The sequence below is a fragment of the Streptomyces sp. NPDC039736 genome, from assembly GCF_055596485.1.
This window is the reverse complement of sequence record NZ_JBVIUQ010000005.1, coordinates 226,041-281,847: the sequence shown is the minus strand read 5'-3', so window position 1 is coordinate 281,847 and position 55,807 is coordinate 226,041. Positions and strand designations below refer to the sequence as shown.

General features: G+C 72.8%; 52 protein-coding genes (1 of these 52 running past the window's edge). 33 read left to right on the top strand and 19 right to left on the bottom strand.

Annotated features, from left to right (window positions below; all coding sequences use genetic code 11):
- Positions 1 to 320: 320 nt before the first annotated feature.
- Positions 321 to 4,886 carry a glutamate synthase large subunit gene (gene gltB / locus ACZ56L_RS17900; RefSeq protein ID WP_471064926.1) on the top strand — a complete coding sequence of 1,522 codons (4,566 nt, stop codon included), beginning with the start codon at positions 321 to 323 and terminating at the stop codon, positions 4,884 to 4,886.
- The gene (locus tag ACZ56L_RS17895; RefSeq protein WP_345223895.1) at positions 4,879 to 6,339 is read left to right on the top strand and encodes a glutamate synthase subunit beta; all 1,461 of its coding nucleotides are present in this window, start codon (positions 4,879 to 4,881) and stop codon (positions 6,337 to 6,339) included. The genes gltB and ACZ56L_RS17895 overlap by 8 nt, the downstream gene beginning before the upstream one ends.
- A 168-nt stretch (positions 6,340 to 6,507) precedes the next feature.
- On the opposite strand, the gene ACZ56L_RS17890 is transcribed toward ACZ56L_RS17895, so the two are convergent.
- From ACZ56L_RS17890 to ACZ56L_RS17880, 3 genes are all read right to left on the bottom strand, one after another.
- Positions 6,508 to 7,698, bottom strand: coding sequence for an SLC13 family permease (locus tag ACZ56L_RS17890; protein WP_471064924.1), 1,191 nt, complete (start codon positions 7,696 to 7,698; stop codon positions 6,508 to 6,510).
- Between the two features lie 240 nt (positions 7,699 to 7,938).
- A complete protein-coding gene (locus ACZ56L_RS17885; RefSeq protein WP_468683940.1) occupies positions 7,939 to 8,673 on the bottom strand; it encodes an SDR family NAD(P)-dependent oxidoreductase in 735 nt (244 codons plus the stop codon).
- Positions 8,670 to 9,794 (bottom strand): LLM class flavin-dependent oxidoreductase, encoded by a 1,125-nt coding sequence (locus tag ACZ56L_RS17880; RefSeq protein ID WP_401757630.1) that lies wholly within the window; start codon positions 9,792 to 9,794, stop codon positions 8,670 to 8,672. The genes ACZ56L_RS17885 and ACZ56L_RS17880 overlap by 4 nt, the downstream gene beginning before the upstream one ends.
- Before the next feature lie 180 nt (positions 9,795 to 9,974).
- On the opposite strand from ACZ56L_RS17880, the gene ACZ56L_RS17875 reads away from it, so the two are divergent.
- A complete protein-coding gene (locus ACZ56L_RS17875) occupies positions 9,975 to 10,529 on the top strand; it encodes a helix-turn-helix transcriptional regulator (protein ID WP_401757949.1) in 555 nt (184 codons plus the stop codon).
- Positions 10,530 to 10,677: 148 nt separating this feature from the next.
- On the opposite strand, the gene ACZ56L_RS17870 is transcribed toward ACZ56L_RS17875, so the two are convergent.
- Entirely contained in the window at positions 10,678 to 11,208 is a 531-nt protein-coding gene (locus ACZ56L_RS17870; protein ID WP_471064922.1) for a flavin reductase family protein, read from the bottom strand.
- Positions 11,209 to 11,492: 284 nt separating this feature from the next.
- Between ACZ56L_RS17870 and ACZ56L_RS17865 the strand changes: the two genes are divergently transcribed.
- Both ACZ56L_RS17865 and ACZ56L_RS17860 read left to right on the top strand, forming a co-directional pair.
- The gene (locus ACZ56L_RS17865; RefSeq protein WP_471064920.1) at positions 11,493 to 12,623 is read left to right on the top strand and encodes an acyl-CoA dehydrogenase family protein; all 1,131 of its coding nucleotides are present in this window, start codon (positions 11,493 to 11,495) and stop codon (positions 12,621 to 12,623) included.
- A 30-nt stretch (positions 12,624 to 12,653) separates the two neighbouring features.
- The gene (locus ACZ56L_RS17860) at positions 12,654 to 13,238 is read left to right on the top strand and encodes a HutD/Ves family protein (RefSeq protein WP_471064918.1); all 585 of its coding nucleotides are present in this window, start codon (positions 12,654 to 12,656) and stop codon (positions 13,236 to 13,238) included.
- Positions 13,239 to 13,366: 128 nt separating this feature from the next.
- Here ACZ56L_RS17860 and ACZ56L_RS17855 read toward each other — a convergent pair whose 3' ends face one another.
- The 4 genes from ACZ56L_RS17855 to ACZ56L_RS17840 all read right to left on the bottom strand — a co-directional run bounded on the left by ACZ56L_RS17855 (position 13,367) and on the right by ACZ56L_RS17840 (position 16,828).
- Positions 13,367 to 13,585, bottom strand: coding sequence for a hypothetical protein (locus tag ACZ56L_RS17855; RefSeq protein WP_345223909.1), 219 nt, complete (start codon positions 13,583 to 13,585; stop codon positions 13,367 to 13,369).
- A 210-nt stretch (positions 13,586 to 13,795) separates the two neighbouring features.
- Positions 13,796 to 14,743, bottom strand: a complete 948-nt coding sequence (locus tag ACZ56L_RS17850) for an acyl-CoA dehydrogenase family protein (RefSeq protein ID WP_471064916.1) — start codon at positions 14,741 to 14,743, stop codon at positions 13,796 to 13,798.
- Positions 14,743 to 15,888: an acyl-CoA dehydrogenase family protein gene (locus tag ACZ56L_RS17845; protein ID WP_345223913.1), complete on the bottom strand. Its 1,146-nt coding sequence runs from the start codon at positions 15,886 to 15,888 to the stop codon at positions 14,743 to 14,745. The genes ACZ56L_RS17850 and ACZ56L_RS17845 overlap by 1 nt, the downstream gene beginning before the upstream one ends.
- A gap of 1 nt (position 15,889) precedes the next feature.
- Complete coding sequence (locus ACZ56L_RS17840) at positions 15,890 to 16,828, bottom strand: enoyl-CoA hydratase (protein WP_471064914.1); 939 nt, start codon at positions 16,826 to 16,828, stop codon at positions 15,890 to 15,892.
- 49 nt (positions 16,829 to 16,877) lie between these two features.
- On the opposite strand from ACZ56L_RS17840, the gene ACZ56L_RS17835 reads away from it, so the two are divergent.
- The 6 genes from ACZ56L_RS17835 (at position 16,878) to ACZ56L_RS17810 (ending at position 23,062) form a co-directional block, all read left to right on the top strand.
- A complete protein-coding gene (locus tag ACZ56L_RS17835) occupies positions 16,878 to 18,032 on the top strand; it encodes an acyl-CoA dehydrogenase family protein (RefSeq protein WP_468683956.1) in 1,155 nt (384 codons plus the stop codon).
- Positions 18,029 to 18,814: an SDR family oxidoreductase gene (locus tag ACZ56L_RS17830; RefSeq protein WP_468683957.1), complete on the top strand. Its 786-nt coding sequence runs from the start codon at positions 18,029 to 18,031 to the stop codon at positions 18,812 to 18,814. Before ACZ56L_RS17835 ends, ACZ56L_RS17830 begins: the two co-directional genes overlap by 4 nt.
- A gap of 21 nt (positions 18,815 to 18,835) precedes the next feature.
- Complete coding sequence (locus tag ACZ56L_RS17825) at positions 18,836 to 19,450, top strand: TetR/AcrR family transcriptional regulator (protein WP_471064912.1); 615 nt, start codon at positions 18,836 to 18,838, stop codon at positions 19,448 to 19,450.
- Between the two features lie 31 nt (positions 19,451 to 19,481).
- Positions 19,482 to 20,639: an acetyl-CoA C-acetyltransferase gene (locus ACZ56L_RS17820; RefSeq protein WP_471064909.1), complete on the top strand. Its 1,158-nt coding sequence runs from the start codon at positions 19,482 to 19,484 to the stop codon at positions 20,637 to 20,639.
- Positions 20,640 to 21,053: 414 nt separating this feature from the next.
- Positions 21,054 to 21,257 (top strand): cold-shock protein, encoded by a 204-nt coding sequence (locus ACZ56L_RS17815; RefSeq protein WP_003969786.1) that lies wholly within the window; start codon positions 21,054 to 21,056, stop codon positions 21,255 to 21,257.
- Between the two features lie 155 nt (positions 21,258 to 21,412).
- On the top strand, positions 21,413 to 23,062 hold the full coding sequence (locus ACZ56L_RS17810; protein ID WP_345223928.1) for a DEAD/DEAH box helicase: 1,650 nt from the start codon (positions 21,413 to 21,415) through the stop codon (positions 23,060 to 23,062).
- Between the two features lie 459 nt (positions 23,063 to 23,521).
- Here ACZ56L_RS17810 and ACZ56L_RS17805 read toward each other — a convergent pair whose 3' ends face one another.
- Genes ACZ56L_RS17805 through ACZ56L_RS17785 form a run of 5 tightly spaced genes read right to left on the bottom strand, consistent with a single transcriptional unit; the run spans position 23,522 to position 28,027 of the window.
- The gene (locus ACZ56L_RS17805; protein WP_471064907.1) at positions 23,522 to 24,523 is read right to left on the bottom strand and encodes a tyrosine-protein phosphatase; all 1,002 of its coding nucleotides are present in this window, start codon (positions 24,521 to 24,523) and stop codon (positions 23,522 to 23,524) included.
- A gap of 30 nt (positions 24,524 to 24,553) precedes the next feature.
- Positions 24,554 to 25,621, bottom strand: coding sequence for an NAD(P)H-dependent flavin oxidoreductase (locus ACZ56L_RS17800; RefSeq protein ID WP_471065220.1), 1,068 nt, complete (start codon positions 25,619 to 25,621; stop codon positions 24,554 to 24,556).
- 20 nt (positions 25,622 to 25,641) lie between these two features.
- On the bottom strand, positions 25,642 to 26,397 hold the full coding sequence (locus tag ACZ56L_RS17795) for a CoA-transferase subunit beta (RefSeq protein WP_468683969.1): 756 nt from the start codon (positions 26,395 to 26,397) through the stop codon (positions 25,642 to 25,644).
- Complete coding sequence (locus ACZ56L_RS17790; RefSeq protein ID WP_345223934.1) at positions 26,394 to 27,248, bottom strand: CoA transferase subunit A; 855 nt, start codon at positions 27,246 to 27,248, stop codon at positions 26,394 to 26,396. Before ACZ56L_RS17790 ends, ACZ56L_RS17795 begins: the two co-directional genes overlap by 4 nt.
- Positions 27,245 to 28,027: an enoyl-CoA hydratase family protein gene (locus tag ACZ56L_RS17785; RefSeq protein WP_471064905.1), complete on the bottom strand. Its 783-nt coding sequence runs from the start codon at positions 28,025 to 28,027 to the stop codon at positions 27,245 to 27,247. The genes ACZ56L_RS17790 and ACZ56L_RS17785 overlap by 4 nt, the downstream gene beginning before the upstream one ends.
- Positions 28,028 to 28,095: 68 nt before the next feature.
- On the opposite strand from ACZ56L_RS17785, the gene ACZ56L_RS17780 reads away from it, so the two are divergent.
- The 6 genes from ACZ56L_RS17780 to ACZ56L_RS17755 all read left to right on the top strand — a co-directional run bounded on the left by ACZ56L_RS17780 (position 28,096) and on the right by ACZ56L_RS17755 (position 32,215).
- Entirely contained in the window at positions 28,096 to 28,872 is a 777-nt protein-coding gene (locus ACZ56L_RS17780; RefSeq protein ID WP_471064903.1) for an SDR family oxidoreductase, read from the top strand.
- 1 nt (position 28,873) lies between these two features.
- Positions 28,874 to 29,782, top strand: coding sequence for an SDR family oxidoreductase (locus ACZ56L_RS17775; RefSeq protein WP_345223940.1), 909 nt, complete (start codon positions 28,874 to 28,876; stop codon positions 29,780 to 29,782).
- Between the two features lie 594 nt (positions 29,783 to 30,376).
- The gene (locus tag ACZ56L_RS17770; RefSeq protein ID WP_468683980.1) at positions 30,377 to 31,204 is read left to right on the top strand and encodes a helix-turn-helix domain-containing protein; all 828 of its coding nucleotides are present in this window, start codon (positions 30,377 to 30,379) and stop codon (positions 31,202 to 31,204) included.
- On the top strand, positions 31,201 to 31,410 hold the full coding sequence (locus tag ACZ56L_RS17765) for a DUF397 domain-containing protein (RefSeq protein ID WP_345223946.1): 210 nt from the start codon (positions 31,201 to 31,203) through the stop codon (positions 31,408 to 31,410). Before ACZ56L_RS17770 ends, ACZ56L_RS17765 begins: the two co-directional genes overlap by 4 nt.
- 149 nt (positions 31,411 to 31,559) lie before the next feature.
- Positions 31,560 to 31,910 (top strand): nuclear transport factor 2 family protein, encoded by a 351-nt coding sequence (locus ACZ56L_RS17760; protein ID WP_468683986.1) that lies wholly within the window; start codon positions 31,560 to 31,562, stop codon positions 31,908 to 31,910.
- Positions 31,911 to 31,993: 83 nt separating this feature from the next.
- Entirely contained in the window at positions 31,994 to 32,215 is a 222-nt protein-coding gene (locus ACZ56L_RS17755) for a DUF397 domain-containing protein (RefSeq protein WP_471064902.1), read from the top strand.
- Here the strand turns inward: ACZ56L_RS17755 and ACZ56L_RS17750 are convergent.
- Positions 32,202 to 32,861 (bottom strand): hypothetical protein, encoded by a 660-nt coding sequence (locus tag ACZ56L_RS17750; protein ID WP_471064901.1) that lies wholly within the window; start codon positions 32,859 to 32,861, stop codon positions 32,202 to 32,204. The two genes, ACZ56L_RS17755 and ACZ56L_RS17750, sit on opposite strands and share 14 nt — an antisense overlap.
- Before the next feature lie 60 nt (positions 32,862 to 32,921).
- The gene (locus tag ACZ56L_RS17745) at positions 32,922 to 33,623 is read right to left on the bottom strand and encodes a DUF6585 family protein (RefSeq protein WP_471064900.1); all 702 of its coding nucleotides are present in this window, start codon (positions 33,621 to 33,623) and stop codon (positions 32,922 to 32,924) included.
- A gap of 161 nt (positions 33,624 to 33,784) precedes the next feature.
- On the opposite strand from ACZ56L_RS17745, the gene ACZ56L_RS17740 reads away from it, so the two are divergent.
- From ACZ56L_RS17740 to ACZ56L_RS17710, 7 genes are all read left to right on the top strand, one after another.
- On the top strand, positions 33,785 to 34,795 hold the full coding sequence (locus tag ACZ56L_RS17740; protein WP_471064899.1) for an aminoglycoside phosphotransferase family protein: 1,011 nt from the start codon (positions 33,785 to 33,787) through the stop codon (positions 34,793 to 34,795).
- Positions 34,796 to 34,984: 189 nt separating this feature from the next.
- Positions 34,985 to 35,773: a 2-keto-4-pentenoate hydratase gene (locus ACZ56L_RS17735; RefSeq protein WP_471064898.1), complete on the top strand. Its 789-nt coding sequence runs from the start codon at positions 34,985 to 34,987 to the stop codon at positions 35,771 to 35,773.
- A 12-nt stretch (positions 35,774 to 35,785) separates the two neighbouring features.
- Complete coding sequence (locus tag ACZ56L_RS17730) at positions 35,786 to 36,727, top strand: acetaldehyde dehydrogenase (acetylating) (RefSeq protein ID WP_468683994.1); 942 nt, start codon at positions 35,786 to 35,788, stop codon at positions 36,725 to 36,727.
- Positions 36,724 to 37,806 carry a 4-hydroxy-2-oxovalerate aldolase gene (gene dmpG / locus ACZ56L_RS17725; RefSeq protein ID WP_468683997.1) on the top strand — a complete coding sequence of 361 codons (1,083 nt, stop codon included), beginning with the start codon at positions 36,724 to 36,726 and terminating at the stop codon, positions 37,804 to 37,806. The genes ACZ56L_RS17730 and dmpG overlap by 4 nt, the downstream gene beginning before the upstream one ends.
- 10 nt (positions 37,807 to 37,816) lie before the next feature.
- On the top strand, positions 37,817 to 39,064 hold the full coding sequence (locus ACZ56L_RS17720) for a Rieske 2Fe-2S domain-containing protein (protein WP_471064897.1): 1,248 nt from the start codon (positions 37,817 to 37,819) through the stop codon (positions 39,062 to 39,064).
- The gene (locus ACZ56L_RS17715; protein ID WP_345223969.1) at positions 39,064 to 39,291 is read left to right on the top strand and encodes a hypothetical protein; all 228 of its coding nucleotides are present in this window, start codon (positions 39,064 to 39,066) and stop codon (positions 39,289 to 39,291) included. The genes ACZ56L_RS17720 and ACZ56L_RS17715 overlap by 1 nt, the downstream gene beginning before the upstream one ends.
- On the top strand, positions 39,288 to 40,274 hold the full coding sequence (locus ACZ56L_RS17710) for a 2Fe-2S iron-sulfur cluster-binding protein (protein WP_471064895.1): 987 nt from the start codon (positions 39,288 to 39,290) through the stop codon (positions 40,272 to 40,274). Before ACZ56L_RS17715 ends, ACZ56L_RS17710 begins: the two co-directional genes overlap by 4 nt.
- A gap of 199 nt (positions 40,275 to 40,473) precedes the next feature.
- Here ACZ56L_RS17710 and ACZ56L_RS17705 read toward each other — a convergent pair whose 3' ends face one another.
- Complete coding sequence (locus tag ACZ56L_RS17705) at positions 40,474 to 41,373, bottom strand: IclR family transcriptional regulator (protein ID WP_401757682.1); 900 nt, start codon at positions 41,371 to 41,373, stop codon at positions 40,474 to 40,476.
- Between the two features lie 290 nt (positions 41,374 to 41,663).
- Here ACZ56L_RS17705 and hsaA point away from each other — a divergent pair, with 290 nt between their 5' ends.
- The 5 genes from hsaA (at position 41,664) to ACZ56L_RS17680 (ending at position 47,253) form a co-directional block, all read left to right on the top strand.
- Positions 41,664 to 42,845 carry a 3-hydroxy-9,10-secoandrosta-1,3,5(10)-triene-9,17-dione monooxygenase oxygenase subunit gene (gene hsaA / locus ACZ56L_RS17700; protein WP_468684008.1) on the top strand — a complete coding sequence of 394 codons (1,182 nt, stop codon included), beginning with the start codon at positions 41,664 to 41,666 and terminating at the stop codon, positions 42,843 to 42,845.
- A complete protein-coding gene (gene hsaD / locus ACZ56L_RS17695; protein ID WP_471064892.1) occupies positions 42,842 to 43,714 on the top strand; it encodes a 4,5:9,10-diseco-3-hydroxy-5,9,17-trioxoandrosta-1(10),2-diene-4-oate hydrolase in 873 nt (290 codons plus the stop codon). Before hsaA ends, hsaD begins: the two co-directional genes overlap by 4 nt.
- A gap of 217 nt (positions 43,715 to 43,931) precedes the next feature.
- Positions 43,932 to 44,840: a VOC family protein gene (locus tag ACZ56L_RS17690; RefSeq protein WP_471064890.1), complete on the top strand. Its 909-nt coding sequence runs from the start codon at positions 43,932 to 43,934 to the stop codon at positions 44,838 to 44,840.
- 200 nt (positions 44,841 to 45,040) lie between these two features.
- Entirely contained in the window at positions 45,041 to 45,493 is a 453-nt protein-coding gene (locus tag ACZ56L_RS17685) for a flavin reductase family protein (protein ID WP_471064888.1), read from the top strand.
- Entirely contained in the window at positions 45,490 to 47,253 is a 1,764-nt protein-coding gene (locus tag ACZ56L_RS17680) for an FAD-dependent oxidoreductase (protein WP_471064886.1), read from the top strand. The genes ACZ56L_RS17685 and ACZ56L_RS17680 overlap by 4 nt, the downstream gene beginning before the upstream one ends.
- On the opposite strand, the gene ACZ56L_RS17675 is transcribed toward ACZ56L_RS17680, so the two are convergent.
- Both ACZ56L_RS17675 and ACZ56L_RS17670 read right to left on the bottom strand, forming a co-directional pair.
- Positions 47,213 to 48,850, bottom strand: a complete 1,638-nt coding sequence (locus tag ACZ56L_RS17675; RefSeq protein ID WP_471064884.1) for an ankyrin repeat domain-containing protein — start codon at positions 48,848 to 48,850, stop codon at positions 47,213 to 47,215. The genes ACZ56L_RS17680 and ACZ56L_RS17675 overlap by 41 nt on opposite strands.
- 71 nt (positions 48,851 to 48,921) lie before the next feature.
- Positions 48,922 to 49,818, bottom strand: a complete 897-nt coding sequence (locus ACZ56L_RS17670) for a hypothetical protein (protein WP_471064882.1) — start codon at positions 49,816 to 49,818, stop codon at positions 48,922 to 48,924.
- Positions 49,819 to 50,077: 259 nt separating this feature from the next.
- On the opposite strand from ACZ56L_RS17670, the gene ACZ56L_RS17665 reads away from it, so the two are divergent.
- Entirely contained in the window at positions 50,078 to 50,866 is a 789-nt protein-coding gene (locus ACZ56L_RS17665; RefSeq protein WP_468684022.1) for a S1 family peptidase, read from the top strand.
- Between the two features lie 200 nt (positions 50,867 to 51,066).
- Here ACZ56L_RS17665 and ACZ56L_RS17660 read toward each other — a convergent pair whose 3' ends face one another.
- Positions 51,067 to 52,824, bottom strand: a complete 1,758-nt coding sequence (locus ACZ56L_RS17660) for a glycoside hydrolase family 35 protein (RefSeq protein WP_471064880.1) — start codon at positions 52,822 to 52,824, stop codon at positions 51,067 to 51,069.
- Between the two features lie 180 nt (positions 52,825 to 53,004).
- On the opposite strand from ACZ56L_RS17660, the gene ACZ56L_RS17655 reads away from it, so the two are divergent.
- From ACZ56L_RS17655 to pepN, 3 genes are all read left to right on the top strand, one after another.
- A complete protein-coding gene (locus ACZ56L_RS17655; RefSeq protein ID WP_345223996.1) occupies positions 53,005 to 53,883 on the top strand; it encodes a helix-turn-helix domain-containing protein in 879 nt (292 codons plus the stop codon).
- 20 nt (positions 53,884 to 53,903) lie between these two features.
- Complete coding sequence (locus ACZ56L_RS17650; RefSeq protein ID WP_345226559.1) at positions 53,904 to 54,281, top strand: chorismate mutase; 378 nt, start codon at positions 53,904 to 53,906, stop codon at positions 54,279 to 54,281.
- Positions 54,282 to 54,737: 456 nt separating this feature from the next.
- Positions 54,738 to 55,807 carry the start of an aminopeptidase N gene (gene pepN, locus ACZ56L_RS17645; protein WP_471064878.1) on the top strand. Its footprint extends 1,594 nt past the window's final position, so the window shows 1,070 of its 2,664 coding nt (coding positions 1–1,070); the start codon lies at positions 54,738 to 54,740; its stop codon lies off the right edge, out of view.

Here is a 55,807-nt window from a genome sequence, read left to right as displayed (position 1 = left end):
GCGGATCGGCGACAGTCCCGTAAGCTATTGGCTATATGCACGGTGTCGCATAAGTAGCCGTTACTCATCGGTTTCGTCCAGTTGACCGACGGGCATGAGCCGTAAGCGCCGAAGGCAATGATGCCTCCCGCGCCACGGTCCGGAGTGCGGCACCTTGTCCCCAGTCGCACCGCATCCACCGCTCTGCGCGGTGTCCGCATGGTGGAATGTGCCTTCCGCTTCCCGAGAAGCCAGCCATCATGTAACCTGCACGAAATTTCGCGGAGGGCCAGTGTCGTCCCTCGGTATCTGTATATGCCACGACGACGACGGGAGTGCCGATGCGTACCCACGCCTGGTCGCCCATGGACGGTCGCCCCGCCCAGCAGGGGCTGTACGACCCCCGCAACGAGCACGACGCATGCGGCGTCGGCTTTGTCGCCACCCTCACCGGTGTGGCCTCCCATGAGCTGGTCGAGCAGGCGCTGACGGTACTGCGCAACCTCGAACACCGCGGTGCCACCGGCTCCGAGCCCGACTCCGGCGACGGCGCCGGAATTCTGCTCCAGGTGCCGGACGCCTTCCTGCGCGAGGTCGTGGACTTCGCCCTTCCGGCGGCCGGGGCGTACGCGGTGGGCACCGCCTTCCTGCCCGCCGACGAGGCGCTCGCCGCCGACGCCGTCTCGCAGATCGAGACGATCGCGGGCGAGGAGGGCCTCACCGTCCTCGGCTGGCGCGCGGTCCCGGTCAGCCCGGACCTGCTCGGCAACGGCGCACGCGCCACGATGCCGACCTTCCGGCAGCTCTTCGTCGCGGACGGCGGGAGCGAGGGCATCGTCCTCGACCGCAAGGCGTTCCTCCTGCGCAAGCGCGCCGAGCGCGAGGCCGGTGTCTACTTCCCGTCGCTCTCCGCGCGCACCCTCGTCTACAAGGGCATGCTCACCACCGGGCAGCTCGAACCGTTCTTCCCGGACCTCTCCGACCGCCGCTGCGCCACGGCTGTGGCGCTCGTGCACTCCCGGTTCTCCACCAACACCTTCCCGTCCTGGCCGCTGGCCCACCCGTACCGCTTCGTCGCGCACAACGGCGAGATCAACACGGTCAAGGGCAACCGGAACTGGATGAAGGCCCGCGAGTCCCAGCTCGCCTCCGACCTCTTCGGCCCCGAGAAGCTGGACCGGATCTTCCCCGTCTGCACGCCGGACGCCTCCGACTCGGCGTCCTTCGACGAGGTGCTGGAGCTGCTGCACCTGGGCGGGCGCTCGCTGCCGCACTCGGTGCTGATGATGGTCCCCGAGGCGTGGGAGAACCACGACTCCATGGACCCGGCCCGCCGCGCGTTCTACCAGTACCACGCCACGATGATGGAGCCCTGGGACGGCCCGGCCTGCGTCACCTTCACCGACGGCACCCAGGTCGGCGCGGTCCTCGACCGCAACGGCCTGCGCCCGGGGCGTTACTGGGTCACCGACGACGGCCTCGTGGTCCTCTCCTCCGAGGTCGGCGTCCTGGACATCGACCCCGCGAAGGTCGTCCGCAAGGGCCGCCTCCAGCCGGGGAAGATGTTCCTGGTCGACACCGCCGAGCGCCGGATCGTCGAGGACGACGAGATCAAGGCCGGACTCGCCGCCGAGCACCCGTACGAGCAGTGGCTCGAAACCGGGGAGATCGAGCTCGAAGACCTCCCCGAGCGCGAGCACATCGTGCACACCCACGCCTCGGTGACACGCCGTCAGCAGACCTTCGGCTACACCGAGGAGGAGCTGCGGGTCATCCTCGCCCCCATGGCCCGCACGGGCGGCGAACCGCTCGGCTCCATGGGCACGGACTCCCCGATCGCGGCCCTGTCCGAGCGCCCCCGGCTGCTCTTCGACTACTTCACCCAGCTCTTCGCCCAGGTCACCAACCCGCCGCTGGACGCGATCAGGGAGGAGCTCGTCACCTCGCTGCGCTCCTCGCTGGGCCCGCAGGGCAACCTCCTGGAGCCGAGCGCCGCCTCGTGCCGTTCCGTCACCCTGCCCTTCCCGGTGATCGACAACGACGAGCTGGCCAAGCTCATCCACATCAACGCCGACGGCGACATGCCGGGCATGAAGGCCGCGACGCTCTCCGGCCTCTACCGGGTGAGCGGCGGCGGCGACGCCCTCGCGGCCCGCATCGAGGAGATCTGCACCGAGGTCGACGCCGCCATCGAGGCGGGCGCGCGCCTGATCGTGCTCTCCGACCGGCACTCCGACGCCGAGCACGCGCCGATGCCCTCGCTGCTGCTCACCTCCGCCGTCCACCACCACCTCATCGCGACCAAGCAGCGCACCCAGGTGGGCCTGCTGGTCGAGGCCGGCGACGTCCGCGAGGTGCACCACGTCGCGCTGCTCATCGGTTACGGAGCGGCCGCCGTCAACCCGTACCTCGCGATGGAGTCCGTCGAGGACCTGGTCCGCGCGGGCACCTTCATCGAGACGGACGACCCCGAGCAGGCCATCCGCAACCTCATCCACGCCCTCGGCAAGGGCGTCCTGAAGGTCATGTCCAAGATGGGCATCTCCACCGTCGCCTCCTACCGGGGCGCGCAGGTCTTCGAGGCCGTCGGCCTGGACGAGGGCTTCGTCGCCCGGTACTTCAACGGCACCCCCACCAAGATCGGCGGCGCGGACCTGGACGTGATCGCCCAGGAGGTCGCCGCCCGGCACGCCAAGGCGTACCCGGCCTCCGGCATCGCCGCCTCGCACCGCCGCCTGGAGATCGGCGGCGAGTACCAGTGGCGCCGCGAGGGCGAGCCGCACCTGTTCGACCCGGAGACGGTCTTCCGCCTCCAGCACGCCACCCGCAACCGGCGCTACGACATCTTCAAGCAGTACACGGACCGGGTGAACGAGCAGTCCGAGCGGCTGATGACGCTGCGCGGCCTCTTCGGCTTCGCCGGCGACCGCCCCTCGATCCCGCTGGACGAGGTCGAGCCCGCCTCCGAGATCGTCAAGCGCTTCTCCACGGGCGCCATGTCGTACGGCTCCATCTCGCAGGAGGCGCACGAGACCCTCGCCGTCGCCATGAACCAGCTCGGCGGCAAGTCCAACACCGGTGAGGGCGGCGAGGACCCGGAGCGCCTGTACGACCCGGCGCGCCGCTCCGCCATCAAGCAGGTCGCCTCCGGCCGCTTCGGCGTGACCAGCGAGTACCTGGTCAACGCGGACGACATCCAGATCAAGATGGCGCAGGGCGCCAAGCCCGGCGAGGGCGGCCAGCTCCCGGGCCACAAGGTCTACCCGTGGGTCGCGAAGACCCGGCACTCCACGCCGGGCGTGGGCCTGATCTCGCCGCCGCCGCACCACGACATCTACTCCATCGAGGACCTCGCCCAGCTCATCCACGACCTGAAGAACGCCAACCCGGCCGCCCGCATCCACGTGAAGCTGGTCTCCGAGGTCGGCGTCGGCACGGTCGCGGCGGGCGTCTCCAAGGCGCACGCGGACGTCGTCCTGATCTCCGGGCACGACGGCGGCACCGGCGCCTCCCCGCTGACCTCCCTGAAGCACGCGGGCGGCCCCTGGGAGCTGGGCCTCGCCGAGACCCAGCAGACGCTGCTGCTCAACGGTCTGCGCGACCGCATCGTCGTGCAGACCGACGGCCAGCTCAAGACCGGCCGCGACGTCGTCATCGCCGCGCTGCTGGGCGCCGAGGAGTTCGGTTTCGCGACCGCGCCGCTCGTCGTCTCCGGCTGCGTCATGATGCGCGTCTGCCACCTGGACACCTGTCCGGTCGGCATCGCCACCCAGAACCCGGTGCTGCGCGAGCGCTTCTCCGGCAAGGCCGAGTACATCGTCAACTTCTTCCAGTACATCGCGGAGGAGGTCCGCGAGCTGCTGGCCGAGCTGGGCTTCCGCACCCTCGAAGAGGCCGTCGGCCACGCCGAACTGCTGGACACCTCGCGGGCGGTACGGCACTGGAAGGCGCAGGGCCTGGACCTCGCGCCCCTGTTCCACGTGCCCGCGCTGCCCGAGGGCGCGGTCCGCCACCAGGTCACCGTCCAGGACCACGCCCTGGAGAAGGCCCTCGACAACCAGCTCATCAAGCTGGCCGCCGACGCCCTGGGCGCCGACACCGCCGAGGCCGCGCAGCCGGTCCGCGCGCAGATCGCCATCCGCAACATCAACCGCACCGTCGGCACGATGCTGGGCCACGAGGTGACGAAGAAGTTCGGCGGTGCGGGCCTGCCCGACGACACCATCGACATCACCTTCACCGGCTCCGCAGGCCAGTCCTTCGGCGCCTTCGTCCCCAGCGGCATCACCCTGCGCCTGGAGGGCGACGCCAACGACTACGTCGGCAAGGGCCTGTCCGGCGGCCGGATCGTCGTCCGCCCGGACCGGGGCGCCGACCACCTCGCCGAGTACTCCACGATCGCGGGCAACACGATCGGCTACGGCGCGACCGGCGGCGAGCTGTTCCTGCGCGGCCGCACCGGCGAACGCTTCTGCGTGCGCAACTCGGGCGCCACCGTCGTCTCGGAGGGCGTGGGCGACCACGGCTGCGAGTACATGACCGGCGGCCACGCCGTCGTCCTCGGCGAGACCGGACGCAACTTCGCGGCCGGCATGTCCGGCGGCGTCGCCTACGTCATCGACCTCGACCGGGACAACGTCAACGCGGGCAACCTGGGCGCGATCGAGCCCCTGTCCACCTCCGACCAGCAGTGGCTGCACGACGTGGTGCGCCGCCACCAGGAGGAGACCGGCTCGACCGTCGCCGCGAAGCTGCTGGCCGACTGGCCCGCCGCCGCGGCCCGCTTCAGCAAGATCATTCCTTCCACGTACAAGGCCGTGCTCGCCGCCAAGGACGCCGCTGAGCAGGCCGGTCTCTCCGAGCAGGAGACCACCGAGAAGATGATGGAGGCGGCGACCAATGGCTGACCCCAAGGGCTTTCTGACCACCGGGCGCGAAGTCGCCAGGACCCGCCCCGTCGAGGACCGGGTGAAGGACTGGAACGAGGTCTACGTTCCCAAGTCCCTCCTGCCGATCATCAGCAAGCAGGCCGGCCGCTGCATGGACTGCGGCATCCCGTTCTGCCACAACGGCTGTCCGCTCGGGAACCTCATCCCCGAGTGGAACGACTACGCCTACCGCGAGGACTGGAGCGCCGCCTCCGAGCGCCTGCACGCCACGAACAACTTCCCCGAGTTCACCGGCCGCCTGTGCCCGGCGCCCTGCGAGTCGGCGTGCGTGCTCGGCATCAACCAGCCCGCCGTCACCATCAAGAACGTCGAAGTCACCATCATCGACAAGGCCTGGGACAGCGGCGACGTCACCCCGCAGCCCCCGGAGCGACTGTCCGGCAAGACGGTCGCCGTCATCGGCTCGGGCCCCGCCGGACTGGCCGCCGCCCAGCAGCTCACCCGGGCCGGCCACACGGTCGCCGTGTACGAGCGCGCCGACCGCATCGGCGGCCTGCTGCGCTACGGCATCCCCGAGTTCAAGATGGAGAAGTCGCACATCAACCGCCGCATCGAGCAGATGCGGGCGGAGGGCACCAAGTTCCGCACCGAGGTCGAGATCGGCCGCGACATCGACGCGGCGAAGCTGCGCCGCCGCTACGACGCGGTCGTCGTCGCGGCCGGCGCGACGGTCTCCCGCGACCTGCCGGTCCCGGGCCGCGACCTCAAGGGCATCCACTTCGCCATGGAGTACCTCCCCCTCGCCAACAAGGTGCAGGAGGGCGACCTGACGGTGGCCCCGATCACCGCCGAGGGCAAGCACGTCGTGGTCATCGGCGGCGGCGACACGGGCGCGGACTGCGTGGGCACCGCCCACCGCCAGGGCGCGGCCTCCGTCACCCAGCTCGAAATCATGCCGAAGCCGGGCGAGGAGCGCGGCGCCCACCAGCCCTGGCCGACCTTCCCCATGCTCTACAAGGTCACCTCCGCGCACGAGGAGGGCGGCGAGCGGGTCTACTCCGTCTCCACCACCCACTTCGAGGGCGACGAGAACGGCAACGTCCAGTCCCTGCACCTGATCGAGGTCGAGTTCAAGGACGGCAAGCTGGAGCAGAAGGCGGGCACCGAGCGCGTCATCCCCGCCCAACTGGTCACCCTCGCCATGGGCTTCACCGGCACCGACCAGTCCAACGGCCTGGTCGAGCAGTTCGGCCTCGCCCTGGACGAGCGGGGCAACATCGCCCGCGACGCCGACTACGCCACCAACGTCGACGGCGTCTTCGTCGCCGGCGACGCGGGCCGCGGCCAGTCGCTCATCGTCTGGGCCATCGCCGAGGGCCGCTCGGCCGCCCGCGGCGTGGACCGCTACCTGACGGGCGTCAGCGCCCTCCCGGCCCCGGTGCGGCCGACCGACCGGGCGCTCACCGTCTGACCCCGGGCCACCGTGCGCCACCGGCTGGTCCTGGCGTACGGTGTCCTGAGCACCTACCCCACATTCGTCCCGCCCAGCGTCGTGCGGAACTGAACGCGGCGCCCTCCCCGACTCGTCCCCGACCGGACACCTGGGGCGGGCGCCGCGGCGCTTTTCGCGGCCCGTGGGTCAGGTCGTGGCCGCCAGTGCCAGGGTCGAGGCCAGTGTCGCCGTCACCGCCAGCACGCAGCCCGTGCCGAGGAAGCGCCCGAGCGCGATCCGTGTTCCGTGCCACCGGCAGCGTTCGAACCACAGGAGGGTGGCGAGGGACGCCCACGGGGTGATGACCGGGCCGACGTTGACGCCGACCAGCAGGGCGAGGAGCTGGTGGGGGTTGCCGGACGGGACGGCGGCTTCCCCGGCGACGTACGCGGGGAGGTTGTTGAGGACGTTCGAGACGCCCGCGCCGACGCCCGCCGAGCGCAGCATGCCGAGCAGGCCGTCGTCCGTGCCGAGTGCGGCGGACAGCAGGGTGTGCAGGCCGTGGGAGTTGACGGTCTCCACGACCAGGAACATGCCGGGGACCAGGATCAGGAGCCGGTAGGGGATGAGCGACCACTTCAGCTCGGCGCGCGCGCGGACCGCGAAGACCGCGACGACGACCAGGGCGGCCGCCCCCGACGCCATCCACAACTCCACGTCCGCCACCAGGATGGCCAGCAGGAAGCCCGCGCACGCCGCCGCGCACACCCGGAACAGGACGGGGTCGGCCGGTACCGGCGTCGTCGGCGGCTCGTAGCGGTCCGCGCCCCGCCTGCCGCGCCGCCAGTAGAAGCCCCACAGGCACGCCGTGGTCACCGCGATGGACGCCAGTTGCGCGGCCCACAGGGTCGCGGCCAGGCCCGAGGGGGAGAGCGCGATGCGCTCGGCGGCCAGCAGGTTGGTGAGGTTGGAGGCCGGGAGGAGGAGGCTCGCGGTGTTCGCCAGCCATACGGTCGTCATCGCCATGGGCAGCGCGGCGATGCCCACCCGGGTGGCGAGCGCCAGCATGACGGGCGTGAGGAGGACCGCCGTCGTGTCCAGGTTCAGGGCGATCGTGGTGACCGAGGCGAAGGCCACGCACAGGCCGAAGAGCGCCGGGTAGTTGCCGCGTGCCGTGCGCGCCACCCAGGAGGCGATCACGTCGAAGACGCCCGCCCTGCCGGTCAGCTCGCCCAGCACGATGACGGTGGCCAGGAAGGGGAGCAGGGGGCCGATGCGTTCCATGACGTCGCTCGCGGGGCCCGTCGGCAGCAGCCCCGTCGCCACGGCGAGCAGCCCGAGCGCGAGCAGCCCGAGGGCCACCCAGTCCAGAGGATGAAGACGTCGGATGAGGTGCACCGGGACAAGGTTACGGGCCGGCCGCGGGCCCGCGACGTCCACCGGATCGACGTGGCCGGACGCGCCGGGGCGCACCCGTTCCGCGTGCCGGCGGAGCCCGGCAGGCGCGCGGCCGTCGGGCCCAGCCGGTCGCCGGGCTCCGTCGTGCGGGCCGACGACCCCGACCGCGTCGGCCGGGCGAACGCGCGGCCGTCGGGCTCCGCCGCTCGTCGCACCGGTCCGCCGCCACCGCCGGCACGGTCAGCCGGCCGTGGCGCCGCCGTCCACCGTGAACTCCGTGCCCGTCACGTACGAGGAGGCGTCCGACACCAGGAACCGCACCAGCTCCCCGACCTCCTCCGGGCGGCCCGTCCGGCCCAGCGGCAGGTGCGACCAGTCCTTGCCGGAGGTGGCCGCGATCATCGGGGTGTCGATCGCGCCCGGGTGCACCGAGTTGACCCGGATGCCGTACGCCGCCAGGTCCAGCGCGGAGGAACGCGTCAGCCCGCGCAGGCCGAACTTCGTCGAGCCGTACGCCGCGTGGCCCCGGATGCCCACCAGCCCCGCCGTCGAGGAGATGTTGACGATCGACCCGCCCCCGGCCTCCTTGAGCGCGGGCGCCACCGCCTGGATGCCGAGGAAGGGGCCCAGGAGATTGACCCGCAGCAGCGCCTCGAAGTTCTCCCGGGTCTCCGTCTCCACGGACGCGGTGCGCCACAGCGCGGCGTTGTTCACCAGCGCGTCGATCCGGCCGAAGGCGTCCAGAGCGGCCCGGGTCACCTCCGCCCAGCTCGCCGCTTCCGACACGTCGTGCCGTACGAAGAGACCCCGCCCGGCGAGGGACCGCACGACCTCCCGGCCCTCGTCCGCACGGATGTCGGTGACCACCACGCGCGCCCCGGACCCGGCGAACAGCCGGGCCTCCGCCGCGCCCTGGCCGCGGCCCGCGCCGGTGACGACGACGACCTTGCCCTCCAGGCTGGTGCCGCCGCTCACGCGCTCTCCGCCTTCCTGAAGTGGGGAATGACCGTCTCGCCCCAGTGGCGGATGGTCTCCATGCAGGCCTCCTGCGGCACCGTGCCCATCTGGATCAGGCACATCACCTCGTCCACGCCGATCGCGCGGAGCCGCTCCACGTACGCGATCGCGGTCCGCGGGTCGCCGTACGCGTGCTCGGTGTTGAAGGTGCCGGTGTCGACCGGGCGGGCCGGGACGTCCGCCTCGTGCAGCCTGGCGACGAGCTCGTCGCGGCTCCTGGCCAGGGCGGCGACGTGGTCCTCGTCCTCGAACCGGCCGGTGGGGGCGGGACCGTTGCCGTACCAGTGCGCGATGGACTCGGCGAAGAAGCGCTGGCCGCGGGTGCCCAGGCGCAGAGCGCGCTCCGCGTCGTCCAGCACGATCGTGGGGCAGAGCGCGGAGAAGTGGTCGTTGACCTCGCTGGAGACGAAGCGCTCGCCGGTGCGGGCCGCGATGGCCTCGTCGTACGCCGTGCGCATCGCGCGCACGTCGTCGGCGCCCGCGAAGCCCATCACCAGGGCCCCGACGCCGAGTTCGGCGGCCAGCCGGAGGGAGTCGTGCCGGGAGCAGGCCAGGAACAGGGGCGGATGCGGGCCCTGGACGGGGCGCGGGAGGACCGCGCCGGGGCCGATGTCCAGGGTGCCGTGCCACTCCAGCTCGTCCTTGCGCCACGCCGCCGAGACGATCCGCAGGGCCTCCTCCACCTGCGGATGCGTGTCCTCGGGCCGCACCCCGAACATCCGCATCTCCTGCCGGGTGGCCCCGCGCCCCGCTCCGATGTCCACCCGCCCGCCGGAGAGCACGTCCAGCATCGCGGCCCGCTCCGCGACGCGCACCGGGTGCTGGTAGCCGAAGGGCATCGTGACGACGCCGTGGCCGATCCGGATCCGCTCGGTCCGGGCGGCGACCCAGGTCAGGAAGATCTCCGAGGCGCTCATGTGCGCGTACTGGGTGAGGGAGTGGTGCTCCACGGCCCAGACGCGGTCGAAACCCATCTCCTCGGCGAACACGGCCTGTTCGACGCAGTCGTGGATGACCTGGCGTTCGCGCTCGGGAGTCGGATCGGCGAGCTGCGCCTCGAAGATCATCGAGAACTTCATGCGGGGTCCTCTCCTTGTTATGCCTAAGAGAAATACTTCTAGCAGTCATACCGGAGCGGGGGAAGGGCTGTGCCCGGGTCCGCCCGTAGACTGCCGAACGTGGCGAAGAAGGAAGCAGCAGCGGGCGCGGCGGACACGGGCGGGCACGGCGGCGGTGCGGGCGACGGGGAGCTTCCCGCGCTGCCCGCGACCAGTTGGGCGGTGCTGGGACTGCTCTCCTTCGGTGAGGAGCTGTCCGGGTACGACCTGAAGAAGTGGTCGGACTGGTCGCTCCGCTTCTTCTACTGGAGCCCCTCCTTCAGCCAGATCTACAGCGAGCTGAAGCGGCTGGAGAAGGCCGGTTACGCGACCTCGCGGCTGGTCGCGCAGGAGACCGGCTCCCGCGACAAACGGGTCTACCGGATCACCGGCGAGGGGCTGGCCGCGGTCCGCCGGTGGGCCCGCGAGGCCCCCGTGGACCCGCCGGTCCTCAAGCACGGCCCCATGCTGCGCCTGTGGCTGGGCCACCTGCTGGAGCCCGACCAGATGCGCGACATCCTCGCCCGGCACCGGGAGTTCGCGGAGAAGATGCGCCGCCGCGCGCTCGCGGACGTGGAGGGCGCGAAGGGCGAGGCGGCCTGGGCCTACCCGACCCTGACCCTGAAGTGGGCCGAACGCCACTACGCCGCGGAACGCGACCTGGCGGACGCGATGCTCGCCGACATCGAGGAACTGGAGCGCGGCACCGGCGGCTGAGCCCGGCGCCGGGGGGGGCGCGGGAAACGGCGCGGCCGGCCACCACGGCGCCGCACGGCCGCGACGACCGGTCCCGCCCTCGCGGGCCCCGCCCCGCCCGGACCCGTCCGGCCCCTGCCCGGACCCGTCCGGCCCCCCCCGCCCCGCCTCACCGCCGCACCCGGCCGTACCCCCGCCGGAAGAAGACCAGCGGTTCGCCCTCCCGGCGCACGTCCAGTTCCGTGACCCGCCCCAGCGCGATCGCGTGGTCGCCCCCGTCCAGCACCGCCTCCAGCGCGCACTCGACCGTCGCCAGCGCCCCCGCGACCAGCGGCGCCCCCGACGCCCCCGGCGTCCAGTCGACCCCCGCGAACCTGTCCGCGCCCGGCATCGCGAAGCGCCGGCACACCTCCTGCTGGTCGTGGCCCAGGATGTTCACCGCGAAGCGCCCGGCCGCCCTGATCCTCGGCCAGGTCGTGGACGTGCGCGCCGGGCAGAAGCAGATCAGCGGCGGGTCGAGCGAGACCGAGGAGAACGACTGCACGGCCATGCCCACCGGGCTGCCGTCCGGCTCCAGCGCGGTGATCAGGGCGACCCCGGTGCAGAAGGAGCTCATCGCGGTGCGCATGTCGACGCCCCCCGCGGGCCGGTGCGGGGTCGCGGGGGAGCCGGGATCGGCGGGAGCGAGGGCCGTGGTCATGGGAGGAGTCCTCTCGTGGGGTGCGGGTCCGCGGAGTGTTCCGAGTTTGTTCCTACTAGATATATGCCTAACAGAAACACCTGTGATTGGATACCCGCCATGTCCTCCCGTCAAGCGGTCGCGCGGAACGGATCGCGGCGGCCCGGACGCCGGTCCGGCCGCGGAATCCGGGCGGATCCGTGGTGCCGGGAGGCTGGCCGCCCACGGCGGACGTGGGCATCCTTGGTGCCCCCGCAGACCTGCCCGTCACCGACCGGAACCCAGGAGTAGGGAGCCCCACCCGCATGAACGCGCGCACCCCCGCCACCCGCCCCGCAGGCACCCTGAACCCCACCGAGGAGCAGGAGGAGCTGAGGGCGGCCGTACGGTCCGTCCTCGCCCGGCATGAGGGCCCCGCGGCCTGGCGGCCCCTGGTCCGCGACATCGGCGTCGCCGCCCTCGCGACGCCCGAGGAGTACGGCGGCCTCGGCTGCCCGGGGCGCATGGAGGTGCACGTCGTCATGGAGGAGCTGGGCCGCGCCCTGAGCCCCGTCCCCTACCTCGGCTCCGCCGTCCTCGCGGCCGAGGCCCTGATCGCCTCCGGCAACGACGACGTGTGCGCCCGGCTGCTGCCGCCCCTCGCCGACGGCGCGTCCGTCGCCGCGCTCGCCTGGGCGGAGGCCGGGGCGGAACAGTCGCGCGGCACCTGGGAGGCCGCCGGCCTGACGACGTACGCCGAGGAGAGCACGACCAGCGGCGACTGGCTGCTCACGGGCACCAAGGAGTACGTCCCGGCCGCCGACGCCCCCGACGTGTTGCTGGCCCTCGCGCGCACCCCGGCGGGCCTCGCCCTCTTCGAAGTCCCGGACCCGGCGGGCTGCTTCGTCCCCCTGCCCGCCATGGACCGCACCCGCCCGCTCGCCCGGATCGTCCTGGACGCCGCCCCGGCCCGCCTGGTCAGCACGGACGGCGCCCGCGTCCTCGCCCGGGTCCGGGACCTGGCGATCACCGCGCTCGCCGCCGAGCAGGTCGGGGCTGCCGGCCGGGCGCTGGAGATCACCGTCCGGTACGCCAAGGAACGCGTCCAGTTCGGCCGCCCCATCGGCTCCTTCCAGGCCGTCAAGCACCGCATCGCCGACGCGCACGTCCTCCTGGAGGCCGCCCGCTCCCTGGCCCTCGCCGCCGCGGGCTCGGGGGCCGCCCCCGGCCCCGCCGCGGCCGCGAAGGCCGCGTGCTCGGAGGCGTACCAGCAGATCGCCGGCGAGATGATCCAGCTCCACGGCGGCATCGGCATCACCTGGGAACACCCCGCCCACGACTTCTTCAAGCGCGCCCACGGCACGGCCCACTTCCTCGGCTCCCCGGACACCCACCGCCGCCGCCTGGCGAAGCTGCTGGGCTTCACCCCCGGGCCGCGGGCGGAGGCGCTCGCCTGAGGCGCGGGCCGGGCACGTAACCTCGGGCGGATGAAGTTCTCGCGCGCGGCGGACCGCACCGCCGTCCCCTGGAAGAACGGCGGCGGCGTCACCCGCGAGATCGCCGCGTGGCCGCCGGGAGCCACCGGGGACTTCGGGTGGCGGGTCAGCCTCGCTGAGGTGGCGGCGGACGGCCCGTTCTCCGCCTTCCCCGGCGTGGAACGGGTCCTGACCATGGTCGAGGGCGAGGGCATGGACCTCGCGCTGGAGGGGATCGGACCGCGCCGGGTGGACGCCCGCTTCGTCCCGGTGCGCTTTCCGGGCGACGTGCCCACCGGCTGCCGGCTGCTCGGCGGGCCGGTCGTGAACCTCAACGTCATGCACCGCAGGGGGCCCGCGTACGGGGCGGAGGTCGAGGTCGTGCAGGGCGATGTGACGGTCGGCCCCCCGCTGTCCGGCGGCACGGTCATCGCGCTGCCGCTCGGCCCCGGGGCCGTGCTGCCGCGCCGGGCGAGCACCCCCCTGGAGCCGTACGACGCCCTGCTGTTCACCCACTCGGACCCCGGTCCGTGCGACCCCCGGGACCGGCTCCGGACGACCGGCCGCACGGCGGTCATCACGCTGCGCCACCCCTGAGGGCGCCCATGACGAAAGTGCCCGCGCCCCCGGACGGGAGGGGGAGCGGGCACTTTCGGGTACGTACTGCGCGGGGCGACGCCGGGACCGACGGCCGACGACCGACGGGCCGCCCGCTGCGGGACCGACTACCGCGCGGCCCCCGGGACGCCGCCGGTCGCGGTCTGGGCGGTGTCGGCGGCGTTGCCGGTGACGGTGCCGGTGGCCGTCTCGGTCACCTCGTCGAGCAGCGCGCCCGAGACGGGGAGCTGCGAAAGCTGGTCCGCGGGCTCCGCCGCGTGCGCGCCCGGAGCGGGGGAGACCAGGGCGGCGACGAACCCGGCGGCGAGGGAGGCGGCTGCGGCCATGCTTCGTTTCTTCATACCGTTACCAACGTGCGGGGGCCCGATGGGTCACGCACGTGCCGGAGTTCCGCGCCTGACCAGGCGGAACGCGCGGCCCGCCGGATCGGCGCAGCCCTGGGCGAGTGCCCCTCGCCGACGCGGGCGCCCCCCAGCGAGCACCCACGGCTGCCCCGGCGCCGGGGCCGGGACCGGGAACCGGCGACGGAGGGGCGCTCAGCCCGCCAGCACCCTGGCCCGGCACGTCGCCGGGGCGCCCCACGCGTCCCGCAGGGGGCGGGCCTTGCGGAGCCAGAGGGAGAGGTCCAGCTCCTGGGTGTAACCCACCGCCCCGTGCAGTTGGAGGGCCGTGCGGGCCGCCGCGCAGGCGGCCTCGCCCGCGGCCGCCTTCGCCCCCGCGACCTCCGCCCCGGACCTGCTCAGCGCCGCCCCGTACAGGAGCGGCCGGGCGAACTCCAGCCCAATCAACGTGTCCGCCAGCCGGTGCTTCACCGCCTGGAAGGCCCCGATCGGCGTCCCGAACTGCGTCCGCTGCTTCACGTACGCCACCGTCCGCGCCAGCAGCGCGTCCCCGACCCCGAGCGCCTGGGCGGCGGTCAGCAGCCTCGCCAACTCCCGTGCCGCGCCCGCCGCTCCGGCCGTGACGGGCAGCGCGTCGCCCGACCCCCGCACCGCGTACAGCCGGCGCGCCGCGTCCGCCGACACCCGCAGGTCCCCCCGCACGGAGCCCGCCCGAGGCCGGGGCCCCAGCACGAACACCGCGTCCGCCGCGTCCGCGTCCAGCGCGTACCCGCCCTCCTCGGCCAGCGTCACCAGCGCGTCCCCGGCGGCGATCCTCGGCAGCCACTCCTTCGCCAGGTCCGGCGAACCGCCCAGCAGCACCGCCGCCGCAGCGGTCTCGACGTACGGGCCGGGGACCGCGTGCCGCCCCAACTGGACGAAGGCGACGACGAGTTCCACCGGCAGCAGTCCGGCCCCCTCGTACGTCTCGGGGACGGCCAGCGCGAAGACCCCGGCCTCCGCGACCCGGCGCCACACCTCCAGACCCGGCCCGTGCTCGCCGTTCTCCCACGCCCGCACCGCCCCCGGCGGGTCGGCGGCGGTCAGCATCGCGTCGAGCGAGCGGGCGAAGTCGGCCTGCTCGCGGGTCAGCAGGAAGCGCATCAGCGGCGTCCCTTCGGCAGGCCGAGCAGGCGCTCGGCGATGATGTCGCGCTGGATCTCGTTCGTACCGGCGTAGATGGGCCCGGCGAGCGCGAAGACGTGTCCCTCGGCCCATTCCCCCTCCGCCAGCTCGCCGTCCGCACCGAGCAGGTCGAGCGCGGTCTCGTGCAGAGCGATGTCGTACTCGGACCAGAAGACCTTGTTCAGGCTGGACTCCGCGCCGATGGTCTCCCCGGCGGCGAAGCGCGACGCGTTCGCCCAGGTGAAGAGCTGGTAGGCGCGCGCCCCGATCAGCGCGTCCGCGACCCGGTCGCGCGTCGCGGTGTCCGCCGGGTCGCCGAGCGCGCGCCAGTCGGCGGCGAGGCGGCCGGCGGCGGCCAGGAACCGCCCGGGGGAGCGCAGCATCAGCCCGCGCTCGTTGCCGGTGGTCGACATGGCGATCCGCCAGCCCTGCCCGGGCTCGCCGATCACGTCCTCGTCCGGGACGAAGACGTCGTCGAGGAAGAGCTCCGCGAAGGCGGGCCTGCCGTCCAGGCGGCCGATCGGCCGGACGGTGACGCCCGGCGCGCGCAGGTCGAACATCAGATACGTCAGCCCCCGGTGCGGCCGGTCCGCGTCCGGGTCGGTGCGGAAGATGCCGAAGGCCCGGTCCGCGAAGGCGGCCCGCGAGGACCACGTCTTCTGCCCCGAGAGCAGCCAGCCCCCCGCCGTGCGGACGGCGGTCGAGCGCAGCGAGGCCAGGTCCGACCCCGCCTCCGGCTCCGACCAGGCCTGCGCCCAGACGACCTCGCCCGTCGCCATCGGCGGCAGCACCCGCGCCCGCTGCTCCCGCGTGGCGTGGTCGAAGAGGGTGGGGGCGAGGAGGTTGATGCCGTTCTGCGAGACCCGGCCCGGCGCGCCCGCCGCGAAGTACTCCTCCTCGAAGATCAGCCACCCGAAGACGTCCACCCCCCGGCCCCCGTACTCCTCGGGCCACGACACGACCGACCAGCGGTCCGCGGCCAGCCGCGCCTCCCACGCGCGGTGGGCGGCGAAGCCCTCCTCGGTTTCGAGGGAGGGCAGGGGCTCGGCGGGCACGTTGGCGGCCAGCCAGGCGCGCGCCTCGGCCCGGAAGGCGTCCTGCCCGGCGCTGAAGTCGAGGTCCACGTCAGTTCCCCGGCCGCTTCGGGGAGCCCTGGCCGGCCTGCTTCATCGCCGCGACGTCCATGCCGCCCAGCGCGTCCTTCGCCGTCTCCGCGTTGTGCGCGTGGGCGAGGTGGTGCAGGCCGAAGACGGAGTCCATGCCGGTGTGCAGGCCCTGGAGGTCCTCGGCCTGGTTGACGGCGCGCTTGGCGAGGGCGAGCCCGAACCTCGGCATCCCGGCGATCCGTTCCGCCAACTCGCTCGTACGGTCGGCCAGTTCGGCCCGTTCCACGACCCGGTTGACCATCCCGACCTGGTACGCCCGGCGCGCGCTCATCCGCTCGCCGGTGAACAGGAACTCCTTGGCGACGCGCGGCGGCATCACCCACGGGTGCGCGAAGTACTCGACACCCGGAATCCCCATCCGTACCACCGGATCGGCGAAGAAGGCGTCGTCCGACGCCACGATGAGGTCGCACACCCACGCGAGCATCAGCCCGCCCGCCACGCACGCCCCCTGCACCGACGCCACCACCGGCTTCGGCAGCTCGCGCCAGCGCCGGCACATCCCGAGGTAGACCTCCGACTCGCGGGCGAACCGGCTCTCGGCGCCCGCCTTGTCCGAGTGGTCCCACCACAGGCCCGCCCTCCGCTCGAAGGGCAGGTGGGCGTCGCGCTCGGGGGTGCCGATGTCGTGACCGGCGCAGAAGTGGTCGCCGGAGCCGGCCAGCACGATCACCTTGACCTCGTCGTCCGCCGCGGCCCGGTAGAGGGCGGCGTCCAGGGCGTAGGTCATCGCGGAGTTCTGGGCGTTGCGGTACCGCGGGCGGTTGAGGGTCACGTACGCGACCGGTCCGCGCCGCTCGTACAGAACGGGCCCGGCGGCCGTGCCGGAGGCGGCGGCCGTGTCGGGTGCGTCGGACGCGGCGGGCGTACCGGACGTGTCGGGCGTCTCGGCTGTCATGGCGGAACCATCCTTCCCTAACAAGTGTTTGGTAGGTTAACGTACGGCCATGAGCAGCGTCGAGGAGTTCCGCACCGAGATCCGGGACTGGCTACGGGAGCAACTCGGCGGGGAGTTCGCCGGGTTGAAGGGCCGGGGCGGACCGGGCCGGGAGCACGAGGCCTTCGCCGAGCGCCTGGCCTGGGAGCGCCACATGGCCGCCCACGGCTGGACCTGCGTCGGCTGGCCGAGGGAGCACGGCGGCCGGGGCGCGAGCATCGAGGAGCAGATCGCCTTCCACGAGGAGTACGCCCTCGCCGACGCCCCCGCCCGCGTCAACCACATCGGCGAGCAGCTCCTCGGCCCGACCCTCATCGCGTACGGCACCGAGGAGCAGCAGGCCCGCTTCCTGCCGCCGATCGTCGCCGTCCAGGAGCTGTGGTGCCAGGGCTACAGCGAGCCCGACGCGGGCTCCGACCTCGCCAACGTCCGCACCCGGGCCGAGCTGGACCCGGACGGCGGCACCTGGCGGGTGAACGGCCAGAAGATCTGGACCTCCCTCGCCCACGAGTCCCAGTGGTGCTTCGTCGTCGCCCGCACCGCACCGGGCTCCCGCCGCCACGCGGGCCTCTCCTACCTCCTGGTCCCCATGGACCAGCCGGGCGTCGAGGTCCGCCCCATCGTCCAGCTCACCGGCACCTCCGAGTTCAACGAGGTCTTCTTCGACGACGCCCGCACCGACGCCGCCCACGTGGTCGGCGCGGTCGGCGACGGCTGGCGGATCGCGATGGCCACCCTCGGTTTCGAACGCGGCGTCTCCACCCTCGGCCAGCAGGTCGGCTTCGCACGGGAGCTGGCGGCCCTGGTGGAACTGGCCCGGCACACCGGGGCCCTCGCCGACCCGCTGGTCCAGGACCGTCTCGTCCGCGCCTGGACCGGCCTGGAGGCGATGCGCGCACACGCCAGACGCGGCGACGTCTCGCCCTCCGTGGCCAAGAACCACTGGGCCCGCTGGCACCGCGACCTCGGCGAACTCGCCATGGACGTACGCGGCGCGGCCGCACTGCTGGCCGTGCCGGACGCGCGGCAGCCGTACGAACTCGACGACTGGCAGCGCCTCTTCCTCTTCGCCCGCGCCGACACCATCTACGCCGGCTCCGACGAGATCCAGCGCAACATCATCGCCGAGCGGGAGCTCGGACTTCCCAAGGAGGCACGGGCATGAGCACGGCTCCCGCGTACGTGAAGGGGCACGGGCTGCTCGACGGCCGCGGCGCGGTCGTCACCGCCGCCGCCGGCGCCGGGATCGGCGGGGCGACCGCGCGCCGCTTCCTGGAGGAGGGCGCCCGCGTCGTCATCGGCGACGCGCACGCCCGGCGGCTGAAGGAGACCCACGAGGCACTGGCCGAGGAGTTCGGGGCCGAACGGGTCGCGTCGCTGCCGTGCGACGTGACGGACGAGGAGCAGGTGGGCGCCCTCCTCGCCCGCGCCGAACAGGCCCACGGCGGACTCGACGTCGTCGTGAACAACGCCGGGCTGGGCGGCACCGCGAACCTGGTCGACATGACCGACGACCAGTGGTCGAAGGTCCTGGACGTGACCCTGACCGGCACCTTCCGCTGCACCCGGGCCGCCCTGCGCTCCTTCAGGTCGGCGGGCCGCGGCGGCGTGATCGTCAACAACGCCTCCGTCGTCGGCTGGCGCGCCCAGGCCGGACAGGCCCACTACGCCGCCGCGAAGGCCGGCGTCATGGCGCTCACCCGGTGCGCGGCGGTCGAGGCGGCGGAGTTCGGCGTACGCGTCAACGCGGTCTCCCCGAGCCTGGCGATGCACCCGCACCTGGTGAAGGTGACGACGCCGGAACTGCTGACGGAGCTGACCTCGAAGGAGGCCTTCGGCCGGTACGCCGAACCCTGGGAGGTCGCCAACGTCATCGTCTTCCTGGCCAGCGGCTACTCCTCGTACATGACGGGGGAGACCGTCTCGGTCAGCAGCCAGCATGCGTGAGCGCCGGACGACAATGGGCGGGTGCCTACCAAGAAGAAGCCCCAGGTGACCGCGTCGCCCGAGCGCCGCCGTGAACTCCTCGACACCGCGGCCGAAGTGTTCGCCGCGCAGGGGTACAACGCCACCACCGTCCGCAAGATCGCCGATGCCGCCGGGATGCTCGCCGGCAGCCTCTACTACCACTTCGATTCCAAGGAATCGATGCTCGACGAGATCCTCTCGACCTTCCTCACCGAACTGTGGGAGGGGTACGACACCGTGCTCGCCTCCTCCCTCGGCCCCCGGGAGACCATCGAGGCCCTCGTCACCGAGTCCTTCCGGGAGATCGACCGGCACCGCGCCGCCGTCGCCATCTACCAGAAGGAGTCCCGCCACCTCTCCGCCCAGCCCCGCTTCCACTACCTCGCCGACTCGCAGGCCAAGTTCGAGAAGGCGTGGCTGGGGACGCTGGAGCGCGGAGTGGCCGACGGAGTCTTCCGGGACGACCTCGACGTCCGCCTCACCTACCGCTTCGTGCGCGACACGGTGTGGGTGGCGGCGTCCTGGTACCGGCCCGGCGGACAGCACAGCCCCGAGGAGATCGCCCGCCAGTACCTGTCGATGGTGCTGGACGGGATCGCCGTACGCACCACGTAACTCCCCCACCTCTCGTGAAACTGGAGTCGTCATGGCCGAGGCCTACATCGTCGAAGCGGTACGCACCCCGGTCGGCCGGCGCAAGGGCGGCCTCGGCGCCGTCCACCCGGCGGACCTGGGCGCGCACGTCCTGAAGGCCCTGGTCGAGCGGTCCGGCGTGGACCCCGGCCTGGTCGAGGACGTCGTCTTCGGCTGCCTGGACACGGTCGGCCCCCAGGCGGGCGACATCGCCCGTACGTCGTGGCTCGCGGCCGGGCTCCCGGAGGAGGTGCCGGGCGTGACCGTCGACCGTCAGTGCGGCTCCTCCCAGCAGGCGGTGCACTTCGCGGCGCAGGGCGTCCTGTCGGGCACGCAGGACCTGGTGGTCGCGGGCGGCACCCAGAACATGACGCAGATCCCGATCGCCTTCGCCTCCCGCCAGGCGGCCGAGCCGCTGGGCCTGACGGAGGGCCCCTACCGGGGCTCCGAGGGGTGGCGCGCCCGGTACGGCGACGCCCCGGTGAACCAGTTCCACGGAGCCCAGCTCATCGCCGACAAGTGGGGGATCTCACGCCGCGACATGGAGGAGTTCGCCCTGCGCTCGCACCAGCGGGCACTGCGCGCCGTCGACGAGGGCCGCTTCGAGCGGGAGATCGTGGCGTACGGGGACGTGGCGGCCGACGAGGGGCCGCGCCGCGACACCTCCCTGGAGAAGATGGCGGCCCTCCGGCCGGTGATGGAGGGCGGCACCATCACCGCCGCGTGCTCCTCGCAGGTCTCCGACGGGGCGGCGGCGATGCTGATCGCCTCCGAGCGGGCGGTACGGGAGTACGGACTGACGCCGCGTGCCCGGATCCACCATCTGTCGGTGCGGGGCGAGGACCCGATCCGGATGCTGTCGGCGCCGATCCCGGCGACGGCGTACGCGCTGAAGAAGACCGGGATGCGCATCCAGGACATCGACCTGGTCGAGATCAACGAGGCGTTCGCGCCGGTGGCCCTGGCGTGGCTGAAGGAGACCGGCGCGGACCCGGAGCGGGTCAACGTGAACGGCGGCGCGATCGCCCTCGGCCACCCGCTGGGCGCCACCGGGGTGAAGCTGATGACGACGCTGCTGCACGAGCTGGAGCGGACGGGCGGGCGGTACGGCCTCCAGACCATGTGCGAGGGCGGCGGCCAGGCGAACGTGACGATCATCGAGCGCGTGTAGGGCGGCGGTCGCCGAGGGCCTGTACGCGGCCGGGCGCAGCGCCGTCGGCGTGTGCTCGCACGCGTACGTGAGCGGACTGCCGATCGCGGACGCCGTGTACGCAGGCAGGCGGGTAGGGGCGGACACAGGGAGGCGGGCGGAGGAGGACACAGCGAGGCGGGCAGGTGAACACAGGCCGTGCGGCGCCTGACCGGGCGCGTTCCACCGCGCGCCTGGTGCGGGAGCGTGCTACGGTAGAGGAGTTGCAGTTTTGGTACCCATGAACTTTATGTGCGCCTGACGAGAACTTCGGCAGGCGCACATTTGTTTTTCCGGTCATTGCCGGTTTCCGGCTCTCCGGATGGGGTCATTGCGGCGACGAGGAATTCGTGAAGTGCGGATTTCCGGCTCTGCCCCTGTTTTAGGAGATACAAAATGGCTACTGGCACCGTGAAGTGGTTCAACTCGGAAAAGGGCTTCGGCTTCATTGAGCAGGACGGCGGCGGCGCCGACGTCTTCGCCCACTACTCCAACATCGCCACCTCGGGCTTCCGCGAGCTCCAGGAGGGCCAGAAGGTTTCCTTCGACGTCACGCAGGGCCAGAAGGGCCCGCAGGCGGAGAACATCGTCCCGGCCTAGTCTGCCCGGACGCGCGAAGCCTCCAGCCGGGGCCCGCACCGTGAAGGTGCGGGCCCCGGCTTGCGTTGTGTTCGCGCAACTCGCGGAACACGGTCGCATTCCGCGACCGGCTTCCACCCCTCTCGGGGTGTCCCCAGGAAGAAGGCAATTACTGCATGACCCGTTTCGAACGATCCTCCTCCGAGCGCACCGGCCGTCCGGCGCGCAACCGACCGTCGAGTGCCGCCCCGTCCCGGGGCCGCGGCAAGGCTTCGACGAAGAATTCCGGCAAGGGCCCCGCCCGCCGGTCCACGCCGCCCCAGGGTGAATTCGCACTGCCGGAGTCCCTCACCCCCGCGCTGCCGTCGGTCGAGACTTTCGAAGCGCTGGACATGCCCGCCGCACTCCTCAAGACGCTCGCCGCGCAGGGGGTGACGGAGCCGTTCCCGATCCAGGGGGCGACCCTCCCGAACTCGCTCGCCGGCCGGGACATCCTGGGCCGCGGCCGCACGGGCTCCGGCAAGACGCTGGCCTTCGGCCTGGCGCTGCTCGCCCGCACGGCAGGCCGTCGCGCCGAGCCGCACGCGCCGCTCGCGCTGGTCCTCGTACCGACGCGGGAGCTGGCGCAGCAGGTCACGGACGCGCTCACGCCGTACGCGACCTCCGTCAACCTCCGGCTGACCACGGTCGTCGGCGGCATGTCGATCACCAAGCAGTCGAACGCGCTGCGCCGTGGCGCGGAGGTCCTGGTCGCCACTCCCGGCCGGCTGAAGGACCTCATCGAGCGCGGCGACGCCCGCCTCGACCAGGTCGCCATCACCGTCCTCGACGAGGCCGACCAGATGGCCGACATGGGCTTCATGCCGCAGGTCGTGGCGCTGCTCAAGCAGGTCGAGCCGGGCGGCCAGCGCATGCTCTTCTCGGCCACGCTCGACAAGAACATCGACAAGCTCGTCAAGATGTTCCTGACCGACCCGGTCGTGCACTCGGTCGACCCGTCGGCCGGTGCGGTCACGACGATGGACCACCACGTCCTGTACGTCATGGACGAGACCGAGAAGAAGGCCGTCGCGGCACGGATCGCCGCCCGCGAGGGCCGCGTGATCATGTTCGTGGACACCAAGCGCGCCGCCGACCGCTTCGCCAAGCGGCTGCTCTCCGCGGGCGTCTACGCGGCGGCCCTGCACGGCGGCCGTTCCCAGCCGCAGCGCAACCGCACGCTGGACCAGTTCAAGAACGGCAAGGTCACCGCGCTGGTGGCGACCAACGTGGCGGCCCGCGGCATCCACGTCGACGACCTCGACCTGGTCGTCAACGTCGACCCGCCGACCGACCACAAGGACTACCTGCACCGCGGTGGTCGCACGGCCCGCGCGGGCGAGTCCGGCGTCGTCGTCACGCTCGTCCTCCCCGAGGAGAAGCGTGAGATGACCCGGCTGATGAGTGACGCGGGCATCACGCCGCGCACCGCGCGGGTGAAGTCCACGGACGAGGAGCTGGCGACCATCACGGGCGCCCGCGAGCCGTCGGGCGTCGCGGTGGTCGTCGAGGTGCCGGTGCCCGTCCAGCAGCAGCCGGCGAAGCGCCGTCCCTCCTCCTCGTCCTCTTCCTCCGCGGACGGCCGCAGCCGCACGCGGGGTCGCCGGGGCGGCTCGGGTGCTTCGTCCGGTACGGCGTCGGGCGGGCGTCCGTCGCGCCCGGCACGCGGCGCGGCGCCGGCCGGGGGCCAGTCCCGTTCCGGCGGGGGCCGTACGGGTGCGGGCCAGGGCCAGTCGGGCGGCCAGCGCCGCACCGGCGGCAACCAGGGCCGCCGCCCGGCGGCCTGACCCCGCGCGGCACGGGAACCTGCGCGCCCATCCCCGCGCCCCTTCAGGGGCGCGGGGAACTGCGCGCCCAGCCACGACGCTCCTGCACATTTCCCACCGGGCGGTACGCCCCGTCCAGGGGCGCGGGGAACTGCGCGCTCAGCCACGACGCATCCGCAGTGAACCCTGGGCAGCCGCGCGGCGAGCGCTTTAGGTGGAGGGGCGGGTCCGGGGCCTCTCCTGCGTGAGCAGAACGGGGCTGTGCGTCCGGCACAGGTGCTGAGCCCATGGCCTCGGCGGAGGAGCGTGCCCGGCGCAGGCGCTCACGCAGGGGGGCGGCACCCGGGTGGGCCGGGAGCGGGAGGGGCCGCCCCCTTGCCCGCCCTCCCCCAAGCTCTCGGCTTCGCTCGAGCAGGGGGTACCCCCCTCGCCCCCTTGGGGCGGCCCCGTCGCCCAAGGGGACTCGGGGGCGAGGACGGGTTACGTGGTGAGGTGGGATTGGAGGTCGCGCAGAGTCCTGCGGTCCAGGCCCAGGCCCCTCGTCAGGTAGCCGTACAGGGAGCCGTACCGCCCACGCACCTCCGCCAGCGCCGTGTCCAGGTACTCCGACCGCACCTCCTGCAACGGAATCAGCAGATCCGGATTCTGCATCATCCCGGCCTGCTTCAACCCCTCCCGCACCCTCCTATCCGCCGCCGCCCTGATCGCGTTCGACGCCAGGTAGTCCTGCCGGGCCGTCCGCTCCGGGACGCCGAGCGCCCGCAGCAGCACGTACGTCGTCCAGCCCGTGCGGTCCTTGCCCGAGGTGCAGTGGAAGAGCACGGCGGACCGCGGGGAACTGCGGGCGAGGTCCCGGAAGGTCTTCGCGAACTGCGCCGTGTTCGCCGGATCGCTGATCAGCGTCCGGTACACCTTCTTCATCAGGTCGGACCCCTTGGACCCGCCCAGCGCCGCCTCCTGCCGCGCCGGGTCCCTGGAGGCGATGGCCGCCGTCATCTGCCCGTACAGCCCGCTGTCGTTGACCGGCCGGGCGGTGGCGTCGAGCCCCGCCGGAAGCCGGTCCGGGCCGTCGGACCGCACCTCCACCGGCACCCGGTAGTCGATCACCGTGCCGAGCCGCAGCCCGGCCAGGGTCGTGAGGTCCGGATCGGTGAGCCTGCCGAGTGCGTCGGCCCGGTAGACGAGTCCGTACCGGACCCGGTCCCCGCCGTGCGTGCGGTACCCGCCCACGTCGCGGACGTTGACCGCGCCCTGGAACGGAATCTGCCGGATCGTGTTCGCGTGGTCGTGCCGGGAGGGGGACACGGTGCCGTGCGCCGGGGCCGGTGCGAGGGCCGCGGCGGGCGTCGCGCCGAGGACGAGCGCGCCTGTGGCCGCGCCCACGGCCAGCCGTACCCGATTGCGGAGCGGACGGACCGGACGGACCGGACGGACCGGACGGGTCGAACGGGCCGGGCGAAATGAGCGGATCGAGCGGCTCATGCGGTCAACTCCTGTGCGGGAAAGGAGGATTCACCCTGGTGTCGGCAGGGTGCGGAACGCGTACAGCTCTTCGAGCACGGCTTCGGCCTCGGCCATGACACGTGCCACTAGCTCCGCGCAGCTCGGCAGGTCCTCGATCAGACCCGCCACCTGCCCCGACGCCATGACGCCGAGGTCGGTGCGGCCGTCGACCATCGAGGCCTTCAGCAGCATGGGGGTGTTGGCGGCCAGCAGGACCTGGCTCCAGGACAGGCTCCTGCCGTGCTTCATGGCGAGCCCGTCACGGACCATCCGCGGCCAGCTCAGCCCGGAGACCTTCCGGAAGGACGCCGCGCGCACCACTGCCTGCGCCAGCGCCCGCACCCGCCCGGACCGCTCCAGGGCCGCCACCAGCTCCGAGCGGAGCATCCGGTGCGGCATTCCGTCGACGGCCGTCGTGACGGTGACGTCCTTCACCGTCGCCGCCAGGTACTTCGCCTTCACCGCGTCCGGCACGGTGGAGTCCGAGGTGAGCAGGAAGCGGGTGCCCATGGCGACCCCGGCCGCCCCGTACGCCAGCGCGGCCACCAGCCCCCGCCCGTCGTGGAAGCCGCCCGCCGCGACCACCGGGATGTCCACGGCGTCCACCACCTGCGGCAGCAGCACGGTTGTCGCGACGTCGCCGGTGTGGCCGCCGCCCTCCCCGCCCTGCACGATCACGGCGTCCGCGCCCCACGCGGCGACCTTCTCCGCGTGCCGCTTGGCCCCGATGGAGGGGACGACGACGACCCCGGCGTCCTTCAGCTCGGCGATCAGCTCGCGCGAGGGGGCGAGCGCGAAGGAAGCGACCTTCACGCCCTCCTCGACGATGATCCGCACCCGCTCCCGGGCGTCCCCGGCGTCCGCCCGCAGATTGACCCCGAAGGGCGCGTCCGTGCGGGACTTCACCTCCCGCACGGCGGCCCGCAGTTGCTCCACCGTCATGGTCGCGGAGGCGAGGACGCCGAGCGCGCCGGCGTTCGCGGTCGCCGAGACCAGGCGCGGTCCCGCCACCCACCCCATGCCGGTCTGCACGAGGGGGTGCCGGACGCCGACGAGCCGGGTGAACGCGGTCTCCAGCACGGGGGTTCCGGGGTCGCTCATACGGGCTTCACCTCACGGTCGCGGGTGTTCTGCGGGTCGACCACCTCGCGGATCAGCCGCAGTTCCTCGGCGGTCGGTTCGCGGGTGTACGGCACGTCGTCGGCCATCGCGAGGGCGAAACCGGTGGCCTCCCGGACCTGCGCCACGCTCACGCCCGGGTGCAGCGAGGCGAGCCGCATCGAGCGGTCGGGGGTCTCGAAGTCGAAGACGCCGAGGTCGCTGACCACGCGCGGCAGCCGGTGGTAGCGGGTCGCGGAAGGACCGGCCGCCTCGGCGCTGTCGTGGCCGACCCCGCAGATCATGTCGACCTTCTCGACGAAGACCCGCGTCGAGTGCTTCGGCACCCAGTAACTGGTCGGGTTGTTCACGGTGTTGGCCGGTGCGCCGCGCACGCCCAGCAGTTGCCGCGCGGGCCGCTCCCAGTCGCCGATGCAGGAGATGTTCTGGTTGCCGAACCGGTCGAGCTGGCTGGCCCCCATCATCACGTGCCGCCGGCCGCCGGTGACCATGGTCAGGTGGTGGCGGTACGGCAGCCAGCCCTCCGGCGTCCCGTCCAGGCCGACGATCATGGCCTCGCCGTCGGTGAGGAGCAGGTCGGGGGCGAAGGTGCGCTTGGCGAGGCGGGCGCCGATGCCGGGGATCAGGCCCATCGGGCTGGCCAGCACCTCGCCGTTGTCGCGCCACGCCTCGGCGCAGGCGATCACGCAGTACTCGGCGCGCGAGACGGTGTCCGTGGGGGTCGGGGTGCTCACTTCGACTGCTCCTCGTGCCAGGCCTGGACCGCTGTCCGGTACGCCGACTCGTCCGCGCCGGACAGGAAGCGCTCGGCGAACTCGGGCCAGGGGGTGGTGGCGTACAGCTTCTGGAAGGCCTCGTCGCGTCCGTAGTCGGGGACGCAGGAGGTGAAGTGCGCGCCGTTCGGGGTCTCGACCACGCCGGTCACGGAGGTCCGCTTCAGCAGCAGCGACTGCGGGGCGGCCTCCTTCGTCAGTTCGGCGGTGTCGACGATCCGCTCGCAGGAGACGTACGCCGCGTCGGCGGCCTCGCAGAAGAGGTCGTCGAAGTAGGGGTCGGGGCCCAGGTACTGGCCGTTGCCGAGCCGGTCCGCGCGGTTCATGTGGACCAGGGCGGCGTCCAGGCGCAGGGCGGGCATCGCGACGAAGGTCTCCCCGTCCTCGTACGGCGAGGTGACCGTGCGGAGCTGGGGATTGACCCGCATCACGTCCGAGCCGATGCCGGCCCGCACGGGCAGGAAGGGCAGCCGGTTCGCGGCGGCGTGCAGCCCCCACATGAACATCGCCTCGTCGACCTCGGTGAGTTCGAACGCCCCCTCCTGGCGGGCGGTGCGGAAGTGCGGCTCCAGGGCGATGGAGTCGAGCGTCGCGAACGCCGCCACCAGCCTGCGAATGCGCCCGGCGGCCGCGAGGAGGCCGACGTCGGGTCCGCCGTACGAGACGACGGTCAGGTCGGTGAGGTCGCTGCGCAGGACGGCGCGGACCAGGGCCATCGGCTTGCGGCGCGAGCCCCAGCCGCCGATGCCGATCGTCATGCCGCTGCGCAGGCGGGAGACGACCTCGTCGGGGGTCATCGTCTTGTCGGTCACGTGCTCTTCTCCTTGCCGAATTCGTTCCGTACGCGGTCGGCGGTGCCGCTGAGGTTGGCCTCGAAGGTGAAGCCCTGCTCGAAGCGGTAGCTGCGGCGGACGTCGACGGGGTCGATGCCGTTGATGGCGGCCTTGGCGAGGCGGATCAGGTGGCCGTCCTTGCGGGCGATCTCGCGCGCCAGCTCCAGCGCCGCGTCATGGAGTTCACCGCGCGGTACGACCTTCCACACCGACCCGTGGTGGTGCAGTTCCCGCGCGGTGGCGGTGCGCGAGGTGTAGTACAGGGCGCGCATCAGGTGCTGCGGGACCAGCCGGGCGAGGTGGGTGGCCGCGCCGAGCGCGCCCCGGTCCAGCTCGGGCAGGCCGAAGGTGGCGTCGTCGGAGGCGACGATCGCGTCCGCGTTGCCGACGAGGCCGATCCCGCCGCCCAGGCAGAACCCGGCGACGGCCGCGACGACCGGGACCTCGCACTCGTACACGGCGGCGAAGGCTTCGGCGCAGCCGCTGTTCGCGCCGATGAGGGCGGTGTGGCCGCCGCCCGCGGCGCTCTCGCGCTGCATCTCCTTGATGTCGACGCCCGCGTTGAAGCCCCGGCTGCCGGGCGGGGCGGTGAGCACGACGCAGCGCACGTCGAGGTCGCGCCCGGCTGCTCGTACGGCGTCGGCCAGGTCGTACCAGCCCTGGACGGGCAGGGCGTTGACCGGCGGGAAGTCGACGGTGACGACGGCGACGCCGCCGTGGGGGCCGGAGGGGCCGGGGCGGGAGGTGGAGACACCCATGAATGGATCAGCTACCTTTCCACCAAACATTTGTTAGGTGCTTGTTCGTGTAGGGAAGGTAGCAGCGAATGGAACTGGACGGGAGGGTCGCCGTCGTCACAGGCGGCACCCGGGGGGTCGGCGCGGGCATCGCGCGGGCCTTCCTGGCGGCGGGGGCACGGGTCGTGGTCTGCGCGCGACGACCGCCGGACGAGCCGGTGGAGGCGGCGGGGCGGAAGGCCGAGTTCCGGCCGGTGGACCTGCGTGCGGCGCAGGCGGTCGAAGCCTTCCTCGCGGGTGTGGTGGAGTCGTACGGACACCTGGACGTGCTGGTCAACAACGCCGGCGGCACCCCGTACCGGCTCCTCGCGGACGGCGGCCCCGAGCGGCACGCCCGCGTGATCGGGCTGAACCTCCTCGCCCCGCTGAACGCCGCACTGGCCGCGCATCCGCACCTGAAGCGGGCGCGCGGGTCGATCGTGATGATCGGCAGCGTGAGCGGTACGCGCCCCTCGCCGGGGACGGCCGCGTACGGGGCCGCGAAGGCCGGGCTGGAGAACCTCACGCGGTCCATGGCCGTGGAGTGGGCCCCGGAGGTACGGGTGAACACCCTGGTCCTGGGGATGGTGCGGACCGAGCTGTCGCACCTCCACTACGGCGACGAGGACGGCCTCGCGGCGGTCGCGCGGACGATTCCGGCGGGCCGGATGGCCCGGCCGTCCGACATCGGCGACGCGGCGGTCTTCCTCGCGTCGGACCGGGCGGCGTACGTCAACGGGGCCTCGCTGCTCGTGCACGGGGGCGGCGAGCGCCCCGCCTTCCTCGATGCCGCGAATGCGAACAAGTCCGAAGCCGAAGGGAACTGACATGGGTATCGCCGAGGGACGCGTCGTGGTCGTGACCGGTGCGGGACGGGGCCTGGGCCGCGCCCACGCCCTCGCCTTCGCCGCCGAGGGGGCGAAGGTCGTCGTCAACGACCTGGGCGTGGGCGCGGACGGGGCGGGCGCCTCGCAGAGCCCCGCGGAGGAGGTCGTCGCGGAGATCCGCGCGGCGGGCGGCGAGGCGGTCGCGCACGGCGGCGACATCGCCACGACGGAGGGCGCGGCGTCGCTGGTGGCCACGGCCGTCGACGTGTTCGGCGGCCTCGACACCCTGGTCAACAACGCGGGCTTCCTGCGCGACCGGATGCTGGTCAACCTGGACGAGGACGACTGGGACGCGGTGCTGCGCGTGCACCTGAAAGGCCACTTCCTGGTGCTGAAGCACGCGGCGCAGTGGTGGCGGGCGGAGGCGAAGGCCGGGCGCCGGCGGGCGGCCCGCGTCGTCAACACCAGTTCCGGCGCCGGGCTGCTGGGGAGTGTCGGGCAGGGCAACTACTCCGCCGCGAAGGCCGGGATCGTCGGTCTGACCCTGGTCGCCTCCGCCGAGATGGGCCGGTACGGGGTCCAGGTCAACGCCCTCGCCCCGGCGGCCCGTACCCGTATGACGGAGCAGACCTTCGCCGAGACGATGGCCGCCCCGGAGGCCGGAGCCTTCGACGCGATGGCCCCCGAGAACGTCTCGCCGCTGGTGGTGTGGCTGGGCTCCGATGCCTCGGCGGGCGTCACGGGCCGCGTCTTCGAGGCCGAGGCCGGCCGGATCACGGTGATGGAGGGCTGGCGTCCGGGCCCGACGGCGGACAAGGGCGCGCGGTGGACCCCGGCGGAGGCGGGGGAGGCGGCGTCGAAGCTGCTGGCGCGGGCGGAGGCTCCGATGCCGGTGTACGGGGCGCGGTAGCGGCCGCCCGCGCCCTGGGGGCGATCGCGCATTCCGAGCCGTCGGCGGGTTCCGTCACCGTGTACTCGTGGAAGGTGCGCCGGAAGCGGGTGTGCCCGGTCTCGGCGGAGTGCGTGAACTGCCAGGCGGCGACGCCCATGGGGTTTCCCCGGTGCCGGACGCCGCCCCGCAGTCGGCGTCGTCGCCGGACACGCAGACCACTTCGTACTCGGGCTCGGACAGCGGGTCGGGGGCGATGCGGTACGGCACGAAGCGCAGGGACTTGCGTACGGTCATCACCGGCCGCCGAACATGAGGCGCTGCCGGTTGTACTCGGCGACGCGTGCGCTCAACTCGGCGGAGATGGTGGGCTTTCCGGTGTCTTCCTCGTCCTCTTCCCCGCCCTCCGGGGCGGGGGAGGCGGCCGGCTCGTGGGGAGGTGCAGGGTCCCCTCCGTGCCGTACTCGGCGGTCAGTGCGGCGAGCCAGGCGCGGGCGGTGCTGGACATGGGTGACTCCTCTCCGTAGTGGGTTCACTACTGGGGAGGTTCAGCGTGGCGCGAGGAGGGGAACCATTCAACCTGTCCGTCCCGGAGGAAAGGTCGGTGAAAGCCTCTTGAACATCAAGGAGTTGGACCCGGAAAGTTCACCGCAGGCTGCCTTCGGTGCGCGTCTACGCAGCGCACGAGAGGAGGCAGGCCTGACGCAGGACGAGTTGGCGGATCGAATGGGGTATTCCAGCACGCACCTTTCGTCTGTTGAAACTGGTCGCAAATCTCCAACCTTGCGCCTCGCGCGAAGTGCTGACACCGCCCTGGGGACGGGAAACGCCTTCGAACGCGCCTGGCGGGTCGTGCGCAACCTCGGCTTGCTGGAGGGCTTCCCACAGTTCGTGGACGTGGAAGGCCGTGCAGCGGAAATTCGGTTGTACGAAGTGGGTGTCGTGCCCGGGTTGCTTCAGACGCCCGAGTACGCGACGGTCCTGGCCGACAGTGCGCTCAAGCGGGGGGCCATCACGACTGATCAAGCGCGGGAGCGCGTCACGCTCATCGCCGAGCGCCAGTCGGCGTTAATCAGAACGCCCGCACCGCTGGTATTCGCTGTGCTGGACGAAAGCTGTATCTGCCGCCCCATCGGAGAACCCGCCGTCATGAACGCACAGTTGGATCGTCTGATCGAGTTCGCGGATCTGCCGAACACCGTGCTCCAGGTCGCCCCGTTCGCGATGGGGGCGCGTCGACCGTTCGACCTGCCCGTCACGGTGCTGACGCTGCCTGATCGTTCCCTGTTGTCGTACGCGGAGTCCGCCCAGCATGGCCATCTCGAACGGGAAAGCGCGTTCGTACTGCCGATCCTGACGGCCTACCATCAGCTACAGGCCGAAGCGCTGTCACAAGCGGAATCCGTGGCCATGATCCAGCAGGTACGAAAGGGCACCAGATGACGACCGAATCCCTCCGTTGGTTCAAGTCCTCGTACAGCAACAACGGCGGCCAGTGCATCGAGATCGCGACCGACCTCGTCGCTTCGCACGGCGTGGTCCCGGTCCGTGACTCCAAGACCCCGGGCGGCCCCACCCTGGGCCTGACCGCCCACGCCTTCTCCACCTTCATCACCGGCATCAAGTCAGGCGATCTGCACGCTTGTTGAGCAACGAGACCCGCCGCCCCGCATCCGCGAGGGCGGCGGTCTCGCCTCGCCGGATCACAGCCTCCGGTGCCGCATCAACCAACGTTCGCCCTGGTGCGACATCTCTCCCCGGCCGTCGACCGGTAGACGCCAACTGCGATAGTGGGGGGATGAGCGGTGACTTCTTGGTCCGGCACCATCACCAGTTGACTGCGTGGCTGAGGGATGGAGACGCGGAAAGCCTCGACGCCTTCCTGGGCGCGCACCACGACGCTTTCGTACTGGTGACGACAGATGGTGTGATCCTCGACCTTGAGACGCTACGAGGGTCCCTGCGTAGCGCGGGCGGCAGCCAGCCCGGATTGTCGATCGAGGTCGAGGAGATCACCAGCGTCACCCCCGAGGTGTACCGGTTCCTGGAGCGCCACCGGGTGGACGGCGCTGTCGTGGGCGTGCGGGTGGTGACGGCCGTGATGGACGACGGGTTGCTGCTCAGTGTGCAGGAGACTGCCCGCCGGTAAGGGCAAACGTTGCCTGATGCGGCACTGACATCGGCAGCAGTCCGAAGCGTGCTCGCAGGCATGGCGTCCGGAAGGGGTCCCTGATGACCGAGGCCGTCCAAGCGCTCCACTGGCGCAAGTCCACGTACAGCAGCAATGGCGGAGACTGCGTCGAGATCGCCACCCCGCCGGACGCCGTCCTCGTCCGCGACTCCAAGAATCCGGACGGCCCGCGCCTGGGACTGACGACCCACACCTTCGCCGTCTTCCTCACCGGCATCCAGTCGATGCGGCAGACGCAGGGCGCGGCCGTTACGCCGGGGTGATGAGGATGCCGGGCAGGGTGCCGTTCCGCACGGCATCCTGGTCGACGGACACACCCGTGTAGGCGCCCACGGCGGCGAAGACGAGTTCGGGGAGGCGTGCGCCGTGCTCCTCGTAGTAGGCGACGACCTCGTCCTCAGCGGCTTCGGGCATCGACGGGTACACCGCCCCCGCGGCGTGGAGCGCCGCATCGAGGGGTGAGCCCTGGCCGGTGTCGGTGCCGAAGTCGGCCCGGTGGGCGCGGGCGCCGGGGGCGTGGATGATCAGGGCCGGCGGGTTGTACCGGTTGGCGGTCAGGCAGACGATCTCCTCGCCCTCGCAGGGGAGCATCGATGCGGCCTTGCCCCGGTAGCCGGTGGCCCAGGTCGCCATGCCCCAGTGCTCCACCACGTACGTCCACTCACCGCACGTGCCGTACACGGCGCAGTTGGGCAGAGGGGAGTGGTGCCCCAACTGCCCTGCGGGGAGCGTCAGTTCTCGCCTCGGAATGCGCGCGGCCAGCTCGTCGAAGTCGGCGCCCAGGTTGATGAGGAACTCGTCGGTCCCCACGCCCCGGGCCAAGGTCAGCGAGATGCCGCCGGTCGTGCCGGGTGTGCCCGAAGGAGGGGTGGGGTGGAGTGCGCCCATCCACGCGATGCCGTCGCCCATGGCGCGAAGGGTATCGGCCGTACGCGGGCGGCGGGCAGGCGGCTGCGGCTCCGGGGGCCGTTACCGGGCGGCCCCCCGCTTGAGCCGCTGCACCACGCTCAGGAAGAGGTTGAGGTTGGCGATGTCGTGCGTGCTCGCCGAGTCACCGACCGAGCGCTTCCTGGCGTCGTTGAAGTACAGCTTCGCGTCGTACATCCAGTGGTTGGCGATCTCCGTCCACGCGGCCGTGCGCTTCCGGCCCGTCACGCCCTGCCGGTCCACCGTGAACGCCCCGAACGACACGCTTTCGCCGCGTTCGATCCGCGCCAGGACGGGCAGAAGATGCGTCTTCATGATGCTGTCCTGGATGAAGTCGCCCCAGTCGCCCGGGTAGAGGAACGGAGGCCCCTGCACCACCTCGGCAATGCCGTGCAGCTGCTTGTCGCCCTCGCGGAAGGTGCGGCCGCCGGGACCTATGCTGACCCCCACGCCCCTCCCGTCGATGAGGGTGTGACTGGAGTCCGTCAAGCCGCCGTTGACGGAACGCCGGTACACCAGGACGCGGGTGTCCGCCCAGTTGCGCGTGATCTCGGAGCCGGCCCGGGTGTCGCTGATGACGACCCCGCCCACGTAGAGGTAGAGGCGGCTGTCCTTCCACTTCCGGTACCGCAGGCCCCCGTACGGGACGAACGTCCAGCCCGCCCACTGCCCCAGGTCCGCGTGCGCGGCGAGGGCGGCGACGGAAGCGGTCGGCGGTTCGGTGAGATCGGGCCTCTGTGCCATGCGGTCGTGTTCCCCCTGAGATGGCGGAGGACCGGAGAGTCCTCCCACTCGTGTACGCCGAAAGGTAATTCAGCGGCCACCGGAGGCGGAACCCGTACGGGCTCCCGGGCCCCGGTGATATCCACTGGATGCCGGCCCCGTCCCGGTGGTGGGATGCCCCCATGAACGACCTCTCTCCCGCCCTCGACCTGGGCGATTACGCCGGGACCCGCACCCCCTGGGACGACCCCGACTGGCAGCGGCGGGCCCTAGGCTGGGCGGAGCGGGCCGTGGCGGACGCCGGGCTCCGGGAGGACACCGCCCGGCGGCGCGGCGTACGCCTCCGGCCCTGGTCGGTGCTCGTCCGCATGCCCCTGCGCGGCGGCGGCAACGCCTGGTTCAAGGCGAATCCGCCCGCCTCCGCCTTCGAGGCCGGGCTCGGCGAGGCGCTCGCCCGGTGGGCGCCGGAGCACGTCCTGCACCCGTACACCGTCGACGCCGAGCGGGGCTGGTCCCTGTGGCCCGACGGCGGTCCCCTCTTCGCCGACGTGCTCGACGCGCAGCCCGAGCCGGACGCCCGCGCCTGGGAGGAACCGCTGCGCCAGTACGCCGTCATGCAGCGCGCCCTGATCCCGTACGCCGACACGGCGGAGGCCCTGGGCGTGCCCGGCCTGCGCACCGCCGCCCTGGTGGAGACGTACGCACGCATGGTCGGCACCTGCGCGGCCCTCCCGGCGGACGAGCGGACGGACCTGCTCGCGCGGACCGGCCTGGTCGCGGACTGGTGCGCGGAGCTGGCGGACCTCGGCATCCCCGCCGCCCTCGACCACGCCGACCTGCACGAAGGGCAGGTCTTCGCCCCGGGGGCGGCCCACCCCGACCGGTACGCCTTCTTCGACTGGGGCGACGCCGTCGTCGGGCACCCCTTCGCGAGCCTCCTCGTCAACTCCCGCTTCGTCCAGGGGCGTTACGGGAACGACGCGCTGCCCCGGCTGCGCGACGCCTACCTGGAGCCGTGGACCGGCGACGGGCACAGCGCCGCCGAGCTCCGCCGCGCGGTGAGCCTGGCCTGCCGCCTCGGCACGGTGGGCCGGGCGGGGGCCTGGGGGCGGCTGTTCCCGGGAGCGGCGGCAGACGACGGCACGAAGGTGGCGCGCTGGCTGCGCGAGCTGTTCCGGGAGCCGCTGCTGTAGCGGAGCGGGGCGGCGGAGCGGGGCGGGCCGGAAGCGCTCCCGGCCCGCCCCCTCCCGGTGGCGTGGCGCGTCCGCCCGGAAGCCCCCGCCCCCTTTCCCGGCCAGTGGGAATTCGGCCTCCCCGGCGGTGGCGGCCCCCGCTTAGCCTCGCCGCAACGCACCGCCCCACCGCCCTGGAGGACCGCTCCCATGCTCGACGACCGCCGGAGGCTGGAGGCCGCGGAGCTGCTGCGCTCCGCCGAGCACAGCCGGACGCCCGTCGCCCCCCTCGCGGGGAGCGACGCCTTTGCCGGGATCTCCACCGAGGACGCGTACGAGATCCAGCTCCTCAACATCCGGCAGCGCGTCGCCGCCGGGGCGCGGATCACCGGCCACAAGGTGGGGCTCTCGTCCCCCGTGATGCAGCAGATGATGGGCGTCGACGAGCCCGACTACGGGCACCTCCTCGACGGCATGGAACTGTCCGAGGACGAACCCGTGCCCGTCGCCCGCTACTGCGCGCCCCGCGTCGAGGTCGAGGTCGGCTTCGTGCTCGGCGACGACCTGCCGGGCGAGGGCTGCACCGTGGCGGACGTGCTCGCGGCGACCGAGCGCGTCGTACCGGCCATCGAGCTGATCGACAGCCGGATGGCGGACTGGCGGATCACCATCGCCGACACCATCGCCGACAACGCCTCGTCCGCCGGATACGTCACCGGTGACGGGCGCGACCCGCGCGAGCTGGACCTGCGCGGCATCGACGCCACCCTCCGGTGCGGGGGCGAGGTGATCACGCGGGGGCGCAGCGACGCCGTGCTCGGCGATCCCGCCGCTTCCGTCGCCTGGCTCGCCCGCACCGTCGCCCGCTTCGGAGTGCCGTTGCGCAAGGGGCACCTGGTGCTGCCGGGGTCCTGCACGCGCGCCGTCGACGTGGTCGCGGGCAGGACCTGCACCGCCGAGTTCTCCGGACTCGGCTCCGTCTCCCTCTCCTTCAGCTGAGGAACGTACGCGATGAACCAGGAAGCCCCCGCCCGTACCGGCCCCGCCGGCAGGACTCGTGCCCGGAAGGCCACCGCCGCCATCGTCGGCTCCGGCAACATCGGCACCGACCTGCTCCACAAGCTCCAGCGCTCCGCGCACATCGAGCCGCGCTGGATGATCGGCGTCGATCCGGCGAGCGAAGGTCTCGCGCGGGCGCGGAAGCTGGGCGTCGAGGCCAGTCACGAAGGGGTCGACTGGCTGCTCTCCCGGGACGAGAGGCCGGACCTCGTCTTCGAGGCGACCAGCGCGTACGTCCACCGGGCCAACGCCCCGCGCTACCGCGAACTCGGCATCAGGGCCGTCGACCTGACCCCCGCTGCCGTCGGCCCCGCCGTGGTCCCGCCCGCGAACCTCACCGCCCACCTCGACCAGGACAACGTCAACATGATCACCTGCGGGGGACAGGCCACCATCCCCATGGTGTACGCCGTCTCGCGGGTCGTGCCGGTCGCGTACGCGGAGATCGTCGCCTCGGTCGCCTCCGTGTCCGCCGGGCCCGGGACCAGGGCGAACATCGACGAGTTCACCCGGACCACCGCGCGCGGCATCGAAGAAATCGGCGGCGCGGGGCGGGGCAAGGCGATCATCGTCCTCAACCCCGCCGACCCACCGGTCGTCATGCGCGACACCGTCTTCTGCGCCGTCCCCGAGGACGCCGACCGCGAGGCGATCGTCGCCTCCGTGAAGCAGGTCGCCGAGGACGTCGCGACGTACGTGCCCGGCTACCGGCTGCGCACCGAGCCGCAGTTCGACGAGCCGTCCGCGATGAACGGAGGCATGGCCCGCGTCGCGATCTTCCTGGAGGTCGAGGGCGCCGGCGACTTCCTGCCGCCGTACGCCGGGAACCTCGACATCATGACCGCCGCCGCGACCAAGGTCGGCGAGGAGTTCGCGAAGGGGATGCGGGCATGACCGGCAGGACGTACACCGCGAGCACGACCGGCACCTACTCCGCCGCCCTCGACGTCCGCATCACCGACTCCTCCCTGCGCGACGGCTCGCACGCCAAGCGCCACCAGTTCACGGGCGAGGACGTACGGAACGTCGTCGGGGCCCTGGACGGGGCCGGGGTGCCCGTCATCGAGGTCACCCACGGCGACGGACTCGGGGGATCGTCCTTCAACTACGGCTTCTCCAGGACGCCCGAGCAGGAGCTCATCAAGATCGCCGTCGACACGGCGCGACGGGCGAAGATCGCCTTCCTGATGCTGCCGGGGCTCGGCGTCAAGGACGACATCCGGGCGGCCCACGGCAACGGCGGCAGCGTCTGCCGGATCGCCACGCACTGCACCGAGGCCGACATCTCCGTCCAGCACTTCGGGCTGGCCCGGGAGATGGGCCTGGAGACCGTCGGCTTCCTGATGATGGCCCACTCCACCACGCCGGAGAACCTCGCCCGGCAGGCGCGGATCATGGCGGACGCCGGCTGCCAGTGCGTGTACGTCGTCGACTCGGCCGGCGCGATGGTCATGGACGACGTGACCGACCGGGTGGCGGCGCTGGTCGCGGAGCTGGGCGGCGACGCCCAGGTCGGCTTCCACGGGCACGAGAACCTGGGGCTCGGGGTCGGGAACTCGGTCGCCGCCGTGCGCGCCGGCGCCCTCCAGATCGACGGCTCGACCCGGCGGCTGGGGGCCGGGGCCGGAAACACCCCTGTCGAGGCCTTCGCGGCCGTCTGCCAGAAGATGGGCATCCGCACCGGCGTCGACGTACTCAAGATCATCGACGCGGCGGAGGACGTCGTGCGGCCCGTCATGGACGACGAGTGCCTGCTCGACCGCATGTCGCTGATGATGGGCCACGCCGGCGTCTACTCCAGCTTCCTCAAGCACGCCTACCGGCAGGCCGGACGCTACGGCGTCTCCGGGGCCCGCATCCTGCTGCGCGCGGGCGAGCGCGGGCTCGTCGGCGGCCAGGAGGACCAACTGATCGACATCGCAGTGGAACTCGCGGCAGAATCCGGCCGGTCGCCGCACGCGGCCGTCAAGTAGGGGGAGAACCATGTCTGTTCAGCAGCACGACGTGTCGCAGCCCGAGGCGGACGTACGCGTCATCGAGGCCGGGGCCCCGCCCGCCCGCTTCGCGCGCGGCTGGCACTGCCTGGGACTGGCCGAGACCTTCCGGGACGGCGCCCCGCACGAGATTCAGGCCTTCGGCACCAAGCTCGTCGTCTTCCAGGGCGAGGACGACGGCGAACTCCACGTCCTGAACGCCTACTGCCCGCACATGGGCGGCAACCTCGCCCACGGCACCGTCAAGGGCAATGCCGTCGCCTGCCCCTTCCACGACTGGCGCTGGGCGGGCAACGGCAGGTGCGCCGGCATCCCCTACGCCCGCCGCGTCCCCGCGCGCGCCAAGACCCGCGCCTGGCCGACCCTGGAGCGCAACAAGCAGCTCTACGTGTGGAACGACCCGGAGGGCTCCAAGCCCACCGAAGAGGTCACCATCCCCGAGATCGAGGGCGTCCACGGCCCCGGCGCGGACGAGTGGAGCGACTGGTCCTGGCACTCCCTGCGCGTCGAGAACTCCAACTGCCGGGAGATCGTGGACAACGTCGTCGACATGGCGCACTTCTACTACGTGCACTACGCCTTCCCGGAGTACTTCAAGAACGTCTTCGACGGGCACGTCGCCACCCAGTACATGGAGTCCTCGCCCCGGCCGGACATCGACCTGGGCACGCTGTCGGCCACCGGCGGGCTGCGCTCCGACGCCTCGTACCACGGGCCCTCGTACATGATCGACAAGCTGTGGGCGGACGTCGGGGGCGGGCAGGAGATGGAGTCCGTGCTCATCAACTGCCACTACCCGATCGACGCGAACAGCTTCGTGCTGATGTACGGCGCGATCGTCAAGAAGCTGCCCGGGATGACGGACGAGCAGGCCGCCCAGGCGGCGCGGACCACCTCGGAGGGCCTGGCCGTCGGCTTCGAGCAGGACGTGGAGATCTGGAAGAACAAGACCCGGATCGACAACCCGCTGCTGACGGAGGAGGACGGCCCGGTCTACCAGCTTCGGCGCTGGTACGAGCAGTTCTATGTGGACGCCGCCGACGTCAAGGACGAGATGGTCCGGCGCTTCGAGTTCGAGATCGACACCACCCGCGCCAACGAGGCGTGGCGGGCCGAGGCGGCGGCGAACATCGCGGCGCGCGAGGGTGCGGCGGGTGCGGCGGCTGCTCCGGGTACCTCGGACGCTTCGGGTGCTCCGGGCGCGGCGGGGGCCGATGGGGCGGGGGCCGGTTCGTGATGCGGGCGGTCGAGTGCGGGGCCTGCGGGAATCAGGTCCTGTGCGAGAAGTTCAGCCCCGCCCATACGCAGGTCCAGTGGACGGACGAGGCCGCGCAGGTCTGCCCCCGCATCCGGGAGGAGGTGGCGGCCGGGGTGCTGAGCGCCCGGGCGCGGTCCTGCGGGGAACTGCGGGACTCCATCGATGCCGCCGTCGCTTCCGGGCTGCTGGAGGTGGGCGGCACATGAGCGGGGCCGTGAAGATGCGGGTCGCGGAGGTCGTACGGGAGACGGACGACGCCGTGTCGCTCGTGCTGGACGCCCGCCTTCCGTACGCGCCGGGGCAGTTCCTCACGGTGCGCGTCCCGGGCGGGGCCGCCCGCTGCTACTCCCTGGCCAGCTCCCCGCACACCGGGGAGCCCATGAAGGTCACGGTGAAGAGGGTGGCCGGCGGCCTCGGCTCCGGCTGGGTCTGCGAGACGGTGGCCGCCGGGGACGAACTGGAGGTGCTCGCCCCGGCGGGCGCCTTCACCCCGGGCGACCTGGACCGCGACGTGGTCCTGGTCGCCGGGGGCAGCGGCATCACGCCGTGCATGTCCATCCTCAAGTCCGTGCTGAGCGCGGGGCGGGGGAGCGTGGTCCTGCTGTACGCGAACCGCGACCAGGGGTCGGTGATCTTCCGGGACGAGCTGTGGGGGCTGGCCGAGGCCCACTCGGGGCGGCTCGCCGTCGTGCACTGGCTGGAGTCCCTCCAGGGGCTGCCGACCGCGTCGATGCTGGGCACGGCACTCGCGCCGTACGCCGCCCGGGACGCGTACCTGTGCGGGCCGGTGCCGCTGATGGACGCGGCGGAGGCGGCGCTGCGGGGGGCGGGGGCGCGGGTCGTGCACCGGGAGAAGTACTTCTCGCTGGCGGACGACGTCTTCGGCCGGGAGCCGGTGGCCGTCGCCTCGGACGGGTCGTTCGTGGCCGGTGTCTCGCTGGACGGCGAGGCGCACGAGGTGGGGTGGGCGCAGGACGTCCCACTGCTCGACGCGATGCTGGCGGCGGGGCTCGACGCGCCGTTCTCCTGCCGGGAGGGGGCGTGCAGCGCGTGCTGCTGCCGGGTCGTCTCGGGCGAGGTGAAGATGCTGCGCAACGAGGTGCTGGACGAGGAGGACCTGGCGGAGGGCTACGTCCTGGCGTGCCAGGCGCTGCCGCTGAGCGCGAGGGTGGAGGTCGCGTACGAGTAGGGCCCCGCGGCCCCTTGGAGGGCCCCGCGCCCCCGCCCCCTTGGGCGGCGGGGCCGCCCTTCGTCCTCGTCCCTCTGGGCGGCGGGGCCGCCCTTCGTCCCAGCCCGCTTGGCGGCGGGGCTCCGTGCGGGTGCGTCGTGGCTGGTCGCACAGTTCCCCGCGCCCCTGATGGCATGCCCTCCGGGCAGCCGTCCCCCGCCTACATCCACTCGCTGCGCCCCAGCCACCCCATCATGTTGTCCATCGCCTGCTCCGACATCCGGTGCTCGGGCACCGCCGGGGCGACGGGCGCGGCCTCGGCCGCCCGGATGCGCGCCCGCCCCGGCCCGTACAGCTCCCGCCACACCGCCCGCGCACACCCCAGCACCGCCGGAGCGAGCCGCTCCAGTTCGCGGTGCGCCGACACGCCCCCCTTGCAGGACACCGAGATCGCCGCCACCGCCCGCCCCGCCCCCCGCAGCGGAGCCGCGACGCACGCCACGCCCCGGAAGGCCTCCTCCCGGTCGAAGGCCAGCCCCCGGTCGCGGGCCGCCGCCAACTCCTGGCGCAGGGACGCCGGGCGCACCAGCGTCGAGGGGGTGCGGGGCCGCAGCCCGGCCGCGATCACGTGCTCCGCCGCGTCCGGCTCGCTGAAGGCCAGGATCGCCTTGCCCGCCGCCGTGCAGTACGCCGGCATCCGCCCGCCCACCCGCGACGGCACGCTCGTGTCGTCGAGACCGCCGATCCGCTCCAGGTAGACCACCTCCGTGCCGTCCAGCACCGAGAGGTGCACCAGATGGCCCGTCTGCTCGTGCAGCGCGTGCAGGCGGGGGAGCGCGGCCCGGCGCAGCCGGTTGTGGTGCGAGGCCAGCGCTCCCAGCTCCAGCATCCGCATGCCCATCCGGTAGTCCCGGCCCTCCCGGTCCAGCCAGCGCAGTCCGACGAGCTGGTCGAGGATGCGGTGCGCGGACGAGCGCGGGATGCCCGAGCGCCGTACGACCTCCGTGAGGGAGAGCCGCGGCTGGGCCCCGTCGAACGCGCCGAGCACCTTCGCGGCCTTCTCCAGCAGGGAGAGCGGCTGCTCGGCGGGCATCGTCTGCTCCGGCATGAGGTCAGTCATCAGAGGAACCCCTGTGTGCGGTACGCATCCGCGACATTGCGGACGTGCGGGCGGCCTTGGGGCGACCCTGCCACGGTGCCCGCTCCGGGGGGAAGGGGTCGTACTGAGGTATTTCGTTTCGGCATACGCCGCAGCCGGGCGGGAGGGGCGCCGGCGCGGGGCCCGAGCGCGGGCGAGCCCCCTCCCGCCGCCCTTCCCGCTCAGTGGGAACCCGGTATTTCGTGCCCGAACGGCGCGGCGTACGTTCTGGCCACTCCACTCGATCCCGCACATCCCGAGAGGCGACACGCATGGGTGACGAAGCAGTCCGCGAAGTCCTCGCGGCGGTCCGCGCACTGGCTCCGACGCTGCGCGGGCGCGCCGCCGAGGCGGAGGCCGCGCGCAAGGTCCCCGAGGCCAGCGTCAAGGAGCTGGAGGCGTGCGGCTTCTTCCGCCTCCTCCAGCCCAAGCGGTACGGCGGCCTCGCCGCGCACCCCGCCGCCTTCTACACCGCCGTCAAGGAGATCGCCAAGGCCTGCGGCTCCACCGGCTGGGTCTCCTCCGTCGTCGGCGTCCACCCCTGGCACGTCGCCCTCTACGACGTCCGCGCCCAGGACGAGGTGTGGGGCGAGGACCCCAGCACCCTCATCTGCTCCTCGTACGCCCCCACCTGCAAGGTCACCCCCGTCGAAGGCGGCTTCCGGGTCACCGGCGCCTGGCACTTCTCCTCCGGCTGCGACCACACCGACTGGGCCCTGCTCGGCGGCATGATCAAGGACGCCGACGGCCGCCCCGTCGACATGCGGACCTTCCTGGTCCCGCGCACCGACTACACCGTCAACGACGTCTGGGACACCGTCGGCCTGCGCGGCTCCGGCTCCAACGACATCGTCTGCGAGGACGTCTTCGTCCCCGAGCACCGCGCGCTGAGCTTCGGCCCGGTCACCGCCCTGAAGTCCCCCGGCCAGGAGGTCAACCCGGAGCCCCTCTACCGGCTCCCGTACGCCTCCATCTTCACCACCACCATCTCCACCCCCGTCGTCGGCATCGCCGAGGGGGCCTACGAGGCGTACGTCGCCGCCACCCGCGAGCGCTTCCGCGTCTCCTACGGCCAGCAGGTCGCCGAGGACCCCTTCGCACAGGTCCGCATCGCCCGCGCGGCCAGCGACATCGACGCCGCCTGGCTCCAACTGGAGCGCAACATCACGGAGTTGTACGAACTGGCCGAGCGCGGCGCGGAACTCCCGATGCCGCTGCGCACCCGGGCCCGCCGCGACCAGGTCCTCGCCACCGAACGCGCGGTCGCGGCCGTCGACCTCCTGATGGAGAACGCGGGCGGCAGCGCCATGCGCAACAAGGCGTCCAACGTCGTGCAGCGCGCCTGGCGCGACGCCCACACCGGCCGCGGGCACGCCGCCAACGACCCCGAGCGCGCTCTCGTCCTCTTCGGCCAGGGCGCCCTCGGCCTCGACATCCAGGACACGATGCTGTGAGCGGGCCCGAGATCACCTACGCGTCCAGCTCCCGCACCGTCAAGGCCGGCGGTCTGACCCTCCACTACCACGAGGCCGCACCCGCCGGCGCGACCCCCGGCGCCCCCGTCGTGATCATGCTGCACGGCGGCGGCCCCGGCGCCTCCGGCTGGTCCAACTTCGGCGCCAACCTGCCGGTCTTCGCCGAGCACTTCCGTACGCTCCTGGTCGACCAGCCCTGCTACGGCAAGTCCGACAAGCCGGAACCCGACAAGGACTTCTTCTCCTACGCCGCCGACGCCGTCGCCGCCCTGATGGACGAACTCGGCATCGCCCGCGCCCACTTCATCGGCAACTCCCTCGGCGGCGGCACCGCCACCCGGCTGGCGCTGAACCACCCGGACAAGGTCGCCAAGCTCCTCCTGATGGGCCCCGGCGGGGTCTCGGTCAACCTCTTCCACGCCGACCCCACCGAGGGCATCAAGCGGCTCTTCGAGTTCAGCACGGCGGCCGCGCCCACGCGCGAGCAGATGAAGACCTTCCTCACCACCCTCGCCTTCGACCCGGCGGTCGTCACCGACGAGCTGATCGACGAGCGGTACGCCCAGGCCACCGACCCCGAGGCCGCCCTCGGCAACGCCCGCATGGGCGCCTCCTTCGCCCGGTGGCCCGAGGACACCATGCTCTGGCGCGAGGCCCACCGCATCACCCAGCCGACGCTGCTGACCTGGGGCCGCGAGGACCGGGTCAACCCGCTCGACGGCGCGTTCGTGGCCCTCAAGGCCATTCCCGACGCCCGGCTGCACGTCTTCCCGCACTGCGGTCACTGGGCGCAGCGCGAGCAGGCCGCCGAGTTCAACCGACTGGCGATCGACTTCTTCACCCACTGAACGCCGCTGCCGGCAGCGGCCGCCGAAAAGCCCCTGAGGGCACGTGTGCCGCCGAACGCCGACGCCACTGCCACCGCCGAACGCCGACGCCACCGCCGACGCCGAACCGCCGACGCCACTGAAGGGCCCCGGCCGCCACTGGCCACCCGTCGGCCATCGGCCGCCACCGCCGACCTCCCCCGTTCCTCTTCCCCGCCTCGAAGGGCCGTCACCTCCCATGGACATCCGTGCTCTTGGCTACCTGCGCCTCGAAACCGCCTCGCTCGACGAGTGGCGCACCTACACCCTCGACATCCTCGGCATGGTGGAGGCCGAGGGCTCCACCGAGCAGCAGGTGAACCTGCGCATCGACGACCGCGTCCACCGCCTCCAGATCGTCGCCGGCGAGAGCGACAAGCTCCTCGCCGCCGGCTTCGAGGTGGCGAACGCCGCCGCGCTCGCCGCCACCGCCGCCGAACTGGAGGCCGCCGGAGTCGTCGTCAAGCAGGCCGACGCCGCCACCCTCGCCGAGCGCCGCGTCCAGGGCCTCATCCACCTCCAGGACCCCAGCGGCAACCCCCTGGAGATCTTCTGGGGCCAGGCCCAGGACCACAGCCCGCTCGGCACCCCGTACGGCAACCGCTTCGTGACCTCGACCCCCGAGGGCGGCAACCTCGGGCTCGGGCACGTCGTGGTCCCCGCACCGGACACCGGGGAGACCCTGGCGTTCTACGAGAACGTCCTCGGCTTCCAACTGCGCGACTCGATGAAGCTCCCGCCCGTCGCCGTGCCCACGGGCCGGCCCGGCGAGGACTTCCACACGATGCACTTCCTCAGCCCCAACCGCCGCCACCACAGCCTGGGCCTCTACCCGGGCGCGCTGCCGCCCGGCATCGTGCACTTCATGGTCGAGCTGGAAACCCTCGACGACGTCGGTTACTGCCTGGACCGCATGCAGAAGGCCGGAGTGCCGATCGCCTCCTCTCTGGGCCGTCACTCGAACGACCACATGGTCTCCTTCTACGCCCAGGCGCCGGGTGGCTTCCAGGTCGAGTACGGCTGGGACGGACTGATCGTCGACCCCGCCGACTGGGTGGCGAAGGAAATGACCTCGGACAGTTTCTGGGGCCATCAGTGGAACAGCTGACGGGCCCGAACCCCGCCACTGATCACCTCGTACCCGAAGAACGGCCGGGAGCGACAGGGGAGTTCCCGGCCCCCCTCACCCCATCGGGTGATTCCGACGCGCCCTCCGGTCCCGTCCCGAAGGAGACCGGCACGCCCCCGGGGTCCGCCCCGACCGACCCCGGAGCGCCGCCGCCCGTCGACCCCGCCCGCTTCCGCGACGTGCTGGGACGTTTCGCCAGCGGCATCACCGTGGTCGCCGCCCTCGACGAGCACGGCGGCCCGGTCGGTCTCGCCTGCCAGTCCTTCGCCTCGCTCTCCCTCGATCCGCCGCTCGTCCTGCTCTGCGTCGGGAAGAGCTCCAGCAGTTGGCCCCGGGTCGAACGGGCCCGCCGCTTCGGCGTGAGCATCCTCGCCGACGACCAGACCGACACCTGTGCGGCCCTCGGCCGCCGGGGCAGCGACAAGTTCGCCGGTGTCGACTGGGAGCGCACCCCGAACGGCGCGGTCCGCATCAACAACGCGCTGGCCACGGTCGATTGTGAGCTGTACGCCGTCCACGAGGCGGGTGATCATTACGTGATCACCGCCCGCGTCCTCGACCTGGACGCGCGCCCCGACGGATCGCCCCTGCTCTACTTCCGCAGTGACTACGCCACCGGAGTGTTCACATGACCGATTCTCCGTCGACCGCCTCCCCGCAGAGCCGGAGGTCCCAGGACTGGGACCACACCTACGACGTCGTCGTGGTCGGCTCCGGTGCCGCCGGCATGGCCGCCGCCCTCACCGCACGGCTGCGCGGCCTGAGCGCCCTCGTCGTGGAGAAGACCGACAAGTACGGCGGCTCCACCGCCCTGTCCGGCGGCGCGATATGGGTGCCCGCCACCTTCCACCTCGACGAGGCCGGCCTCGGCGACACCCGCGAGAAGGCCCGCGCCTACCTCGACGCCACCGTCGGCGACCGCGTGCCCGAGGCCCGCAAGGAGGCCTATCTCGACCACGGGCCGCGCATGGTCAAGGAGTTCCACGACCGCACCGACGTGCGGTTCATGTACACCCCCGGCTACTCGGACTACTACCCCGAGGCCCTGGGCGGCATGGCGCAGGGCCGCTCCATCGAGCCCCGCATCGCCGACCTCAAGACCCTCGGACCGCTCGCCGCCGGCATGCGCCGCGCGGGCCTGCCCACGTACGGGCTCACCATCACCTCGTACGACTTCCGGTACGTCAACATGATCAGCCGCACCTGGGCCGGCCGGAGGGCCTCCCTCCGCGTCGGCGTGCGAGCGGCGAAGGCGCTGGTCACCGGCAAGAAGCTGGTCTCGCTCGGCGAGGCGCTCGTCGCCCGGCTGCGCCTCTCGCTGGACAAGCACGGCGCCGAGCTGTGGCTGTCGGCGCCGCTGACCTCCTTCGTGCGCGACGAGGAGAGCGGCCGGGTCACGGGCGTGCGCGTCACCCGTAACGGCACACAGGTCTCCGTACGCGCCAGGGGCGGTGTGGTGCTGGCCTCCGGCGGGTTCTCGCACAGCCAGGAGCTGCGCGAGAAACACCTCCCGGCCCCCACCTCCACCGCCTGGACGCACGCCTCCGAGGGCCAGGTCGGCGACGCCCTGCGGCTCGGGGAGGAACTGGGCGCGGCCACCGACCTGCTGGACAAGGTGTGGGGTGCGCCGTCGGTCTGCCCGCCCGGTGAGAAGTCCTTCTTCCTGGTCGCCGACCGCGGCATCCCCGGCATGGTCATCGTCAACGCGGCAGGGCAGCGGTACGCCAACGAGGCGGCCCCCTACCACCAGTTCGTCGACGCGATGTACGAGGCGGACCGGCCGGACGCGACGACCGTCCCGTCCTGGCTGGTCCTGGACGCCCGCTCCAAGTCCCGTTACCTCTTCGCCGGGCTCTTTCCCGGCCAGGCCTTCCCCACGTCCTGGACGCGGACCGGCTTCCTGAAGCGGGCCGCCACGATCGAGCAGCTCGCGACCCTCATCAAGGCGCCCGAACTGCCCTCCTCCGTCCGGCGCTTCAACCGGTTCGCCGACGCGGGCAAGGACGAGGACTTCGGGCGCGGGGACAGCGTGTACGACCGGTACTACGGCGACCCCACGCTCCCCAACCCCAACCTCGCCCCGCTGGAGAAGGGGCCCTTCTACGCGATCCCGGTCCACCCCGGCGACATCGGCACCAAGGGCGGTCTGGTCACCGACGCCCAGGCGCGGGTGCTGCGCGAGGACGGCACCGTGATCGAGGGCCTGTACGCCTCCGGGAACTGCTCCGCGGCGGTCATGGGCGAGACGTACCCGGGGCCGGGCGCGACGATCGGCCCCGCGATGGCCTTCGGCTGGGCGGCGGTCAACGACATCGCGTCGGTCGTCGAAGCCGCGACCGCCGGACCCGGGGCTACCGGAGCCGGGGCCGCGTCCACTCCAGGCGACGCCTGACCCCTTCGTCCGGTACGAGGACGAGTGCCTCCCGCGCGACGCGGTGGGCCGGGGAGCCGGGCATCCCGTCCGCCAGCACCCGCCACAGGGCCTCGGCCGCCCGGGGGTCCCGGCACGCGGCCAGTCCCCGCGCCGCTTCGGCGTAGGCGGGGTGGGCGGGGGAGAGGGGCGCCCACTCCCGCCCGCCCCGCGCGGGCGGCGGGGCCGTCTCCCGGGGACGGAACGCAAGGGCTGCGGCCCGCTCGGCGTCGGGTGCGTCCCGGTCCGCCCCGTCCGGCCCCGGCCGGCCCGCGCCCACCTGCTCCGCCAGGGCCTCCCGCAGCGGATCGCTCACCGCGCCGGCCACCGCCGCCCGCGCCAGCGACTCCACCGCCGCCCCCCGCACCCCGGGGTCCCCGTCCCGCGCCAGCACGAGCAGCGCGTCCACCGCCGGTCCGGCGAACCCCAGCCGCCCCAACGCCCTCGCCACCCGCTCCCGCACCCCCGCATCGGGGTGCCCCGCCCGCGCCAGCACCTCCGGCAGTGCCGCCGGGTCCCCGTGCCGCCCCAGCGCCCGTACCGCCGCCCGCGTCAGGGCCGCCGGCCCCTCCCGCGACGCCAGCTCCCGCAGCAGCGGCACCGCCGCCCCGCGCGCCCCCACCCTCGCCAGCACGTCCGCTGCGAAGGTCTGGTGCAGAAAGCCGGAAGGACCCGAGGAGTCCACGCCCCGCGCACACCACGACCGCGCCGCCCGGAACGTCTCCTCGTCCGCCCGCTGCCACAGTGCCGCCACCGCCTCCCGCCAGTCGTTGCCCTCCGGGTCCCCCGAGCGGACCGCCCGCCCCGCCAGCTCCTCCGCCGGCGTCCGCACCCCGAGTACGCACTCCAGGCGCGTGACCACGGCGGCGTGCGCCGTCTGCTGCTCCTCCGACGCCACGGGTATGCCGTCCCGCAGCAGTTCCACCACCAGCGTCGTACCGCCCTCCTCCACCACCCGCCGCGCCGCGAACACATCCCCCTGCCGCGCCCCGTACATCTGTCGCAACCGTCGCCGCACCGCGTGCTCCACGTCACTTTCCAGCCACCCTCGCGCCTCCGCGAGCGCCGCCTCCCGGTCCGCGGCCCGGTGCCGCAGCAGCGCCCGCACCGTCGCGGGCGAGCCGCGCCGCGCGGCCAGCACGAGCGCCGACTCCCCGCCGGGGCCCGGCAGATCGGGGTCCGCCCCGTGCGCCAGGAGTTCCTCCACCGTGCTCGCGTGGCCCCGGCCCGCCGCCCAGGTCAGCGGGGTGAAGCCGTAGTCCTCGCGCAGGTCGGGGCGGGCCCCCGCCGCCAGCAGCGCCCGTACGACATCGGTGTGGCCGCCGACGGCCGCCGCGCACAGCGGCAGGTCACCGCCCCCGGGGCCGCACGGGCGGTCCGGGTCCGCGCCCGCCGCGAGCAGTGAACGCACGATGGTGGGGCGGTCGTTCGCCGCCGCCGCGTACAGGGCGCTCGTCTTGTCGGTGTCCGTGGCCTCCGCCGGGACGCCCGCCCGAAGCAGCCGTACAACAGCGTCGTCCTCGCCATCGTGCACGGCCTCGAACAGGTCCCGCAGGCCCGCTGTCGGGTTGTGGTCCATCCTTCGACCCTACGTGGACCGCCGAATGTTCCCGCAGGTCAGCAACTGTCCGGGGCGGAGTGGCGGGAGGGTCAGGTGTCGCAGGACAGCACCGTGCGGCACAGCCCGCAGCGCGCCTTGAGCACACCGCGCACCGGCACGCGCAGCCGCTGGTGGCAGGTCGGGCAGGGGAACGAGACGCGCAGGTCGTCCGGCCGGCCCTCGAAGGCGTACGGGGCGAGCGGGCCCGCAGTACCCGAGCCGCCGTTCTCCAGGGCGTGCCGGCGGTCCTTGCCGTACCGGTGCCGGGCCAGCCGGCCCGCCTCCGCGAGCGGCGGCCTGCGGGCGTCGCGCAGCGCCTGCGCCATGCCCTTCGTGTACGCCGTGTAGGCCTCCGCGCTGGTGAACCAGGGCGCCGGGTCCTCGCCGAGCAGCAGGGCGCGCTTGGCCAGGACGTAACCGAACTCCTCCGGCGTGAGGTAACCGAGCTTCTGGCTGGTGGCCCCGTCCTGCCGGAAGGCGTCCAGCAGCAGCCAGCCCGCGCCGAGGTACGTCGTCACCGTGTCGGTGAGGATCTCGTTCTCGGGCGTGCTCGGGAACGACAGGCCGAGACGGTGCAGGAGGACGTGCGTGATCTCGTGCGCGAGGGCGGCCCCGATGTCGCGGCGGTGGTCCAGGAAGCGCTCGTTCAGCTCGATGAAGTACTCCGGGCCCGCGGTGAGCTCGACCCCGGCGGCATGCTCCATCTGCCGGTAGCTGACGATCACGCGGGCGTCCGGAAGCCGCAGGTGGGCGACGAGGGCGCGGGCCACGGCCTGCGCGCCGAGATGCGGATCGTCCTGGACGGAGAAGGCCACGTCGGCCGGGAACACACTCGGCACGTACGCGTGCACCCCGTCCTCGCCGATCCGCCGGTACAGCGCGGTCAGCGCTCTGCGCACGGTGTCCAGATGCGGGAAGCCGTGCTCGACCTCGCTGCCGATGCTCATCTGCGCCCCCTGCCCACGGCCGCCGGACGCCCGGCGCGCGCTGGCCGAAATGGAACCCTTGTCGGTCCTCGGACCAACTCCACATAATCCAACAACGCGTTGACGGGCTCATGCCAGTGCTGCGTCGGTGTGTGCTCTGTCCTGACCGCTCTGTCCTGTCCGGTCCGCTCCGTGCTCCGCCGCACGCTCCGTCGGGTGTTTCCGTCGGGTGATCCGTACAGCGCGTTTTCCTCTCCACCCCCCACTGAAAGGCACTCCGTTGAAGAACGTACTCCGTGCCGTCAAGAGATCCGCTGTCATAGGCGCCGTCGCCCTCGCCGCGTTCAGCCTCCAGCCCGCGGGCGCCTCCGCGGGAACCACCGGCGCCTCCGGCACCCAGCCCGTCGTAGGAGGAACGCGCGCCGCCCAGGGCGAGTTCCCGTTCATGGTCCGCCTCTCCATGGGCTGCGGCGGCGCGCTCTACGCCAAGGACATCGTCCTCACCGCCGCCCACTGCGTCGACGGCTCCGGCAACAACACCAGCATCACCGCCACCGCGGGCGTCGTGGACCTCCAGAGCTCCAGCGCCATCAAGGTCAAGTCCACCAAGGTCCTCCAGGCCCCCGGCTACAACGGCAACGGCAAGGACTGGGCCCTCATCAAGCTGGCCAAGCCGATCGACCAGCCCACGCTGAAGATCGCCACCAACACGTCGTACAACTCCGGGACGTTCACCGTCGCCGGCTGGGGCGCCGCCCGCGAAGGCGGAGCGCAGCAGCGCTACCTGCTCAAGGCGCAGGTGCCGTTCGTCTCCGACGCTTCGTGCAAGGCGTCGTACCCCTCCCTCATCGCCGGCGAGGAGATCTGCGCCGGATACAGCCAGGGCGGCACCGACACCTGCCAGGGCGACTCCGGCGGGCCCATGTTCCGCCGGGACAACGCCGGGGCGTGGGTCCAGGTCGGCATCGTGAGCTGGGGCAACGGCTGCGCCCGGCCGAACTACCCGGGCGTCTACACGGAGGTCTCGACCTTCGCGTCGGCGATCGCCAGCGCGGCGTCCACGCTGTAACGCCCGTTCCGGGCGGGGCGGACGCGCACCCTTGACCGGGTGGCCGTACGCCCCGCCCCGCGCCCCTGTGCGGCAGGCAGTTCAGGGGCGCGGGGAACTGCGCGGGCAACTGCGCGAACAACCACGACGCACCCGCACGGACGCGTCTTCCGTCGCCCCGCGGGTCGCGGGGGAGGGGCGCGGCATCCGTCCGGCGCGGACTACTCGACCCGTACCGCACCGCGCTCCAGCGGCCCGCCCTCCACCTCCAGCACCCACACCTCGTTCTCCCCCTCCCGCAGCACCGCGCCCGGTACGAAGAGGGACTCCTGCGGTCCGGCGGCGGGCCAGTAGCGGCCCACGCAGAAACCGTTCACCCAGGCGAAGCCCCGCCCCCACCCGGCCAGCTCCAGCGCCGCGTCCCCGGCCCCCGCGACGGTGAACCCGCCGACGTACAGCCCCGGCGGGAGGCCGTCCGGCAGGGCCCGCGAACCCGTCTTCCGCACCAGGCCCGCGTCCTCGAAGGACTCCAGGCGCAGGCCCCGGGACCGTACGCCGTGCAGGTACTGGCGCTCGTGCACCACCCCGCCCGTCAGGCCCTTCGGCTCCCCGACCCGGGGACCGTAGTTGACCCGGCCCAGCGACTCCACCCACAGGTCCACCGTCGCGGGACCCGCCACCGGCTCCGCCAGCCACGCGTCCTCCGAGGTGAGCGTCCCGGCCCGCACCCCGTCGACGTACACCTGCGCCCGGTCCCGCAGACCCCGCACACCGAGCGGGTACGGCCGGCGCGGACCGGGAACCCGCACCCGGTAGCGGACCAGGCCCCGGCCCACCCCCAGCTCCTCGAAGGTCGCCGGAACACCGCGCTCCGACTCCTCGCCGCCCAGCGCCTCCAGCACGTCCTCCAGCGGCGCCCAGCCCGTGAAGTCCGCCGCGGCCGGACCGGCCAGCCGCGCCGGCGGGGCGGGCACCTCGGGCAGCGGCCCCTCCGCGTACTCCGCCAGCACCTCCCGGAAGCGCCAGAACTTCTCCGTCGGCCGGCCGTACTCGTCGACCGGCGCGCCGTAGTCGTACGAGGTGACCGTCGGCTGGAGCTCGCCCCCGTGCAGGTCACCGGCCCGGTTCGCACCCGCCCAGCCCGCGAAGTTCGTGCCGCCGTGCGCCATGTACAGGTTCACCGAGGCCCCGCACTCCAGGATCTCGCGCAGCGCCTGCGCCGCGTCGCCCGCGTCCCGCACGATCCCCGAGGCGCCCCAGTGCTCGAACCACCCGCACCAGAACTCCATGCACATCAGCGGGCCGGAGCCCTGGTGACGGCGCAGCGTCTCGAAGGCCGCCCGCGCCCCCGAGCCGAAGTTCGCCGTCGCCAGGACCCCCGGCACCGAACCGCCCGTCAGCATGTGGTCCTCCGGGCCGTCGGAGGTGAAGAGGGGGACCGTCACGCCGACTTCGCGCAGGAATCCGGCCAAGCGGGCGAGGTAGACGGAATCGGAACCATAACTTCCGTACTCGTTCTCCACCTGCACCATCAGGACCGGGCCGCCCCGGGTGATCTGCCGCTGCACGACCTGGGGGAGGAGCCGGCGGAACCACCGTTCCACCTGCCCCAGATACGCCCCGTCGCGGGTGCGCACGCGCGAGCCCAGCGGACCGGTCAGCCAGTGCGGCAGCCCGCCGTTCTCCCATTCCGCGCAGATGTACGGCCCCGGACGCACGATCGCCCACAGCCCGGCCTCCGCCGCCGCGTCCAGGAACCGGCCCAGCGCCTCCACGTCGTGGAACCGGCCCGGGTCGGGCTCGTACAGGTTCCAGGGGACGTACGTCTCGACGCAGTTGAGGCCCATCGCCCGCAGCATCCCCAGCCGGTGGGCCCACGCCGACTCGTGCACCCGGAAGTAGTGCAGCGCCCCCGACAGCAGCCGCACCGGCCGCCCGTCCAGCAGAAAGTCCTGGTCACCCACCGTGAAGTCAGCCACGGGTCCCGCCCATCTGAAGTCGTCGGGACACGGCCCGGAAATCGTCGACAAGGCACACACCCTGCCCCCTGGCGGGCGGGGCGGTCCATGGACAAAGATCAACGGAAGTTGGACGGTTGGTCGGTTGGTCGGACCGAAGACGCACGCTCGGCGAGAACGCGGCGAGGACGAGGACGGCGGATGTACCACACCTGGATGCGCTACTTCACCCCCAGCCCCACCCACCACAGACTCGGCCTGGTTTGCCTGGGCGTCGGCCTCCAGCACGGCGCCCTGCCCACCGTCGGCCCCCGCACCCTCGACCACCACGTCGCCATCGTCATCAGCGCGGGCAGCGGATGGTTCCGGGGCGCGGACGGCCGGCGCACCGCCGTCACCGCGCCCGCGCTGCTGTGGGTGACGCCCGGAGTGCCCCACCACTACGGGCCCGACCCGGACACGGGCTGGGACGAGAGCTTCGTCGACTTCACCGGGCCCGCCACCGCGACGTACACCGAACTCGGGTACATCGAGCCCGACCGGCCCGTCGTCCCGCTCGCCGACACCGCCGGGGCGCGGGCCGCCGTCGGCCGCATCGCACGGGCCGCCCGCCGGGGCAACCCGCTCCTGGAGGTCGAGACCGGCGCCGCCGTCCACGAACTGCTGGTCGCGCTGCGCAAGGCGCGGGCGGACCTCGGCGCCGACGGGGACCCCGTGCTGGCCGCCCTCGCCCGCGACGCCTTCCAGCCGCTGTCGGTCGCCGAACACGCCGCCCGGCACGGCATGACCCCGGCGGAGCTGCGCAACGCGGTACGGCGCGGAGCCGGGTGCAGCCCCAAGGACTACCTCCTGGGCATCCGGCTCGGCCGCGCCAAGGAACTCCTCGCCGCCACCGACCTCCCCGTCGCCGCCGTCGCCCGCCGGGTCGGGTACGACGACCCCGCCTACTTCTCGCGGCTCTTCACCCGGCGGGTCGGCACCGCTCCCGTGCGCTTCCGCGAGCAGCAGGGGCGCAGCGTGCCCGGGGGATGGAGTCACCAGATCCCGGATCCCGAACACCCTCCGACGATCCCCACGTGATCGACGTAAGCTCGCTGCCCATGAGCACCAGCACCCCCGCCGCCCCGGACCCCGCCGAGCCCACGGAGCCTCTCGCGCCCTCGGAGGCCGCCGGCCCCGTCGACCCGGCCGTACGCGCCGAACTCCACCGGCTCCGCGACAGCATCGACAACATCGACGCGGCCGTCGTCCACATGCTCGCGGAACGCTTCAAGTGCACGATGCAGGTGGGGCACCTCAAGGCGGAACACCACCTTCCGCCGGCCGACCCGGCCCGCGAATCCCGCCAGATCGCGCGTCTGCGGGGCCTCGCGGAGTCCGCCAAACTGGACCCGGCCTTCGCCGAGAAGCTGCTCAACTTCATCATCGCGGAGGTCATCCGCCACCACGAACAAATCGCGGACACCCCTGCGGAGTGATCCTTCGCCCGGTCCTGTGCGGGTGCGTCGTGGCCGGCCGCGCAGTTCCCCGCGCCCCTGATGCCATGCCCTCCGGGCAGCCATCCCTCACCTCCCCTCGCGACGAGGCACCCCCAGCCCTCTTGGGCGACGCAGCCCTCTCCGCTCCCGCCCCCTTGGGTGGCGGGGCCGCCCCCAGGGCGGGGGCGAGGGGGTGCCCCCTGCTTGAGCGAAGCCGAGAGATTGGGGGAGGGCGGGCAGGGGGTGGCCCCTTCCGCTCCCGGCCCGCCCGGGTGCCGTCCCTTGCCTCAGGCACCGGCTGCGCGCCCCCGGCAAAAGTCATGCCCGCCCGGGCCCGCCCGGGTGCCGTCCCTTGCCCAAGTGCCCGCACCGGCCGCGCGACCCCCGCCAGGAGCCAGGCCCCCCGGGGTCCGCCCCGGCCCCCCGCGGCACCCCCCCATCGGCGACCATGTCCCCATGCCCGTACTGACGCGCGACGAAGCGCAGACCCGTGCCCAGCTCATCGAAGCCCGCCGCTACACGGTCCACCTCGACCTCACCCAGGGCGACGCCACCTTCGACTCCCGCACCGTCATCCACTTCACCGCCCGCACCGCCGGCGACACCTTCCTCGAGCTGAAGCCCGCCACCCTGCGCTCCCTCACCCTCGACGGGCACCCCCTCGACCCCGCCGCCCTCGCCGACAACCGGTTCCCCCTCACCGGCCTCACCCCCGGCGAGCACGAGCTGCGTATCGACGCCGCCATGCACTACTCCCGCACCGGTGAAGGCATGCACCGCTTCACCGACCCCGCCGACGGCGAGACGTACGTCTACACCCAGCTCTTCCTCGACGACGTCCAGCGCGTCTTCCCCGCCTTCGACCAGCCCGACCTCAAGTCCGTCTTCGAGGTCTCCGTCACCGCCCCCGACGGCTGGACCGTCGCCGCCAACACCCGCGAGACCGGCCACACCGAAGACGGCCGCCGCTCCTTCGCCCCCACCCCCCTCATCTCCACCTACCTCGTCGCCGTCATCGCCGGCCCCTGGCACACCGTCCGCACCCACCACGCGGGCCTGCCCTTCGCCCTGCACTGCCGCCGCTCCCTCGCCCCCCACCTCGACGCCGACGCCGACGAGATCCTCGACGTCACCAGGGCCTGTTTCGACCGCTACCACGAGAAGTTCGACGAGCCCTACCCCTTCGACTCCTACGACCAGGCCTTCGTCCCCGAATTCAACGCGGGCGCCATGGAGAACCCCGGACTCGTCACCTTCCGCGACACCTACGTCTTCCAGTCCGCCGTCACCGACACCCAGCGCCAGGCCCGCGCCACGACCATCGCGCACGAGATGGCCCACATGTGGTTCGGCGACCTCGTCACCCTGCGGTGGTGGGACGACATCTGGCTCAACGAGTCCTTCGCCGAATACATGGCCTACCAGGTCCTCTCCGAGGCCACCCGTCACCAGGACACCTGGACCGCCTTCGCCGTCGCCCGCAAGACCTGGGGCTACGACGCCGACCAGAGCCCCTCCACCCACCC

Excerpts from the sequence above, each read along its gene's own strand:
- ACZ56L_RS17895 (WP_345223895.1), top strand. The coding sequence starts at position 4,879 with ATGGCTGACCCCAAGGGCTTTCTGACCACCGGGCGCGAAGTCGCCAGG.
- ACZ56L_RS17880 (WP_401757630.1), bottom strand. The coding sequence starts at position 9,794 with ATGAAGTTCTCGATGATCTTCGAGGCGCAGCTCGCCGATCCGACTCCC.
- ACZ56L_RS17705 (WP_401757682.1), bottom strand. The coding sequence starts at position 41,373 with ATGACTGACCTCATGCCGGAGCAGACGATGCCCGCCGAGCAGCCGCTC.
- ACZ56L_RS17720 (WP_471064897.1), top strand. The coding sequence starts at position 37,817 with ATGTCTGTTCAGCAGCACGACGTGTCGCAGCCCGAGGCGGACGTACGC.
- ACZ56L_RS17735 (WP_471064898.1), top strand. The coding sequence starts at position 34,985 with ATGCTCGACGACCGCCGGAGGCTGGAGGCCGCGGAGCTGCTGCGCTCC.
- ACZ56L_RS17730 (WP_468683994.1), top strand. The coding sequence starts at position 35,786 with ATGAACCAGGAAGCCCCCGCCCGTACCGGCCCCGCCGGCAGGACTCGT.
- ACZ56L_RS17745 (WP_471064900.1), bottom strand. The coding sequence starts at position 33,623 with ATGGCACAGAGGCCCGATCTCACCGAACCGCCGACCGCTTCCGTCGCC.
- ACZ56L_RS17815 (WP_003969786.1), top strand. The coding sequence starts at position 21,054 with ATGGCTACTGGCACCGTGAAGTGGTTCAACTCGGAAAAGGGCTTCGGC.
- ACZ56L_RS17655 (WP_345223996.1), top strand. The coding sequence starts at position 53,005 with ATGTACCACACCTGGATGCGCTACTTCACCCCCAGCCCCACCCACCAC.
- dmpG (WP_468683997.1), top strand. The coding sequence starts at position 36,724 with ATGACCGGCAGGACGTACACCGCGAGCACGACCGGCACCTACTCCGCC.
- ACZ56L_RS17820 (WP_471064909.1), top strand. The coding sequence starts at position 19,482 with ATGGCCGAGGCCTACATCGTCGAAGCGGTACGCACCCCGGTCGGCCGG.
- ACZ56L_RS17650 (WP_345226559.1), top strand. The coding sequence starts at position 53,904 with ATGAGCACCAGCACCCCCGCCGCCCCGGACCCCGCCGAGCCCACGGAG.
- ACZ56L_RS17715 (WP_345223969.1), top strand. The coding sequence starts at position 39,064 with ATGCGGGCGGTCGAGTGCGGGGCCTGCGGGAATCAGGTCCTGTGCGAG.
- ACZ56L_RS17865 (WP_471064920.1), top strand. The coding sequence starts at position 11,493 with ATGAACGCGCGCACCCCCGCCACCCGCCCCGCAGGCACCCTGAACCCC.
- ACZ56L_RS17810 (WP_345223928.1), top strand. The coding sequence starts at position 21,413 with ATGACCCGTTTCGAACGATCCTCCTCCGAGCGCACCGGCCGTCCGGCG.
- hsaA (WP_468684008.1), top strand. The coding sequence starts at position 41,664 with ATGGGTGACGAAGCAGTCCGCGAAGTCCTCGCGGCGGTCCGCGCACTG.
- ACZ56L_RS17755 (WP_471064902.1), top strand. The coding sequence starts at position 31,994 with ATGACCGAGGCCGTCCAAGCGCTCCACTGGCGCAAGTCCACGTACAGC.
- ACZ56L_RS17860 (WP_471064918.1), top strand. The coding sequence starts at position 12,654 with ATGAAGTTCTCGCGCGCGGCGGACCGCACCGCCGTCCCCTGGAAGAAC.
- ACZ56L_RS17870 (WP_471064922.1), bottom strand. The coding sequence starts at position 11,208 with ATGACCACGGCCCTCGCTCCCGCCGATCCCGGCTCCCCCGCGACCCCG.
- ACZ56L_RS17785 (WP_471064905.1), bottom strand. The coding sequence starts at position 28,027 with ATGGGTGTCTCCACCTCCCGCCCCGGCCCCTCCGGCCCCCACGGCGGC.
- ACZ56L_RS17740 (WP_471064899.1), top strand. The coding sequence starts at position 33,785 with ATGAACGACCTCTCTCCCGCCCTCGACCTGGGCGATTACGCCGGGACC.
- ACZ56L_RS17750 (WP_471064901.1), bottom strand. The coding sequence starts at position 32,861 with ATGGGCGACGGCATCGCGTGGATGGGCGCACTCCACCCCACCCCTCCT.
- ACZ56L_RS17710 (WP_471064895.1), top strand. The coding sequence starts at position 39,288 with ATGAGCGGGGCCGTGAAGATGCGGGTCGCGGAGGTCGTACGGGAGACG.
- ACZ56L_RS17680 (WP_471064886.1), top strand. The coding sequence starts at position 45,490 with ATGACCGATTCTCCGTCGACCGCCTCCCCGCAGAGCCGGAGGTCCCAG.
- ACZ56L_RS17780 (WP_471064903.1), top strand. The coding sequence starts at position 28,096 with ATGGAACTGGACGGGAGGGTCGCCGTCGTCACAGGCGGCACCCGGGGG.
- ACZ56L_RS17675 (WP_471064884.1), bottom strand. The coding sequence starts at position 48,850 with ATGGACCACAACCCGACAGCGGGCCTGCGGGACCTGTTCGAGGCCGTG.
- ACZ56L_RS17840 (WP_471064914.1), bottom strand. The coding sequence starts at position 16,828 with ATGACAGCCGAGACGCCCGACACGTCCGGTACGCCCGCCGCGTCCGAC.
- ACZ56L_RS17835 (WP_468683956.1), top strand. The coding sequence starts at position 16,878 with ATGAGCAGCGTCGAGGAGTTCCGCACCGAGATCCGGGACTGGCTACGG.
- ACZ56L_RS17760 (WP_468683986.1), top strand. The coding sequence starts at position 31,560 with ATGAGCGGTGACTTCTTGGTCCGGCACCATCACCAGTTGACTGCGTGG.
- ACZ56L_RS17690 (WP_471064890.1), top strand. The coding sequence starts at position 43,932 with ATGGACATCCGTGCTCTTGGCTACCTGCGCCTCGAAACCGCCTCGCTC.
- ACZ56L_RS17765 (WP_345223946.1), top strand. The coding sequence starts at position 31,201 with ATGACGACCGAATCCCTCCGTTGGTTCAAGTCCTCGTACAGCAACAAC.
- ACZ56L_RS17855 (WP_345223909.1), bottom strand. The coding sequence starts at position 13,585 with ATGGCCGCAGCCGCCTCCCTCGCCGCCGGGTTCGTCGCCGCCCTGGTC.
- ACZ56L_RS17670 (WP_471064882.1), bottom strand. The coding sequence starts at position 49,818 with ATGAGCATCGGCAGCGAGGTCGAGCACGGCTTCCCGCATCTGGACACC.
- ACZ56L_RS17830 (WP_468683957.1), top strand. The coding sequence starts at position 18,029 with ATGAGCACGGCTCCCGCGTACGTGAAGGGGCACGGGCTGCTCGACGGC.
- ACZ56L_RS17775 (WP_345223940.1), top strand. The coding sequence starts at position 28,874 with ATGGGTATCGCCGAGGGACGCGTCGTGGTCGTGACCGGTGCGGGACGG.
- gltB (WP_471064926.1), top strand. The coding sequence starts at position 321 with ATGCGTACCCACGCCTGGTCGCCCATGGACGGTCGCCCCGCCCAGCAG.
- ACZ56L_RS17805 (WP_471064907.1), bottom strand. The coding sequence starts at position 24,523 with ATGAGCCGCTCGATCCGCTCATTTCGCCCGGCCCGTTCGACCCGTCCG.
- ACZ56L_RS17850 (WP_471064916.1), bottom strand. The coding sequence starts at position 14,743 with ATGCGCTTCCTGCTGACCCGCGAGCAGGCCGACTTCGCCCGCTCGCTC.